This is a genomic window from Pseudomonas sivasensis (genome assembly GCF_021391435.1).
In the GTDB taxonomy this organism is placed as follows: Bacteria; Pseudomonadota; Gammaproteobacteria; order Pseudomonadales; family Pseudomonadaceae; genus Aquipseudomonas; species Aquipseudomonas sivasensis.
The window spans coordinates 3360552-3417313 of the sequence record NZ_CP090029.1 but is presented as its reverse complement, the minus strand read 5'-3'; the positions used below and the strand labels follow the sequence as shown (position 1 = coordinate 3417313).

At 61.4% G+C, this 56762-nt stretch carries 53 protein-coding genes, 1 tRNA gene and 1 pseudogene (2 of these 55 cut by a window edge); 19 read left to right on the top strand and 36 right to left on the bottom strand.

All coding sequences use genetic code 11. The annotated features are described in order from the left end of the window. On the bottom strand, positions 1 to 69 hold the beginning of the coding sequence (locus tag LRO94_RS15360) for a hypothetical protein (protein ID WP_032885235.1). 177 nt of this gene lie to the left of the window's left edge; only the first 69 of its 246 coding nucleotides appear in the window; the start codon lies at positions 67 to 69; its stop codon lies off the left edge, out of view. Continuing rightward, complete coding sequence (locus LRO94_RS15355; RefSeq protein ID WP_032885233.1) at positions 70 to 606, bottom strand: GNAT family N-acetyltransferase; 537 nt, start codon at positions 604 to 606, stop codon at positions 70 to 72. A 153-nt stretch (positions 607 to 759) separates the two neighbouring features. Here LRO94_RS15355 and LRO94_RS15350 point away from each other — a divergent pair, with 153 nt between their 5' ends. The 4 genes from LRO94_RS15350 (at position 760) to treS (ending at position 5330) form a co-directional block, all read left to right on the top strand. After that, positions 760 to 927 (top strand): hypothetical protein, encoded by a 168-nt coding sequence (locus tag LRO94_RS15350; RefSeq protein ID WP_179178926.1) that lies wholly within the window; start codon positions 760 to 762, stop codon positions 925 to 927. Positions 928 to 1184: 257 nt separating this feature from the next. Next, positions 1185 to 1793 (top strand): LysE family translocator, encoded by a 609-nt coding sequence (locus LRO94_RS15345; protein WP_095184677.1) that lies wholly within the window; start codon positions 1185 to 1187, stop codon positions 1791 to 1793. 342 nt (positions 1794 to 2135) lie between these two features. Then, entirely contained in the window at positions 2136 to 3116 is a 981-nt protein-coding gene (locus tag LRO94_RS15340) for a GlxA family transcriptional regulator (RefSeq protein ID WP_095184678.1), read from the top strand. A gap of 150 nt (positions 3117 to 3266) precedes the next feature. Next, positions 3267 to 5330: a maltose alpha-D-glucosyltransferase gene (gene treS, locus LRO94_RS15335; protein ID WP_032885228.1), complete on the top strand. Its 2064-nt coding sequence runs from the start codon at positions 3267 to 3269 to the stop codon at positions 5328 to 5330. 151 nt (positions 5331 to 5481) lie between these two features. On the opposite strand, the gene LRO94_RS15330 is transcribed toward treS, so the two are convergent. Further along, on the bottom strand, positions 5482 to 6177 hold the full coding sequence (locus tag LRO94_RS15330) for a response regulator (RefSeq protein WP_032885227.1): 696 nt from the start codon (positions 6175 to 6177) through the stop codon (positions 5482 to 5484). A gap of 3 nt (positions 6178 to 6180) precedes the next feature. Further along, complete coding sequence (baeS, locus tag LRO94_RS15325) at positions 6181 to 7566, bottom strand: sensor histidine kinase efflux regulator BaeS (protein WP_081797610.1); 1386 nt, start codon at positions 7564 to 7566, stop codon at positions 6181 to 6183. A gap of 147 nt (positions 7567 to 7713) precedes the next feature. Here baeS and LRO94_RS15320 point away from each other — a divergent pair, with 147 nt between their 5' ends. The 3 genes from LRO94_RS15320 to LRO94_RS15310 are packed head-to-tail and all read left to right on the top strand — an operon-like array spanning position 7714 to position 13381. Continuing rightward, positions 7714 to 8883, top strand: coding sequence for an efflux RND transporter periplasmic adaptor subunit (locus tag LRO94_RS15320; RefSeq protein ID WP_179178927.1), 1170 nt, complete (start codon positions 7714 to 7716; stop codon positions 8881 to 8883). 2 nt (positions 8884 to 8885) lie between these two features. Beyond that, positions 8886 to 11999 (top strand): efflux RND transporter permease subunit, encoded by a 3114-nt coding sequence (locus LRO94_RS15315; RefSeq protein ID WP_099602549.1) that lies wholly within the window; start codon positions 8886 to 8888, stop codon positions 11997 to 11999. Next, entirely contained in the window at positions 11996 to 13381 is a 1386-nt protein-coding gene (locus tag LRO94_RS15310) for an efflux transporter outer membrane subunit (RefSeq protein WP_032885221.1), read from the top strand. The genes LRO94_RS15315 and LRO94_RS15310 overlap by 4 nt, the downstream gene beginning before the upstream one ends. Positions 13382 to 13388: 7 nt before the next feature. Here LRO94_RS15310 and LRO94_RS15305 read toward each other — a convergent pair whose 3' ends face one another. The 9 genes from LRO94_RS15305 to LRO94_RS15265 all read right to left on the bottom strand — a co-directional run bounded on the left by LRO94_RS15305 (position 13389) and on the right by LRO94_RS15265 (position 25039). After that, positions 13389 to 14582, bottom strand: a complete 1194-nt coding sequence (locus LRO94_RS15305; protein WP_032885219.1) for a dipeptidase — start codon at positions 14580 to 14582, stop codon at positions 13389 to 13391. Between the two features lie 2 nt (positions 14583 to 14584). Further along, positions 14585 to 16873, bottom strand: coding sequence for a TonB-dependent receptor (locus LRO94_RS15300; RefSeq protein ID WP_122753440.1), 2289 nt, complete (start codon positions 16871 to 16873; stop codon positions 14585 to 14587). Between the two features lie 21 nt (positions 16874 to 16894). Further along, positions 16895 to 17929, bottom strand: a complete 1035-nt coding sequence (locus tag LRO94_RS15295; RefSeq protein ID WP_122680939.1) for an ABC transporter substrate-binding protein — start codon at positions 17927 to 17929, stop codon at positions 16895 to 16897. Next, a complete protein-coding gene (metC, locus tag LRO94_RS15290; RefSeq protein WP_233896808.1) occupies positions 17926 to 19140 on the bottom strand; it encodes a cystathionine beta-lyase in 1215 nt (404 codons plus the stop codon). The genes LRO94_RS15295 and metC overlap by 4 nt, the downstream gene beginning before the upstream one ends. Next, complete coding sequence (locus tag LRO94_RS15285) at positions 19137 to 19814, bottom strand: amino acid ABC transporter permease (protein WP_179178928.1); 678 nt, start codon at positions 19812 to 19814, stop codon at positions 19137 to 19139. The genes metC and LRO94_RS15285 overlap by 4 nt, the downstream gene beginning before the upstream one ends. Further along, entirely contained in the window at positions 19804 to 20541 is a 738-nt protein-coding gene (locus LRO94_RS15280; protein ID WP_206193890.1) for an amino acid ABC transporter permease, read from the bottom strand. Before LRO94_RS15280 ends, LRO94_RS15285 begins: the two co-directional genes overlap by 11 nt. Then, on the bottom strand, positions 20534 to 21325 hold the full coding sequence (locus LRO94_RS15275) for a transporter substrate-binding domain-containing protein (protein WP_179178929.1): 792 nt from the start codon (positions 21323 to 21325) through the stop codon (positions 20534 to 20536). Before LRO94_RS15275 ends, LRO94_RS15280 begins: the two co-directional genes overlap by 8 nt. A 341-nt stretch (positions 21326 to 21666) precedes the next feature. Further along, entirely contained in the window at positions 21667 to 22326 is a 660-nt protein-coding gene (locus LRO94_RS15270) for a class II aldolase/adducin family protein (RefSeq protein WP_179178930.1), read from the bottom strand. Between the two features lie 19 nt (positions 22327 to 22345). Next, positions 22346 to 25039, bottom strand: a complete 2694-nt coding sequence (locus LRO94_RS15265; protein WP_179178931.1) for a TonB-dependent receptor — start codon at positions 25037 to 25039, stop codon at positions 22346 to 22348. 277 nt (positions 25040 to 25316) lie between these two features. Here LRO94_RS15265 and LRO94_RS15260 point away from each other — a divergent pair, with 277 nt between their 5' ends. The 6 genes from LRO94_RS15260 (at position 25317) to LRO94_RS15235 (ending at position 31477) form a co-directional block, all read left to right on the top strand. Continuing rightward, the gene (locus LRO94_RS15260) at positions 25317 to 26354 is read left to right on the top strand and encodes a ScbA/BarX family gamma-butyrolactone biosynthesis protein (RefSeq protein ID WP_179178932.1); all 1038 of its coding nucleotides are present in this window, start codon (positions 25317 to 25319) and stop codon (positions 26352 to 26354) included. Continuing rightward, complete coding sequence (locus LRO94_RS15255) at positions 26351 to 27028, top strand: HAD family hydrolase (RefSeq protein ID WP_122753435.1); 678 nt, start codon at positions 26351 to 26353, stop codon at positions 27026 to 27028. Before LRO94_RS15260 ends, LRO94_RS15255 begins: the two co-directional genes overlap by 4 nt. Then, a complete protein-coding gene (locus LRO94_RS15250; RefSeq protein ID WP_179178933.1) occupies positions 27028 to 28245 on the top strand; it encodes a cytochrome P450 in 1218 nt (405 codons plus the stop codon). The genes LRO94_RS15255 and LRO94_RS15250 overlap by 1 nt, the downstream gene beginning before the upstream one ends. 14 nt (positions 28246 to 28259) lie before the next feature. Next, a complete protein-coding gene (locus tag LRO94_RS15245; RefSeq protein ID WP_122680944.1) occupies positions 28260 to 29807 on the top strand; it encodes an MFS transporter in 1548 nt (515 codons plus the stop codon). 228 nt (positions 29808 to 30035) lie between these two features. Then, the gene (locus tag LRO94_RS15240; RefSeq protein WP_032885202.1) at positions 30036 to 30545 is read left to right on the top strand and encodes a sigma-70 family RNA polymerase sigma factor; all 510 of its coding nucleotides are present in this window, start codon (positions 30036 to 30038) and stop codon (positions 30543 to 30545) included. Continuing rightward, positions 30542 to 31477 (top strand): FecR family protein, encoded by a 936-nt coding sequence (locus tag LRO94_RS15235; protein WP_179178934.1) that lies wholly within the window; start codon positions 30542 to 30544, stop codon positions 31475 to 31477. Before LRO94_RS15240 ends, LRO94_RS15235 begins: the two co-directional genes overlap by 4 nt. A 111-nt stretch (positions 31478 to 31588) precedes the next feature. Here the strand turns inward: LRO94_RS15235 and LRO94_RS15230 are convergent, their stop codons facing one another. The 11 genes from LRO94_RS15230 to LRO94_RS15180 all read right to left on the bottom strand — a co-directional run bounded on the left by LRO94_RS15230 (position 31589) and on the right by LRO94_RS15180 (position 42425). Next, positions 31589 to 31741 carry a hypothetical protein gene (locus LRO94_RS15230; protein ID WP_155989950.1) on the bottom strand — a complete coding sequence of 51 codons (153 nt, stop codon included), beginning with the start codon at positions 31739 to 31741 and terminating at the stop codon, positions 31589 to 31591. After that, complete coding sequence (locus tag LRO94_RS15225) at positions 31738 to 32889, bottom strand: iron-containing alcohol dehydrogenase (protein ID WP_179178935.1); 1152 nt, start codon at positions 32887 to 32889, stop codon at positions 31738 to 31740. Before LRO94_RS15225 ends, LRO94_RS15230 begins: the two co-directional genes overlap by 4 nt. 13 nt (positions 32890 to 32902) lie before the next feature. Next, complete coding sequence (locus tag LRO94_RS15220) at positions 32903 to 33505, bottom strand: ANTAR domain-containing response regulator (RefSeq protein ID WP_095184698.1); 603 nt, start codon at positions 33503 to 33505, stop codon at positions 32903 to 32905. Positions 33506 to 33521: 16 nt separating this feature from the next. Further along, the gene (locus LRO94_RS15215; RefSeq protein WP_032885738.1) at positions 33522 to 34646 is read right to left on the bottom strand and encodes a transporter substrate-binding domain-containing protein; all 1125 of its coding nucleotides are present in this window, start codon (positions 34644 to 34646) and stop codon (positions 33522 to 33524) included. Next, positions 34643 to 36157, bottom strand: a complete 1515-nt coding sequence (locus LRO94_RS15210; RefSeq protein WP_179178936.1) for an amidase — start codon at positions 36155 to 36157, stop codon at positions 34643 to 34645. The genes LRO94_RS15215 and LRO94_RS15210 overlap by 4 nt, the downstream gene beginning before the upstream one ends. Positions 36158 to 36167: 10 nt before the next feature. After that, the gene (locus LRO94_RS15205; RefSeq protein ID WP_032885736.1) at positions 36168 to 36872 is read right to left on the bottom strand and encodes an ABC transporter ATP-binding protein; all 705 of its coding nucleotides are present in this window, start codon (positions 36870 to 36872) and stop codon (positions 36168 to 36170) included. Next, positions 36865 to 37587 (bottom strand): ATP-binding cassette domain-containing protein, encoded by a 723-nt coding sequence (locus LRO94_RS15200; RefSeq protein WP_095184702.1) that lies wholly within the window; start codon positions 37585 to 37587, stop codon positions 36865 to 36867. The genes LRO94_RS15205 and LRO94_RS15200 overlap by 8 nt, the downstream gene beginning before the upstream one ends. Next, a complete protein-coding gene (locus tag LRO94_RS15195; protein WP_095184703.1) occupies positions 37584 to 38609 on the bottom strand; it encodes an ABC transporter permease subunit in 1026 nt (341 codons plus the stop codon). The genes LRO94_RS15200 and LRO94_RS15195 overlap by 4 nt, the downstream gene beginning before the upstream one ends. Beyond that, entirely contained in the window at positions 38609 to 39478 is an 870-nt protein-coding gene (locus LRO94_RS15190; protein WP_179178937.1) for an ABC transporter permease subunit, read from the bottom strand. The genes LRO94_RS15195 and LRO94_RS15190 overlap by 1 nt, the downstream gene beginning before the upstream one ends. A gap of 10 nt (positions 39479 to 39488) precedes the next feature. Beyond that, positions 39489 to 40727 (bottom strand): urea ABC transporter substrate-binding protein, encoded by a 1239-nt coding sequence (locus LRO94_RS15185; RefSeq protein ID WP_179178938.1) that lies wholly within the window; start codon positions 40725 to 40727, stop codon positions 39489 to 39491. A gap of 525 nt (positions 40728 to 41252) precedes the next feature. Beyond that, positions 41253 to 42425: an acyltransferase family protein gene (locus LRO94_RS15180; protein ID WP_179178939.1), complete on the bottom strand. Its 1173-nt coding sequence runs from the start codon at positions 42423 to 42425 to the stop codon at positions 41253 to 41255. 1211 nt (positions 42426 to 43636) lie between these two features. Between LRO94_RS15180 and LRO94_RS15175 the strand changes: the two genes are divergently transcribed. Then, entirely contained in the window at positions 43637 to 43960 is a 324-nt protein-coding gene (locus LRO94_RS15175; RefSeq protein ID WP_032885727.1) for a hypothetical protein, read from the top strand. A 583-nt stretch (positions 43961 to 44543) separates the two neighbouring features. Here LRO94_RS15175 and LRO94_RS15170 read toward each other — a convergent pair. From LRO94_RS15170 to LRO94_RS15160, 3 genes are all read right to left on the bottom strand, one after another. Continuing rightward, positions 44544 to 44630: transfer RNA gene (locus tag LRO94_RS15170), tRNA-Leu, on the bottom strand. Between the two features lie 254 nt (positions 44631 to 44884). Then, a complete protein-coding gene (locus LRO94_RS15165) occupies positions 44885 to 45166 on the bottom strand; it encodes a hypothetical protein (RefSeq protein ID WP_122765189.1) in 282 nt (93 codons plus the stop codon). A gap of 153 nt (positions 45167 to 45319) precedes the next feature. Further along, complete coding sequence (locus LRO94_RS15160; RefSeq protein WP_179178940.1) at positions 45320 to 45847, bottom strand: DinB family protein; 528 nt, start codon at positions 45845 to 45847, stop codon at positions 45320 to 45322. A 103-nt stretch (positions 45848 to 45950) separates the two neighbouring features. Here LRO94_RS15160 and LRO94_RS15155 point away from each other — a divergent pair, with 103 nt between their 5' ends. Beyond that, the gene (locus tag LRO94_RS15155; protein ID WP_179178941.1) at positions 45951 to 46649 is read left to right on the top strand and encodes a tellurite resistance TerB family protein; all 699 of its coding nucleotides are present in this window, start codon (positions 45951 to 45953) and stop codon (positions 46647 to 46649) included. On the opposite strand, the pseudogene LRO94_RS15150 reads toward LRO94_RS15155, so the two are convergent. The 7 genes and pseudogenes from LRO94_RS15150 to LRO94_RS15120 all read right to left on the bottom strand — a co-directional run. Beyond that, positions 46613 to 46852 (bottom strand): annotated as a pseudogene (locus LRO94_RS15150) (hypothetical protein); the annotation flags it as partial. The gene LRO94_RS15155 and the pseudogene LRO94_RS15150 overlap by 37 nt on opposite strands. Positions 46853 to 46870: 18 nt before the next feature. Then, positions 46871 to 47218 (bottom strand): DUF2493 domain-containing protein, encoded by a 348-nt coding sequence (locus LRO94_RS15145; protein WP_095184707.1) that lies wholly within the window; start codon positions 47216 to 47218, stop codon positions 46871 to 46873. Positions 47219 to 47283: 65 nt separating this feature from the next. After that, on the bottom strand, positions 47284 to 49998 hold the full coding sequence (gene mgtA / locus LRO94_RS15140) for a magnesium-translocating P-type ATPase (protein WP_179178942.1): 2715 nt from the start codon (positions 49996 to 49998) through the stop codon (positions 47284 to 47286). Between the two features lie 235 nt (positions 49999 to 50233). Further along, on the bottom strand, positions 50234 to 50527 hold the full coding sequence (locus LRO94_RS15135; RefSeq protein ID WP_179178943.1) for a hypothetical protein: 294 nt from the start codon (positions 50525 to 50527) through the stop codon (positions 50234 to 50236). Positions 50528 to 50844: 317 nt separating this feature from the next. Then, the gene (locus LRO94_RS15130) at positions 50845 to 51456 is read right to left on the bottom strand and encodes a LysE family transporter (protein ID WP_095184709.1); all 612 of its coding nucleotides are present in this window, start codon (positions 51454 to 51456) and stop codon (positions 50845 to 50847) included. Between the two features lie 73 nt (positions 51457 to 51529). Beyond that, positions 51530 to 52321: an AraC family transcriptional regulator gene (locus tag LRO94_RS15125; protein ID WP_179178944.1), complete on the bottom strand. Its 792-nt coding sequence runs from the start codon at positions 52319 to 52321 to the stop codon at positions 51530 to 51532. A gap of 12 nt (positions 52322 to 52333) precedes the next feature. After that, positions 52334 to 53617, bottom strand: a complete 1284-nt coding sequence (locus tag LRO94_RS15120) for an arsenic transporter (protein WP_099602524.1) — start codon at positions 53615 to 53617, stop codon at positions 52334 to 52336. 230 nt (positions 53618 to 53847) lie between these two features. Between LRO94_RS15120 and LRO94_RS15115 the strand changes: the two genes are divergently transcribed. From LRO94_RS15115 to LRO94_RS15100, 4 genes are all read left to right on the top strand, one after another. Next, positions 53848 to 54063, top strand: a complete 216-nt coding sequence (locus tag LRO94_RS15115) for a hypothetical protein (RefSeq protein ID WP_003191339.1) — start codon at positions 53848 to 53850, stop codon at positions 54061 to 54063. Between the two features lie 71 nt (positions 54064 to 54134). Beyond that, positions 54135 to 54830, top strand: a complete 696-nt coding sequence (locus LRO94_RS15110) for an AzlC family ABC transporter permease (protein ID WP_095184712.1) — start codon at positions 54135 to 54137, stop codon at positions 54828 to 54830. After that, the gene (locus LRO94_RS15105; RefSeq protein WP_032885717.1) at positions 54827 to 55138 is read left to right on the top strand and encodes an AzlD domain-containing protein; all 312 of its coding nucleotides are present in this window, start codon (positions 54827 to 54829) and stop codon (positions 55136 to 55138) included. Before LRO94_RS15110 ends, LRO94_RS15105 begins: the two co-directional genes overlap by 4 nt. Positions 55139 to 55311: 173 nt before the next feature. Continuing rightward, on the top strand, positions 55312 to 55665 hold the full coding sequence (locus LRO94_RS15100) for a hypothetical protein (protein WP_095184714.1): 354 nt from the start codon (positions 55312 to 55314) through the stop codon (positions 55663 to 55665). A 144-nt stretch (positions 55666 to 55809) separates the two neighbouring features. Here the strand turns inward: LRO94_RS15100 and LRO94_RS15095 are convergent, their stop codons facing one another. Both LRO94_RS15095 and LRO94_RS15090 read right to left on the bottom strand, forming a co-directional pair. After that, complete coding sequence (locus LRO94_RS15095) at positions 55810 to 56514, bottom strand: YoaK family protein (RefSeq protein WP_032885715.1); 705 nt, start codon at positions 56512 to 56514, stop codon at positions 55810 to 55812. A gap of 69 nt (positions 56515 to 56583) precedes the next feature. Beyond that, on the bottom strand, positions 56584 to 56762 hold the 3' portion of the coding sequence (locus tag LRO94_RS15090) for an ABC-F family ATP-binding cassette domain-containing protein (protein ID WP_179178945.1). The gene runs 1444 nt beyond the window's last position; 179 of the gene's 1623 nt are visible here — the last part of the coding sequence; its start codon lies off the right edge, out of view — the gene reads right to left on this strand; the stop codon is at positions 56584 to 56586.

Genomic DNA, 56762 nt, shown 5'->3' with positions numbered 1-56762 from the left:
TTCAAGGTCGTAGAACAATTCCTGCTGGGCGGTTCTGGGCCCGTCGAGGCCCTGTATCAAGTCTTCCATTTATTTCTCCGTTTGGTGCCGATTCAGCTCAAGGCCCATGACAACCATCCCGACTTCCGCCAAATCCGTATCGAATGGGATTTCACCGATCTCCCGGAACCCAAACGCTTCGTAAAACCGTCGGGCGTTTGAATTGCTCTTGAGCACATCCAGCCACAGTAAGTGCTCTCCACGCTGCACTGCCTGATCGCAGATAAACTGCAAAAGTTGCTTGCCGTAGCCAAGTCCGGCAGCGGTTTTGAGGAAATAGATTTTTTGCAGTTCTGCGCCAAGCTCACCGGTGATTGGCGTTGGTGTTGACCAGTTGACCTTGGAAAACCCAATGGGTGTGCCCCGTTCATCTGAGGCGATAAGCCATGACTGACGCTCGGGCAGGTCGAGTGATCGGCTCAACGCGTCGCGTGAGAAATCCTGATCCAGGAAATCCCGCATGCCATCAGGGGACCACAAGGTCGAGAAATGCTGTTGATAGGTCTCGCAGCCCAATGCTCGTAGGCTATCGAGATCGGCTTCAGTCGCTGCACGAATATTGATCATCTAAATCGCCCCGGTTAACTCAAACCCATTGCTCATACGTGTATCCACTACAACACAAACCCTACCAAGACGTTACACGAAAGCCGTGACGGACTTCATTTACAGCGGTCTTACTTTACGTACACCAAACCTTGTAAAGCAGAGAGCGTTGTCATGAAGTTGAATTACCTTACCAAGGCGGCTGTTGTTGTTGCGCTGTTGTCTACCTTGTCGGGCTGCTGGATGTTTATGCCACCGGGCGGTGGTGGTGGCGGCGGCCATGGCGGTGGTGGTCATGGTCAAGGCGGCGGCCCTGGCGGCGGCGGTGGTGGTCAGCGTTAACCGTTAGTCAACGAGAGCAGGTCATGAACAATGACCTGCCTTTTTTTTGCCTGGGATAAATCGCGGACAAAGAAAAGCCCGCGATGGGGAGTGCGGGCTAAAAGGGATGTTCATTAGGAGCTGGGTCTACCCTATTCGGTCGTCTGTGAAAGGTTTGTGAAAAGTGTACGCCTCAATCCGCGCATGGCTGTATGGGGCAGTGGAGGCCATAACCCACTACTGTCGCCTGCATACAACCCCTGTTTGGATGCTGCCTCATGTTCATGTCCACCAGCTTGCTCTCAGCCTTTGTGCTGTTCGCTTTCGTGTCCTCGATCACCCCTGGGCCCAATAACACCATGTTGCTCGCCTCGGGGGTTAACTTCGGGTTTCGCCGCTCGATGCCCCATGCGCTGGGGATCAGTATCGGCTTCATGCTGCTGGTGATTTCGGTCGGCCTGGGATTGGGCGAAGTGTTCAAGGTGTTTCCTTGGGCCTACACCGTATTGCGCTATGTCGGCGCCGCGTACCTGTTGTACCTGGCGTGGAAGATTGCGACGGCAGGCGGCATGTCCGACAGCAGTGACGAACACGGCAAGCCCATGACATTCCTCGGCGCCGCTGCGTTTCAGTGGGTGAACCCCAAGGCGTGGATCATGGCGCTGGGAGCCATCACCACGTACACGCCGGCCGAGGGTTATGTCACCAACGTGCTGGTGATTGCGTTGGTGTTTGCGGTAGTGAACCTGCCCAGCGTGTGCGTGTGGGTGGGCTGTGGTAGCGGCCTGCGCAATGTGTTGCGTGAGCCGCGTTGGCTGAGGCTGTTCAACTGGTCCATGGCCGCGTTGCTGGTGCTGTCGCTGTACCCGATGTTGTTTGCCAGTTAAGCGCTAGACCGGTGAGATCGTCGCCAGCAGGCCGATGCCGATGGTCAGCACTAAAAAACCGAACAGGAAAATCGCCATCTTGGTCATAAGGCCTCCGAAGGGAAGGGAATAAGGATTGGGGGTATTGTCCGCCTTGAGCGCATTTCAATACAGGCGCAGATAACAAAGAAAAAACCGTATCAGATGGGCCTTGTACTGTTCTGCCACGGGCTTCCGGGGGCTGTGCTTTTTACAAGATCAGCGCCTGAGACAGCCAACGCATTTCCCCCTAAGATGGCGCCCACGGCATCAACAATAACAGTGGGCCAACCCTCGATGGAAAGACGTCAATTCAGCGGCGGCATGAAAGGCAAGAACCTGCGCTACCTCAATGAAACCCCGCAACCGGCATCGGTCACCCGTGTCGGCTTCCTGTTGCTCGAACACTTCTCCCTGCCGGCATTCACCCAGACCCTCGACACCTTCGTCACCGCCAACCTGCTGCGTCCTGATCTGTTCGCTTCGCGGACGTTTGGTTGGGGCGACGGCGAAGTGATCAGCGACCTGGGCCTGGTCATCCGCCCCGATGCGTGCCTTGATGCTGCTGCGCTGCATGATTTGGACTTGCTGGTGATCTGCGGCGGTTTTCGCACCGAACTCAAGGCCGGCGAGGATTTCATCCAACTGCTGCGCAGCGCTGGCGAGCGCGGCGTGCACCTCGCGGGGTTGTGGAACGGCGCTTGGTTTCTTGGCCGCGCAGGGCTGTTGCAGGGCTACCGCTGCGCCATCCACCCCGAACACCGCCCGGCGCTGGCGGAAGTGTCCAAAGCCACCGACGTCACCAGTGAACCCTACGTGATCGACCGCGACCGCCTGACCGCCTCCAGCCCTTCAGGCGCGTTCCATATGGCCCTGGACTGGATCAAGAGCCTGCATGGCAAAGCACTGGTCGAAGGTATCGAGGACATCCTGGCGTTTGAGGAGTCCCGCTACCGGCGTATCAAACCCACTGAAAACGTCAGCGTCAGCGCGCCGTTGCGTGAAGTGGTAAAGCTGATGGACGCCAACCTCGAAGAGCCTTTGGAACTGGACCAGCTCGCCGTCTACGCGGGTCGTTCCCGCCGCCAGCTTGAGCGGTTGTTCAAGGAACAGCTGGGCACCACGCCGCAGCGCTACTACATGGAATTGCGAGTGACGGAAGCGCGTCGGTTGTTGCAGCACACCGAGTTGTCGCAAGTGGAAGTGCTGGTGGCGTGCGGATTTGTGTCGCCGAGCCATTTCAGCAAGTGCTACAGCTCGTATTTCGGCTATCGCCCCTCGAAGGAGAAGCGGTTGGTCAAATAGCCGACGCCGATCCGTTGTGGGAGCGGCCGCTCTGTTCAGAATCGATCCTGTCGATCCACGGCGTAATGACGGCCATTGCAATGCAACGAATGGGCTCCGTACCCCTCATATGTCTACGAGTAACGTTTCACGACGACAGGTACCGAGCTTATGACCGCTGCTGAAAACAACCATGTGAACTGGCTGGTAGAACAATCGATGCTGCATGCGGCCCGCCAGCGCGCCAAGCTCTATTCGGGGCAAGGCCGGTTGTGGCAGCAGCCCTTTGCACAGACACGGCCGCGGGACGCCACGGCGCTCTCGTCAGTGTGGTTCACCGCCTATCCGGCCTCGATCGTGACCCGCGAGGGCGGTACGGTGCTGGAGGCGCTGGGGGATGAAACCCTATGGCATACCCTGTCGAAGATCGGCATCCAAGGCATTCATAACGGCCCGCTGAAAAAGTCCGGTGGCCTGAGCGGCACACGGCACACGCCGACCATCGACGGCAACTTCGACCGCATCAGCTTCGAGATCGACCCGCAGTTGGGCACTGAGGCGCAGTTGCAGGCGTTGACGCGCATGGCGGCGGCGCACAACGCGGTGATCATTGACGATGTGATCCCGTCCCACACCGGCAAGGGCGCGGATTTCCGCCTGGCCGAAATGGCGTACGAGGATTACCCCGGCCTCTACCACATGGTGGAAATTCGTGAGGAAGACTGGCCGTTGCTGCCCGACGTGGCCGAGGGCCGCGATGCGCAGAACCTCAGCCCGCTGCAAGTGGACGCCCTGCGCGACAAGCACTACATCGTCGGCCAGTTGCAGCGGGTGATCTTCTTTGAGCCTGGCGTGAAGGAAACCGACTGGAGCACCACGCCCGTGGTCATCGGCGTGGATGGCAAGCCGCGTCGCTGGGTGTACCTGCATTACTTCAAGGAAGGTCAGCCGTCACTCAACTGGCTGGACCCGACCTTCGCCGCGCAGCAGATGATCATCGGCGACGCCCTGCACGCCATCGACGTGATGGGTGCCAAGATCCTGCGCCTGGACGCCAACGGCTTCCTTGGTGTGGAACGAAAGCTCGATGGCACGGCCTGGTCGGAGAGCCATCCCCTGTCGATCACCGGCAACCAACTGCTCGGCGGGGCGATTCGCAAGGCGGGAGGGTTCAGTTTTCAGGAACTGAACCTCACCGTCGACGATATCGCCTCCATGTCCCACGGCGGCGCCGACCTGTCCTATGACTTCATCACCCGTCCCGCGTACCAGCATGCACTGCTGATGGGCGATGCCGAGTTCCTGCGCCTGATGCTGCGTGAAATGCACCGTCAGGGCATCGACCCTGGCTCGCTGATCCATGCCTTGCAGAATCACGACGAATTGACCCTTGAACTGGTGCATTTCTGGACCCTGCACGCCAACGACAGCTTCCTCTACCAGGGCCAGACCTTCCCCGGCAATATCCTGCGCGAGCACATTCGCGAACAGATGTACGAACGCCTGACGGGCGAGCATGCGCCGTACAACCTTAAGTTCGTCACCAATGGCGTGTCCTGCACCACGGCGAGCATCATCACGGCGGCGCTGGGCATTCGTGATCTGGACGCGATTACGCCTGCGGATATCGAACAGATCCGCCAGATCCATTTACTGCTGGTGATGTACAACGCCATGCAGCCAGGGGTGTTTGCCTTGTCCGGCTGGGATTTGGTCGGGGCGCTGCCGTTGGCGGCCGACGACGTTGAGCACTTGATGCAGGACGGCGACACCCGCTGGATTCATCGCGGCGCCTACGACCTGGTAGACCTGAACCCGGACGCAGAATTGTCGGCCGGCCAGATGCCGCGCTCGAAAAGCCTGTACGGCAGCCTGAACAGCCAGTTGCTGGACCCCGAATCATTTGCCTCGCAGCTGCAAAAAATCTTAGCCGTACGCCGCGCCTACGACATCGCCGCCAGCCGTCAGATCCTGGTGCCAGACGTGGAAAACCCGGCGCTGCTGATCATGGTTCACGACTTGCCGGCCGGGAAGGGCACGCAAATCACCGCGCTGAACTTCGGCGCGACGCCGATCACCGAAACCCTCAACCTGCCGGGTATCGCGGCGGGGATGGTGGTGGACATCATCAACGAACGGGTAGAAGGGGATCTGACGGCGGACGGTGAGTTCACCATTACCCTGGATGCGTACGAGGGCCTGGCGTTGCGGGTTATCGGCAGCACGCCGATGTAACCCCAATCCTCCAAGCACCAAATGTGGGAGGGGGCTTGCCCCCGACCCCCGATAGCAGTGGGTCAGTTATTAAATTAGTGACTGACACACCGCTATCCGGGGCAAGTCGAATCGTCGCACCGCCCCTCCCACATTTGAACCCGCAGTGTTTTCAGGCATGTGGCCGCTTTTCAGCCAACTGAAACCGATACCCCACCCCATACAACGACTCAATCGGCGTTTCCCCTGGGCACACCTGTTCCAGCTTTCGCCGCAGGTTGCGGATATGGCTGTCCACCGTGCGGTCGGTCACCACGCGGTGGTCGGAATAGATGTGATCCAACAATTGGTCGCGGGAAAATACGCGGCCGGCGGCGCGGGCGAAGGTGTTGAGCAGGCGCAATTCAAGGGGCGTGAGGTCCAGCGTGATGCCGTCCAGCGAGGCCTGGTAGCGAGCCTCGTCGATCAGCAGGCGTGGCGCGCTGGTGTCCAGCAACTGCGGGCTGCGGCGCAGGATGGCCTTGACCCGCGCCACCACTTCACGGGGGCTGAAGGGCTTGCAGATGTAATCGTCGGCGCCCAGTTCCAGGCCGAGCAGGCGGTCCACTTCTTCGACGCGGGCGGTGATCATGATGATCGGCACCGCGCTGAAACCACGCAGGTCCTGGCACAGCTGCATGCCGTCACGGCCGGGCAGCATCAGGTCGAGCAGGACCAATCTGGGTTCGTGGGCGCGCACGGCGGGCACCACGTGCAGGCCATTGTCCAGGCACAGGGTGGTGTAGCCGGCCGCCTCGAGGTAGTCCCGCATCAGGGCGGCGAGTTTGGGTTCGTCTTCGACGATCAGGATCGGCTGTTCATCGTTCATGGTTCACAGGCTCCGGGGCAGGCGCAGGATCAGCCACAGGCCGCCATAGGGCGAGTGGTCGGCAACCAGGCTGCCATCGTGGGCGTTGGCGATGCTGCGGCAGATTGCCAGGCCCAGGCCAGCGCCGCCATGCTCGCGGTTGCGCGATGACTCGCCGCGGTAGAACCGCTCGAACAAGCGCGGCAACTGGTCTGCGGACACGCCCGGCCCGGAGTCGAGAAAGTCGATACGCACCGTGTCGCGGTCGACACCGACACTGATGCGCAACGTGCCGTTGACGTCGGTGTAGCGCACGGCATTTTCCAGCAGGTTGGAAAACAATTGCTGCAAGCGACTGGCATCCGCCAGCAACTCCACGGGCTGGCGCGGCAACTCCAGGTCGATCTGCAACTGGCGGGCGGTGAAGCGGTCCCGGTACATCGCCAGGCTGTTTTCGAGCAGGTCGTTCAGCAGGCATGGGGCCTTGCGGTAGGTCAGGGCACCTACGTCCGCCAGCGACAGTTCATACAGGTCATCCACCAGCTTGCTGAGCATGCTGACTTCGCCTTGCAGCGACTTCATTGAGCTTTGGTCAAGGCTGCGCACGCCGTCCTCGATCGCCTCCAGTTCGCCACGCAGTACCGACAGCGGGGTGCGCAGTTCATGGGAGACATCGGCCATAAATTCTCGGCGCATTTTCTCGTTGCGCTCCAAGGTGTAGGCCAATTGGTTGAAGTCGCGGGACAGTTGGCCGACTTCGTCGTCGGAGGCCACGGCCACGCGACTGCTGTAGTCGCCGCTGGCCAGGCGGTGTGTGGCGGCGGCCACGCGCTTGACCGGCTCCAGCAGTGTGCGGGCGATCCACCAGGCTATCAGCATCGCCAGCAGCAACGAGAACACGCCCATCACCAAGCTGGTGCGCAGTTGGTACTGCTGGAAGCGTTCGCCGCCGGCTTCGGTCACGCTCTGGAATGGCGTGACGGCCAGCCAGCCGACGGTTTCACTGTTCACCACCACGGGCTGTACCAGCGCATCTTCGCCAATGGCCGGGTAACCGGTGACGCGTTTCTTGTCTTTATCGAGGAGGGCGATGCGAAACAGTGCACCGGTCAAGTCCGAGGCCAGCGGGGGCCGCAAATCATCCGACGCACGCGCGGCATCAGGGTCGGGCCGCATGACGTCAAACCAGCGATCCGGCCGATTGCGCAGAAAGTCCCAATTGCCCTCACGTTGGTAAGCCGTGGCCAGGCGCGGCACCACCTGGGCCATGCGCTCCATTGCCTGCTCATTGATAAAGCCCAGGAACCCCCGCCCAAAACTCCAACTGGTGGCCAGGCCCATGCTCAGGATGACCAGCAACACACCGGCCAGCACCGCGACAAACAACTTGGTGGAGATACTCAACTTCATGAATGGGGGCCGTAACAAAAGGGACGCGTCCATTTAGGCCCCCACGGACGAAAGATTCAACCCAGGTCGGCAATCTTCAATTTTCCTGCACATTTGCCTTGCAGCATGAGGGTAAGGCTTGCACTACCCCGTCTTGCAGAGGCAACTATGTCGACCAAATTCTTCGCCAAATACCTGGTAACCGCCGCGGTTCTCCTGTCCCTCATCATTCTGGTGCTGCTCGGCAGCTGCTCGGCTGGCGACCCCGCGCCCGAAGTCGCTGCCCCCAAAGTCTCGGTGATCACCGTGGAACCCAAGAGCCAGGTGCGGACCACTGAACTGGCCGGGCGTACCCAGGCCTTTATGGTCGCCGAGATTCGCCCGCAGGTCGGCGGGATCGTGCAACAGCGCCTGTTTGTCGAAGGCGCCGAGGTGAAAGCCGGGCAGGCGCTGTACCAACTGGATGCGGCACCGTACAAGGCGGCGCTGGCTGAGGCCCAGGCGAGCCTGGCCAAGGCGCGCGCCACGTTGAAGTCGGCACAGACCACCGCCGCGCGTAACGCCCAGTTGGTGAAGATCGACGCCATCAGCCAGCAAACCAACGAGGACTCACAGGCCACCCTGCTGACCGCCGCCGCTGACGTGCAGGTGGCCCAGGCCGACCTCGACACCGCCCGCATCAACCTGGCCTATACCCGCATCACGTCGCCGGTCGCGGGGCGCATCGAAACGTCTACCGTGACACCCGGTGCGCTGGTGGTGGCCAACCAGGACACCGCACTCACGACCGTGCAGCAACTCGACCCGATCTATGTGGATGTGACCCAGTCCACCACCGAATTGCTGGCCCTCAAGCGCGACCTGGCTAGTGGCGTGTTGCAGGCCAACGGTGACGGCGAGGCCCGCATCAGCCTCAAGCTGGATGACGGCAGCGCCTACAACCACGATGGCCGCCTCAAGTTCAGCGGGGTCAGCGTCAACCAGGGCACCGGCACCGTGACCTTGCGCGCGGTATTCGACAACCCGGAGCATTTGCTGATGCCCGGCATGTACGTGCGCGGCGTGTTGGAGCAGGCCCGCGATGACCAGGCGATCCTGATCCCGCAAAAAGCCGTGAGCCGCAGCGCCAGCGGCGTGACCTCGGTGTTGCTGGTGGTAGACGGCAAGGTCGAGCAACGCGTGCTCACCGTTGACCGCGCCGTGGGCAACCAGTGGTGGGTGACCGCCGGTTTGAAGGCCGGTGACCAGGTGATCGTCGAGGGTGGGCAAAAAGTCCGCATCGGCGCCGTGGTCCAGACCCAGGCCGCAGATGCCGGCGCCCTGGCGCAGGAGGGTTGAACATGGCGCGTTTCTTTATTGATCGACCGATTTTCGCCTGGGTCATCGCCATCGTCATCATGCTCGGCGGTGCGTTATCCATCAGCCAGTTGCCGCTGGAGCAGTACCCGGACATCGCGCCGCCCACCGTGCGTATTTCCGCCACCTACACCGGCGCGTCGGCCAAGACCGTCGAAGACTCGGTGACCCAGGTCATCGAGCAGCAAATGAAAGGCCTGGACAATCTGACCTACATGTCCGCCTCCAGCAGTTCGGCGGGCAGCGCCAGTATCAGCCTGACCTTTGGCGCCGGCACCGACCCGGATGTGGCGCAGATGCAGGTGCAGAACAAGCTGCAACAGGCCGAGTCGCGCTTGCCGCAATCGGTGCAGAGCGAAGGCTTGACCGTGACCAAGGGCGGCTCGGACTTTTTGATGATTGCCGCCCTGGCGTCGGATAATCCCAGCGTCACCGGCACCCAGATCGGTGACTACATCTCCAGCACCCTGCTCGATTCCATCAGCCGTATCGACGGCGTGGGCGACGTACAGACCCTCGGTTCTGGCTACGCCATGCGCATCTGGCTGGACCCGGCGCTACTGGAAAAATACGCGCTGATGCCCTCGGATGTGAGCTCTGCGCTGGAGGCACAAAACACCGAAGTGTCAGCCGGCCAACTCGGCGCATTGCCGGCGGTGAAGGGGCAGCAACTCAATGCCACCATCAGCGCGCGCAGCAAACTGCAAACGGCCGAAGCGTTCCGCAACGTGGTGATCAAGTCCAGCAGCGACGGCGCGGTAGTGCTGCTCGGCGATGTGGCGACCGTGGAGTTGGGCAGCGAAAGCTATGACATCAACTCGGCCCTCAACGGCAAGCCGGCCGCCGCCATGGGCGTGCAACTGGCGGCGGGCGCCAATGCGCTGGACGTGGGCGAGGCAGTCAAGGCCAAGCTCAAGGAGCTGGCGCCGTTCTACCCCACTGAAATGCAATTGAAGAACGTGATCGCCTACGACACCACGCCCTTTGTGAGCCTGTCCATCGAGGAAGTGGTCAAGTCCCTGGGCGAGGCCATCGTGCTGGTGGTGCTGATCATGTTCCTGTTCCTGCAAAACCTGCGCGCTACGCTGATCCCGGCGATCACGGTGCCGGTGGTTCTGTTGGGCACGTTTGGCGTGTTGGCGTTGTTCGGGTACTCGATCAATACCCTGACCATGTTTGCCATGGTCCTGGCCATTGGGTTGCTGGTCGACGATGCGATTGTGGTGGTGGAAAACGTCGAACGGGTGATGGCCGAGCAGGGCTTGTCGGCCCTGGCGGCCACGCGGCAATCGATGGATGAAATTACCAGCGCACTGGTCGGCATCGCCCTGGTGTTGAGTGCGGTGTTTATTCCCATGGCGTTTTTTGGGGGTTCCACCGGGATTATCTATCGGCAGTTTTCGGTGACCATCGTCTCGGCCATGGTGCTTTCGGTGGTGGTCGCGATGACCCTCACGCCAGCACTGTGCGCCACGCTGCTCAAGCCAGGGCACGCCGTTCAACGGGGCTTTTTCGGCTGGTTCAATCGCTCCTTTGATCGTTGCTCCCGCGCGTATGAAGCGTTGGTTGGCGGTGTCCTGCAACGCTCACGGCGCAGCCTGGTGGTGTACGCGCTGATCGCCGCAGCCATGGCAGCGGGTTACGCCAGCTTGCCTACCTCATTCCTGCCGGATGAGGATCAGGGCATTCTCATGGCGCAAATCCAGCTGCCGGTAGGGGCCACCGACAGCCGTACCCAGGCGGTGTTGCACCAGTTCGAGCAGTACATGCTCAAGCAGCCGGAAGTCGAGGCGATGATCAGCATCAGCGGCCTGGGCATGGGCGGCAACAGCCAGAACACCGCGCGCGCGTTTATTCGCTTGAAGGACTGGAGTGAGCGCTCAGACGATGCCGCTACGATTGCCCAACGCGCCACGTTGGCACTGGCAAGCATTGGCGATGCCGATGTGTTCGTGATGCAACCGCCCGCCGTGCGCGGCCTGGGCCAGAGTTCAGGGTTTGATTTGCAGCTCAAGGACCTCGCCGGTCTTGGCCACGATGCGTTGGTGGCGGCGCGCGAGCAGTTTATTGCGCTGGCCAGGCAAGACCCGCGCCTGCTGGGCGTACGCAGCAATGGCCTGGACGACGCACCGCAACTCAAAATCAGCATCGATGACCGCAAGGCGGGGGCCTTGAGTCTGAGCACCAGCGACATCAACAGCACCTTGTCCACGGCGTTGGGCGGCACGTATGTGAACGACTTCCTCAACCAGGGCCGCGTGAAGAAGGTCTACGTGCAGGGCGACGCCAGCACCCGCATGCAAGCGGCGGATCTGGATCACTGGTTCGTGCGCAACAGCAACGGTGAAATGGTGCCGTTTTCGTCATTTGCCAGCAGTGCCTGGAGCTATGGCTCGCCTTTGCTGGAACGCTACAACGGCACATCTTCCCTGGAAGTGGTCGGCGACCCGGCGCCCGGCGTGAGCTCCGGCGCTGCGATGGACGCGGTGGAAGCGATTGCCCGGCAACTGCCCGATGGCATCGGCTACGAGTGGACCGGCCAGTCCTACCAACTGCGTCTTTCAGGGTCCCAGGCGCCGTTGCTGTATGCGGTGTCCATCCTGTTTGTGTTCCTGTGCCTGGCCGCACTGTACGAGAGCTGGTCGGTGCCGTTCTCGGTGATTCTGGTTGTGCCGCTGGGCATCGTCGGCGCGGTGTTGGCCACGCGATTGACCGGGTTGAGCAATGACGTGTACTTCCAGGTCGGCCTGCTGACCACCGTTGGGCTGGCGGCGAAAAACGCGATCCTGATCGTCGAATTTGCCAAGCACCTGCAAGAGCAGGGCAACAGCCTGCGCGAGGCGACGCTGATTGCCGTGCGCCAGCGCTTGCGGCCGATCCTGATGACCTCGCTGGCCTTCATGTTCGGCGTGCTGCCCCTGGCCGTGAGCAGTGGCGCAGGTTCCGCCGGGCGTCGCGCCATCGGTACCGGTGTGCTGGGCGGCATGTTCAGCGCCACGGTGCTGGGGATCTTCTTTGTACCGCTGTTTTTTGTGTTGATCCGCCGCCGCTTTGGCCGTGTCAGCACGACGCCCACTGTCGAAAAAGGTGACGCATGATCCGCTTTCTCTGTCCGTTAGTGGCCGCCTTGGTCCTCAGCGGCTGCATCAACCTGGCGCCTCACTATCAACAGCCTGAAGCCCCGGTGCCTGGCGAATGGCAAGCGGGCGTGCAGGGTGAGGTGCCGGCCGGCATCCAGTGGCAGCAGTTCTTTACCGACCGCCGCTTGGCACAACTGCAAACCCTGGCGCTGGCCAATAACCGCGACCTGCGCCTGGCCAGCCTGAATATCGAGAAGGCCCAGGCGCAATACCGTATTCAGCGCGCCGCGGCGTTCCCGACCATCGACGCCAGCGTCAGCGGTACTCACAGCCGCACGCCGGGTTCGCTGTCCAGCAGCGGCACGGCCGTCACCAGCCACGACTACAGTGCCCAACTGGGGCTGAGCAGCTATGAAGTCGACGTGTTCGGCCGCGTGCAGAACCTGCAGGACGAAGCGCTGGAAGACTACCTGGCGCTGACCGAAACCCGGCGCAGCACGCAAATCAGCCTGGTGGCCGAAGTGGCCACCGCCTGGCTGACCCTGGCCGCCGACAACGAGCACCTGCAACTGGCCGAGGAGACCCTGGCCAGCCAGCAGTCCACCTACGAACTGACCCAGCGCAGCCACACCCTGGGTGGTTCGACGGCGTTGGCCGTGGCCCAGGCGCAAACCACCGTCGAGTCGGCGCGGGTCGATGTGGCCGAGTATCAGAGCCAGATTCTCCAGGACCGCAACGCCTTGCGCCTGCTGGTTGGCAGCGACATTCCCGACGCCTTGCTGCCCGACGCCCACCTGCAATCGGCGGCGGCGTTGGTGCAGGTGCCGGCCGAACTGCCGTCGAGCCTGTTGCAGCGACGCCCCGATGTCCTCGCTGCGGAGCACAGCCTCAAGTCCGCGAACATCGACATTGGCGCGGCCCGTGCGGCGTTTTTCCCCAGCATCAGCCTCACCGCGAATGCGGGCTCCGCCAGTTCGTCACTGTCCAGCCTGTTCAAGGCCGGCAGCGGCGCCTGGACCTTCGCCCCGAGCATCAGCGTGCCGATCTTCGATGCCGGCAGTAACCGCGCGACCCTGGATGCGGCCAAGGTCGAGAAAGAGATCCAAGTGCAGACCTACCAGCAAACCCTGCAAACCGCATTCAAGGAAGTCGCCGATGCCCTGGCCGTGCGCAGCACCCTGGACCAACGCCTCACCGCCCAGCAAGCGCTGACCGATGCCAGCCAGAAGAGCTACGACCTGTCCGACGCGCTCTACCGCGCCGGCTCGCAAAGCTACCTCGAAGCCCTGGACTCCCAGCGCTCGCTGTACAGCGCCCAGCAGGACCTGATCACCCTGCGCCTGGCGGAGCAGAGTAATCGGGTGAGTTTGTATAAGGTGATGGGGGGAGGGTGGCAGTAGGTTAACGCTACAGGGCGGCGGATTGAGCCGCCTGCAACACCCGCAACAAATTCCCACTCCAGATATTCGCGATCTGCGCCTCGCTATACCCGGCATCCAACAACCGCTGGGTAATCACCGGCAACTGGCTGACATCTTCCAGCCCGGTCACGCCACCGCCGCCATCCCAGTCGGCGCCTATGCCGACGTGATCGGGGCCGGCCACTTCGAGCAAATGCAGCAGGTGCTTCATGAACACATCGAGGCTCGCCTTGGGTTGGGCGAAGCGATGGTTGAGGGTGTCGCGTTCTTGGTAGAGCGCCTTGATCTGTTCTGGACTCAGGGCGGCAAGGTTGTGAAAGCGTGCACCGAGGGCGGCCATGGCTTTGTTGCGTTCCGGGTTGGGCGTGAGGGGGATCAGGTAGTCGCTGTAGGCGTTGACCTGGATGACACCGCCCTTGGCCGCCAGTTGGCGCACGCGGTTGTCGTCGAGGTTGCGCGGGTGCGGGTTGACCGCGCGGCTGCTGGAGTGGGAGGCGATCAGTGGGGCGCTGGACAACGCCAGCATCTGGTCGAACACCGCGTCGCTGGCGTGGGACACGTCCAGCAGGATGCCCAGGCGGTTGGCTCGCTGCACCAGGTCGCGGCCCTTGGGGCTCAGGCCTTTCCATTCCGGCAGGGCGGTGGCCGAGTCGGCCAGGTCGTTGTTCATGAAATGCACCAGGCCGAGCATGCGCAGGCCTTGGCGGTAGTAGGTGTTGAGCAAATCGGGATCGGAGCTCAGCGGGTCGGCGTTTTCCATGCTGATAAACACTACGCGCTTGCCTTGGGCGGCGATGCGCCGGGCGTCGTCGGCGGTGAGGGCCAGGGCAAAGCTGTCGGGGTTGCGGTCGATGACGTCGCGGATGCGCGTGAGGGTGGCCAGGCCATACGCGCTGGCGTAGGCACGGCCCTCCTCGGTGCGTGGGCCCTGAGGGGTGTAGACCGCAAAAAAGCCACCATCCAGGCCGCCTTCGCGCATGCGCGGCAGGTCGACCTGGCTGCCGTCCTGTTCGTAGTCGTGGCGCTCCAGGATGTTCCAACCGGGTCGGGTCAGGGTCAGCGGTGTGTCGAGGTGGCTGTCCAGCACCAGCAGGCGCTGGTGCAGGGCGAGGGTCGTGGGAATCACTTGCGCGTGGGCCAGAAACGGCAACAAGGCGAGGATCAGCAGGCGCTTGGTCATGTTCAAAACTCCATGCTCAAGGTGCTTTGGAAGGTGCGCGGCGAGCCGGGTCGGAACACGGCGGGGCCGCTGGTGCTGGTGAGGATGTAGCCCAGGTAGTCCTTGTCGAACAGGTTGTCGACGTTAAAGCGCAACTTGACGTTTTTCAGCGGGCCGTAATGCACGCGCTCGCCGCCCAGGTCCAGGTAGGCGTTGTACAGGGTGTAACCGGGCACCGATTCACTGTTGGTGAAGTTGCTGTAGCGTTCGCCGATGTAGCGCGCCGAAAAGTTAAGCAACGCCCACGGTGCCAGCTCGTAAGTAACCCCGGCCTGTGCCAGCCAGCGGGGGCTGTCGGGCACGTCATTGTCACGGATCGACAGGCCGGCGGCATCGTTCTGGAAGGTGGATTTGTTGTAGGTCAGGTTGCCGTTGAGCACCACCTTGTCGGCCAGGATCGGTGGTTTCCATTGACCGCTCAGCTCCGTGCCATAGGCCTGCACCTTGCCGACGTTCTGGTAGTAGGTTTCCACCTGGCTGCTGCCGGGCACCGCTGAGGCAAAGGCTTGCAGGCGGTTGTCGAAGTCGGTGCGGTACAGCGCCCAGGCGGCGTTGAAGGTCGGACGGTTGATGCGATAACCCACCTCGTAGTTCTTAGCCCGTTCGGCATCCGGCGGCGGTGCGCTGGGGCTGGCAGCGCGGAAAATGTCGTCGGCGCCACGGGGCAGGGCCATGTTTTCCGAGTAAGAGGCGAACACTTGGGTGTCGTCGGTGAGGTTGTAGACCAGCCCGGCCTGGGGCAGGAAGGCGTCGTTCCATTGGGTACTGAGGCGCGGTTGGCGATTGTTGATGTAGTCACCGGCGTTGCGATAGCCCTCGATGCGGTATTTGAGGTTCAAGCTCTTGAAGCCGAATTGCAGGCGCAGGCGATCATCGAGCAGGGTCCAGGTGTCCTTGAGGTGGTACTGCAACGAATTGCGCGTGGAGCTGAAATCCCCTTGCAGGTGCACCGGTTCATTGAACAGCGGCTCGCCAGCCGGGCTGCCATCGGTGAGGTTGTAGCGGCCTTGCTGGCGGTTGAACACATCGGTCTCGGCCCACAGCCCGGTGTCGATCTGGTGTTGACCCACTTCCCATTGCAGCCCGGTACGCCCCCCGAACCGGTGCCCGCTCAGGGACGACAGCCCGTATTGCACGCCTTTGGGGGCGAACAGACCGTCCACATTGCTTTCGGCATTGTGCAGCGCCAGGGAGGTGGCGTAGGCCTCGGGCGACACGCCAAAGCCCTTCTTGGCTTCGTAGTACAGGGTGGTGTAGTTGAGCAGGTCCGGGCGGATCTCGAACTGGCCGCCGAGGCTGTATAAGGTGTCGCGCCGCTGGTTCACCGCCTGTTTGTAGAACTGGTTGTAGCCGGTGTTGCTGTAGCGCACACCCGGCACGCTTTCGGGTAGATCGGGAAGGCTGTCCAGGTAGGCGAAGTAACGGCCCGAACGCCCGAAGGGGTCGTTGGCGCTGCCGTCGTACTGGGCGATGCTGACGTAGGGCGAGTCATAGTCGTAGAACGAGTTGTGCACCGCGCGCAGCCATACTTCATCGCGATCACCGAAGCGATAACGCACTTTGGCCTCCAAGTGTTCGCGATCGATTGTGCCGGGGCCGCGCCACAGGTCGCCGTCGATTTTTGAACGGCTGAAATACGCTGACAGGCCTTGGTATTCGCCGCTTTGCAACTTGACGAAACTGCGCCGCAGACTGTCGCTGCCCAAGGTATAGGACAGGCTCACGCCAGGCTCCACCGTGGGGTTGCTGGTCTGGTAATCCACATACGGACCCAGTGACGCATAGCCCGATTGCGACACATCCCCGGCCCCGGTAGAGGCCGTGACCCGTTCGGTGTTTTCGTTGTCGACGTAGCGATAGATCGGGCTGCCGCCAAACTGGTCGGTACGGCCCAACGGCACGCCGTCGATGGAAAAACCGATCTGCTGCAAATTGAACGCCCGCACGAACACCGAGTTGCCGAACTCATACAAGCCCAGCGCATCGTTGACCTGCACGTTGAAGCCCGGTAGCGCTTCGAGCATTTTCAGCCCCGAGGTGCCCGCCGGCGCCGACAGCAGCGCCTGGTGCGAGATGCTCAGGGTGTTGCTGATCTTGTCTTCGCCGATGGCGGCGCTGGCTTCGGTGACGCGTGCGCCGACCACCTCGACCTTGCTCAGTTGCGGTTCGGTGGAGCTGGCGGTTTGCGCGGCCCACGTGGAGTCGGCCAGCAGCAGGCTGGCGAGCAGGGTTTTACGGTACTGAGCAATCATTGTTCGTCCTTGGTTGGAATGTTAGAGCCCGGCGTGGGCCTGGGCGAGGAAGTCGGGCCGGGCCCACTCATGCACGCTGAAGTCGTTCTGCAAGAAACCGCGCTGCACCAGGAAATCCTTTTTCAGCTCCAGCGCGGCGAGGTTCTGCGGGCCCAGTTGCGGTACAAAATCCAGCTCGGCGATGGCCTGGCGGATAAACCCGGCATCCGGCAGGAACGTCACGCGGGTGAACAACTCAGCGGCGGCCTCGCGGTGCTGGTTGATCCAGCGCCCCGCGCGGATCGCCGCACGCAGGAACGCCACGACTACCTGGGGGTGTTGTTCGGCAAAGGCGCGGTTGACGGTGGTGGCGTAGGGGCCGTTATGGTTTTTCAGGGTCCAGTCGGGGTAGCGCTCCAGGTCTTCGATCACCGTGAATTCACCGCTGGCGAGCAACGCCGGCACATGCCCGGCGGCGATATGCACCGCCTCCACACGGCCTTCAGCCAATGCACGGACTTCCTGGCCCGGCTTGCCGTGCAGGCCGTGCAATTGCGCCCAGAACGCCGATGGCCGTGCGGCCGGCTGCAAAGTGTGGGGATCGCCTTCATCCTCCAGCTCGATCAGCCGCACCTGGGACGGTTCCAGTCCGGCCAGTTGCAGCGCATTGAACAGGCCATGCTCGGCGAGCGCCTTGAGCACATCCACCCGCGCCTTGTTACGGCTGACCGGGACGCCGATGCGTTTGCCGAATAGGTCCGCGACCTGGCGGATACGCCCGTCGGCGCGTACCAGAATCTGCCCGGCGCGTTGGCTCGCCGTGGTGGCCACCAGCAGCGTGTCGGCCTGATCCGCACGCGCCCACAGGGCGGGCACGGCGCCGCCGTCACGAATCAACCGCGACTCGCCATGGGTGAAGTGCGGCAGCCAGCCCTGGTTATCGGGCAGCGAGCGCAGGTAGATCGCTTCGGCACCGACGCGCTGGTATTCCTCATCCAGCCAGCCGAGTTCCACGGCGATGTTGGACGCGACCAGCAGCGGGCAAATGCTGTAGTGGGTGGGCAGTGTTTGGCTCATGGCAGACTCCTTGGGGCAGGTGGGGTGACAGTCAGGCGTTCAAGGCCTTGTTGCAGGTCGGCGATCAGGTCTTCGACGGCTTCAAGGCCCACGTGCAGGCGCAGCAACACGCCGGGTTCAATCTGGGCCGAAGGGTGGCGTTGCTGCTGGCGGATCAGGCTTTCGAAACCGCCCCAACTGGCGCCCATGGCGAACAGCCGAAGGCTTTCCAGAAAGCTTTTGGTTTGCGGTTCTGAGATGGGTTTGAGCACCACGCCGAACAGGCCGGTGGAGCCGAGAAAGTCGCGTTTGAACACGTCGTGTCCCGTCGCGCCCGGTAAGGCCGGATGCAGCACTTGGGCGACTTGCGGACGCTGTAGCAACCACTGCGCAACGGTCAGTGCCGAGCGCTCGTGCTGGCGCAGGCGCACGCCGAGGGTGCGCAGGCCACGCAGGCCCAGGTAGGCGTCGTCGGCACTGGCGATATAGCCCAGCTGACGCACGGTTTCGCGCACGCCGGGGTAAAGCGCTTGCGTGGTGACGATCACGCCCAGCATCGCGTCGCTGTGGCCCACCAGGTACTTGGTGGCGGCATGGATCGAGATATCCACGCCGTGTTCAAACGCCTTGAAAAACAGCGGCGTGGCCCAGGTGTTATCGAGCATCAGCAGCGCGCCATGGGCGTGGGCCGCGTGGGCGAGGGCGGGAATATCCTGCACTTCGAACGTGCTTGAACCGGGCGCTTCGGCATACACCAGGCGGGTATTCGGGCGCAGCAAGCCGGCGATATCCGCGCCGAGCATCGGCGCGAAATAGCTGGCCTGGATGCCATAGCGCGGCAGGATTTGGTCGAACACCTGGCGCGCATGCCAGTAGCAGTTGTCGGTGACCAGAATATGGTCGCCGGCCCGCACCACGGCCAACACCGCACCGACAATCGCCGCCAGGCCGCTGGGCATGATCAGCCCCCGAAAACCACCCTCCAATTCGGCCACGGCGTCTTCGAACGCGGCGGTGGTGGGGTTGCCGTTGCGTCCGTAGATATGCCCGCGGTAGTGCGGGTCGTCGGCCTGCTGGAGGTGGTTTGTGAGGGTGCTGGTGTCGGGCCAGATAAAGGTCGAGCTGCGATACACCGGGGTGTTGACGGTACCGGCATGGTTGGCCGGATCACGGCCGAGGTGGGTCAACAGGGTGTCGTCGCGCATGGTCGTGGTACTCGTCGAAAGGCTCATCGGCGTTCCAGCCGTTTGGCCCAGCGTGAAAGGGGATAGATGTAGAGAAAGAACGCGATAAACACCACGCCATAGGCGGGCAGCAGCAGGTCGCTGCGCAATTGGCTGGAGAGGTGCGATTGCAGGGTGGTCATCAGCTCTTCCACCCCCAGCAGATTGGCCAGGGAAGTGGACATGGTCACCGCGCAATACAGGTTCATCCACGGCGCTACCAGGCTTGGCAGGGTCTGCGGAATGATCACGTAGCGCAGGGCCTGGCCGTGGCGCAGCCCCAAGGCCTGGGCGGCCTCCCACTGGCCCGACGGCACCGCGTACACGCCTCCGCGCACAATCTCCGAGACGTAGCCGATGGCGGGCAACGCCAGGCCCAGCGCGACTTTCAGCCAGTCCGGCAACTGCCACCAGCGCCCGGCCCACTGCACTTCGTAGGGCAGCGAGTAGGCCACGTAAAACATCACCACCAGCCAGGGCAGGTTGCGCAGCAAACGGCTCAGATGTCCGGCACCACGGCGCAGAGCCGGGCGAGCACTGACTTGCAGGCTGCCAAGCAGGACGCCGAAGACCGTCGCCACCAACATGGCGGTGACGCCCATCAGGATATTCAGGCCAAAGCCTTGCAGCAGCGCCGGGGCCCACTGCCACAGCAGCATCAGTGGCGAAGGTTCAGGCAGCATTCGGCAACTCCTGGCCCGGCAGGCGCAGGTGATACTCCAGGCGGCGCAACAGCCAACTGCTGAGGCCGATCAACAACAGCCAGACCAGCAACAGCACTTGCATCATCTCGGCGACGTTGAAGTTATCCGACCAGATTCGGTTGCTCGCATAGAGCAACTCCGGCACCGCGATCGCATAGGCGATGGAGGTGGACTTGATGGTCTGCACCACCGTATTGCCCATCGCCGGCAGGCTATTGCGCAGCGCCAGCGGCAGCACGATATGGCGCAGCACGGTGCGCTCCTGCATACCCAGGGCGGCGGCCGCCTGGAGCGTGGCGCGTGGCACCCCATCAATCCCGGCGCGCAGGTTCACTGCCTGGAACGCGCCGCTGTGCAGGGCGATCACAATGATCGCCCACTGCGTGCCGTTGAGCAGGCGCACCCCGTCCACCAGCGGCAGTAACGCACCGACGCCGAAGTAGAAAAAGAACAACTGCACTAACAGCGGCGTGTTGCGAAACAACGCCACGTACGCGTCGCTGATCCCGCGCCACAGACCTTGGCGCGAACCCAGGCCGGCGGCGCCGACGACACCGATCAACAGCGACAGCGCGATACTTGCCAGTGACAACAGCAAGGTCAGGCCCAGGCCCAGCAGAAAACGCTGACGGTCCATCGGGTCCCAGACGATGCTCAGCGACAGGCCGTGCTGCTCCAGCCACAGGCGCAGGTTGACCTCACTCATGGCGTGCCTGCGCATGCTGCTGCGCGACCCAGGCATTCGGCGCCAGGCCGTAACGCTGCTCCAACGTGATGATCAGACCCTTGGCATGCCAGCCTTCGACAATGTTCGACACCGCCGCCAACAACTCCGGCTGGCCCTTGCGCAGGGCAATCCCCCACGGCGCCGGTGCCTGCCCCGGCAGCTTGACCTCGTAGTCGGCCCACTCAGGTTGACGGGCGAGGGCGCTGTACAACGCATCATCCCCCATCGCCCCCAGGCAACGACTGTCAGCCACCGCCTTGCGCACCTCGGCGGTGCCGTTAAACGACGCGAACTGCAGGCCGTAGCGGCTTTCGAATGGCCGCACCCACACACTTGTGGCCGGCGCGCAGAGCGTCTTGCCGCGCAGACTTTCCCAATCGGGCACCGCCGTACTTTTCGGCGCAAACACCGTGGCCGCCGAGCTATAAAACCCCGGACTGGCAAAATCCACTTCCCGACGCCGGGCTGGCGTGTCCAACAAGGACGTCACCAACACCTCGCAACGTCCCTGATCGAGAAACAACAAACGATTGAGCGGATTGACCTGCACCAAAGACAACTTCAACGGTTGACCGACCCGAGCAGACAACTGCTGCTGCAGATCAACAATCAAATCCATGATCAACCCACTGGGCTTGCCCTGGGCATCCAGCATCTTGAACGGAGGAAACTCATCACTGGTGCAGACATTGAGCGTGCCACGGGATTGAGCCCGTTCGAGCAAAACCTCGGCATGAGCCGAAAGCACACTGAAAGCAAGCACCGCCGCAACCATCACTCCGGCAGGCCGAAAGCCCGCAAAGCGATGCTTTTGATCCGGCTTTTGACCTTGCTTTTGATCTGGCTTTTGATCTACAGCGCCCCGTCGACCACGCTGGCCGGAGTGAGGGCATGCCGAGCCTAGGCGAGGCACCGAGTGGTGTGGCGAGAGCCTTTTGCTTACGTTTGGGCTCTTCCAAAAGTGAGCCGCTGTAAGAGCGGAACCCAAAGCCGCCGTTACCGCAGCAACGGATATGCACACCGATAACCCACGACCGAAAGCCAGTCGAATCGTCGCACCACCCCTCCCAAACCCAGACCGTGCCGTGTCAGTCGCAACACCGCTCATGTCGCACTCCACCCCAACCGCGACCGCTGCGCCGCGCCACTGGGAAACGGCTGCGGAGTACCGAGTTGCTGCGCCAAAAACGTCAAATACGCCGCCTCCTCAAAATTGATCAACAACCGCGTAACCGCCAACACCCCCCGCTCGGACCAGGCAAACGGACCATGATTAGCCAGCAACGCCGCCGGCGCCCGCGGATGCTCGCGCAACGCCGCCACCACCGGCTCCGGCGCATACCGCGGCCCCCACGCCGTCAGCGGCACCTCCTGATCCTCATCCAGAATCCCCAACAACTGAGAGGCATGGGCCCGCAACGGCCGGCCCGCAATCGCAAACGCCGTCAGATACGGCGAGTGCGTATGAATCACCGCATTCACCTGGCCCCGCTCGCGATAAATCGCCACATGCAGTGCCGCCACCTCTTTGAGGTTGTCAGTCAGGCTGCCCTGGCTGCGCTGCAACTCGAAATCCACAATCGCCGCCACACCGCTGTCAGCCCCGCTCAACGAGGCAATCACCAGCCGCTCTTCGCCGGGAACACGCAGGCTGATATTTCCCGCCTCATTGCCCGACAGCACCTGATGCTTGATCAGCAACTGCTTGGCCAGTGCAAAGTCATGCTCGAACTCTTGGGTAAAACGCACAGGATCAAAGCTCATATGAACTCCTTAATGAGGGTCAGAAGCGGTAGTCGGCTTTCACGTAGTAGAAGGCGCCTTCGGCACCGGCCGGGGAGATGCTCTGGTAGGCCACGCGCCCACCGACAAAGCGGTTGGCCACGTCGATCTTGTCGGGGTAGCTGTCAAAAATGTTGTTGCCGCCCAGGGTCAGGGTGAGGGCCTGGCTGATGTCGTAGGACACGCTGGCATTGCTTACCCACTGCGCGGAAAACGTCTGGTCGCGGGCTTCGCCGAGGTTGGAATCGAGGGTGTAGGTGCCATAGCGGATCGTGTTGAAACTCGCCTGCCACGCGCCTTTACGCCAGTCGGCCCCCAGGATCAGCTTGGTATTGGGCGAGGCACTTTCCACGTAGCTGAGGGCTTCGCGGTTGATCAACGTGATGCCGGTGCCGGCGAGGGGGCCGGGGTTGTCCTTGATATCGGTGACCTGGGTCTTGCTGTAGTTGAACGCGCCGTTGAGGGTCAGTTGGCTGGCGTCGTCCAGGTCCAGACGATAGTGGGCGGCCACATCGACGCCGCTGGTCTTGGTGTCCAGGGCGTTGGTGAAAAAGCTCACGCCGGAGTAGTTGCCATAGCCTTGGCTGGCGAGGATCTGGCTGACCTGGGTGCCACTGAGCGTTTCCGACAGGGCGATACGGTCCTGAATGCGTATGTGATACGCGTCGACGCTGACGCTCGCGCGCTCCAGCGGCTGCCACACCACACCAAGGGACAGGCTGGTGGATTTTTCCGGCTTCAGGTCACTGGCGCCCAACGCCCGGGCTACCGGCGTGTTCACGCTGACGGTGCCGACCTGATAGGCCGTGGGGTCGCCGGCCTTGAATTCGGTCTGGGTCGCCGAGGTGCCGATCTGGCCCAACGTCGGCGCGCGGTAACCGCTGCTTACCGTCGAGCGCAGGCCCCACTGCGGGGTGAGGTCGTAGCGTACGGAAAACTTGCCGGTGGTCGTGGTGCCAAAATCATCGTAGTGCTCGCTGCGCCCGGCCAGGCCCAGTTGCAGTTTGTCGGTGAGCTGTTGCTCCAGGCCCAGGTAGCCGCCGAACACATGGCGTGCATAGCGGCCTTCGTCACTGTCCTGGGTGCCGGGAAAACCCTGGGCGCCGCCTGCACGGGTGGGCAGAGCAGTTCCGTGTGTCCAGGAAGCAAGGTCGCCGGCGATCACTTCATAGGCTTCGTTACGCCACGCCAAGCCACTGGAAAACACCAGCGGGCCCGCGCCCCAGCCCACCTTGAATTCCTTCACATGGTCCAGGCCGACGTTGGTTTGCTCGTTGATCAACGCGCCGGCGTTGAAGCTGGTGGGACTGGCAGGTCCGAGGCTGGCGTTAAGCGAATCACTGAGGTGGTAGTCGATGCGATTGCGGCCGTAGTTGGCGCTGAGATCGAAGCTGCCCAGGCTGTCATCGCGCAATTTCACTCCGCCAGTGACCGACGCATCCCGCGAACGTACGTCGAGCAGGGGCAGGAATCCGTTGGGGTACACGGCCACCAGGTTGTTGGCGTCGATAGGCCGGCGAAAGGTGGCCTGGGATTCACCGGTGCGGTCCTGGTAAGTGGCGAAACCATAGAGGTCGACCGCATCGTTGAGCGACAGGCCGGTGTTGAGCGCCAGGTTCCAATCCTCAAGCCCCGGAGAACCGTAGCGCCAATGACGGTCGGCATCCGCTTCGCGGGCATCTGCAGTGGGGTAGAACTGCCGGCCATCGGTGCCGCCGGTGGAAGTGCGCTCGCTGCGCAGGCCCTCGCCGCTGAGGGTGAGGAAGCCGTCGCCGGGCAAGGTGAAACCGGTCCAGCCACCGACCGAGCGGCGAAAACCATCGCCCTTGGTGTATTGGCCAAAGGTGCTTTGCACCGCGCCGCCGTGATCCTGCTCCTTGAGCACGATATTGATCACCCCGGCAATTGCGTCGGAGCCGTATTGGGCCGAGGCGCCATCGCGCAGCACTTCGATATGGTCGACGGCGCTGACGGGAATCGTCGACAAGTCCACCGCCTGGGAACCCCGGCCCAAGGTGGCTTTGGTGTTGACGAATGCCGAGGCGTGTCGACGCTTGCCATTGACCAGCACCAGCACTTGATCAGACGCCAAGCCGCGCAGCGACACCGGTCGCTGCGACGACACGCCATCGGTGCCGTTGACTTGCGGGTAGTTCACTGACGGCACCAGGGTTTCCAGGGCCTTGGCCAGGTTATCGGTGCCGCTGCGCTCCAGTTGTTCGTTGCTGATCACATCCACCGGTGCCGCACTTTGCAGGGCGGTGACATCGCTACGGCGGGTGCCGATCACTTCAACCGACTTAAGGCGTGGCGCGGCCGGTTCGCTGCTGATCGCGGCTGCGGGTGTGCTGGTGTCCGTCAGGCGATGGATCAACACGGCGCCGCTGGCGGTCTGGCTGAAGCCCAGTTGTGAACCACTCAAGGCGATCCCCAGCGCCTGCTCCTGGCTCAAGCGGCCCTGGATCGAACGACTTGCGCGGCCTTCAACCAGCGGCGGATCAAAAGCGATGGAATGGCCGCTTTGCTGGGAAATGCTCAGCAGCACTTCATCCAGGGGCCCGGCGGGAATATTGAACTCAATGACCTTGTGTACGGCGGCCGCATCGTTTTGCGCCAGCACCAGGCTTGGCAGCGCCAGGCCGCCCAGGGCCAATGCGCACGCCAGGGGCGCCAAGGTGAATCCTGTTTTCAACATGCCAATCTGCTCCGGGTCGTGATGTTCTTTACGACCTTGAGCAACTTCATGGGCTTTTTTTCACTGCTAAGTTAGAACACTTAGTTCGGTCTCTAGATCATTTAGTTGCGCTTATAAGCTTCGATCAAACTGATCTAAGTGTGCAGTGAAAATATAAGGGAGTATCTGCACAAGGGTACTGACAGCCAGATCGGGTTGTCCGCGCAAAGCTCACAAGTCATGGACTTGTACAGCGGTCTGCACGCTTACGGAAAAGCTCATCAGGAGACAGATGCCCATGTCTGAATTGTCCGTTTTAAATCCAGCCAGCCCAGCGCCGGCGATCCATTGCGAAAACACTGTGCCGCGTAGCATGGTGCACCGCGCTGCTGTCAGCGAAGTCTTCCTGACGGGCGCGGAGTTGGTAAAAGAGGGTCATTTCCGCTGCAGCGCCCAACTACCGCGTACCCACAGTTACTTCAGTGAACATACGCATCGTTCGGCCCACTACGACATGTTGTTATTGCTGGAAGTGTTCCGCCAGGCGTCGATCTATATCTCTCATGCGTTCTTGGATGTCAGTGCCCAGGACAAGTTTATTTACCTGGACAGTGTCACTCGCGTCACCGAGCGCAGTTTGCTGGTGGTGGGGGATCGCCCGGCGTCGGCACAGATCGATGTGTTTGTGGTGGACGAATACCTGCGCCATGGCGAGCGCAGTGGCGTGACCCTGAACATGTCCCTGAGCATCAATGGCGAAGTCGCCGCACGGCATGAGCGCATGAGCATCCGTTGGATGAGCGGCGCCGCGTGGAACAAGATGCGCGCCCGTGGCCTGGCGGCGATTCCCGCCGACGCGGACCCGTTGGCGCAACTGCCGCCACCGTTGAGCCCGTCGGCGGTAGGGCGCCATTGGCTGAACAACGTGGTGCTGGGCAAGGACGTTGAGCAGGGCGGCGACCGCCTGGTGGCGCCGCTGATTGTGGACCTTAACAACCCGGCGATCTTCGACCATCCCCTCGACCACATCCCCGGCATGCTGCTGCTCGAAGGTTTCCGGCAAGCGGCCTTGGTGGTGGCGGATCGGCAATTGCAGGCCGCCCCTGATCAGTGGCTGTTGTCCAGTTGCCATGTGGTGTTCACCCGCTTCGGCGAGTTCGGTTTGCCGACACGGGTGCGTGCCGATCTCAATGCCCTGGCAATCGATGAACACGGGCGCATCACTCTGGCCCTGGACGTGGAGCAGGGCGGCGTGGTGATTGCCACAGCCGAGCTTGAGTTGTTGCCCGTGGCGGCCAGCCAGCCGTTGGCCTTGGTTGCGGGGGGTGTGCGATGAGCGATTTGAAGTTTATCTGGTTCGATTTCGGGGGCGTGCTGTCGCCGCCTATCCCCGCGTTGTTCGAGCAGTATCAGGTCAAGACCGGCTTGGCCCCGCGCGTGCTGCAACAGGCCATGAGTGATGTGGCCGAGGAACTGGGCGTGCCGATGCTGGCGCCGGTGGAGAGCGCTTTGCTCACCGAAAAGGAGTGGGGCCAACGCCTGGAATTGGCATTGCGGCGTCGCGACCCGCAGATTGATTTGTCCCGTGCGCGCCTGCAAACCTTTGGCGAGCATTGGTTCGCCGGAGTGCCGGCCAATGCGCCGTTGGTGGCCGCGGTGCGTGCGCTCAAGCGTGCTGGCTTGCGTGTGGGCATCCTCACCAACAACGTGGTGGAGTGGGAGCAGCACTGGCGGGCGATGGTGGGTTTGGACGAGGTGGTCGACCTGATCGTCGATTCCAGCCGGGAAGGCACCCGCAAGCCGGAAGCGGCGTTCTTCGAGGTCGCCACCGCACGTTCAGGCGTCAGCGCGGCTGACAGTTTGTTGATCGATGACGTGGCCGAAAACATCGACGCCGCCGCCGCGCTGGGCTGGCAAGTGCTGCACTTTATTGACAACCACCAGGCCCTTACCCAGTTGCAGCGCCTGACTGGTGTGAACCTGTTGCAACCTGTCGGGGAGCCTGCGTGATGAATATCGCCGTCGTCACCACCCCGCCAGTCACCGTGGCGCGCATCCCCAACCTGGATGCGCCGCCAGCCTATCAACCCGCCAGCCCCGCCAATGGCTTGCCCAGGATCCTCTTGCCCAGCGGCCACTTGGCGTATCACCTGACCCGCTATGAACACGTGCAGGCGTTGCTGCTGGACAACCGCGCCATTCGCGCTCCCTGCAACGAAGAAGACGGTGCGAGTTTTCTGCCCACCATCACGCCGCCAGAGTTACTGCTTAACAACGACATTCCCGATCACGGCCGCTTGCGTAAAGTGGTCGCGCGGGATTTCAGCCCCAGTGGGGTGGCGTTACTGGCGGAAAAAGTGCAGCAGGCGACCCATGAGCGCCTGGATGTATTACAGCGCCAGGCCCCCGGTGCAGACCTGTTTGCCCAGGTGCTTGATCACATTCCTGCGACGGTGGACTGCCAACTCCTCGGCATTCCCCTGAGTGACCGTGAATACTATCGGCCGCTCAGCCATACGGTGCAGGTCGCGTCGGACGCGGATGTGCCAGAGCTGCTGAAGCAATTCTGGGGCGTCTACAACTACCTCACCGACCTGGTGACGGGCGCGCGCCCTACCTATCCCGATGGGCTGATCCAGCGTTTCGTCGCCACCCGCAACGACAGTGAACCGCCACTCAACGACAAGGAGTTGGTGGGCATCCTGCTCGGCGTGCTGATCGGCGGCGACCAGAACATTCTTACCGTGCTCACCAAGGCGGTGTACACCCTGTTGGCCGCGCCCGAGCTGTGGCAGCAGTTGGTGGATGACCCTGCGCTGATCCCGAATGCTGTCGAAGAGCTGCTGCGCGTGATCCCCCTGGGCACCATCTCGACCTTCCCGCGCTTGGCCAGTGTCGACCTTGACGGGCCGTGGGGGTTGATCCCCGAGGGCAGCATCATCTACGCCGATGCATTTGCAGCCAACCGTGACCCAGCGGTGTTTCCTGAACCCTTGGCGATTCGCTTGGACCGTAACGACGCGCGGCATTTGCAGTTCGGCTACGGCATGCACAACTGCATGGGCGCGGCCCTCGCGCGCCTGGAAATCACCACGGTGTTGCAGATTCTGGTGCAGCGCTTTCCCAACTTGCGCCTGGCGGTGCCGGCGGACCAGGTGCCCTGGGTCGACGGCATCATCCTGCGCCGACCGGTGCGTTTGCCGGTGCACGGTTTCACTTCAACCTGACCCTGGAAGGACCCATGAAAAACTCGTTTGCCGACACGGCTCTACTCTCGATCATCCTGCTGGCGATCTTCGTTGTGCCCAGCTCCATCTCCGGCACGGCCCTCGCACTGCCGGCCATAGGCGCCGATATCCAGGCGCCGTTGACCAGCCTGCAATGGGTGGTCAACGCCTTCAACCTGGCGTTTGCCTGCTTCACCCTGGCCTGGGGCGCGCTGGCTGATCGGCTCGGGCGCAAGCGCTGTTTTGTCGCCGGTGCGTCGCTGTATGTGGTGGCCTCGGTGCTGTCTGCGGTGGCCGACAGCGCGTGGTTGCTGGACGCGGCACGGGGGCTGGCGGGGATTGGTGCGGCGGCGATTTTCTCGTGCGGCATTGCCATCCTCTCCACCCACTTCAGTGGGCCGGCGCGGTTACGTGCATTTGCCTTGTTCGGCACCGTTGCGGGGCTGGGTGTGAGCCTGGGGCCGACCTTGTCCGGCTTACTGCTGGACAGCGTCGGCTGGCGCGCGATTTTCTGGGCGCACGCAGTCACCTTGGTCATTGTGCTGTTGGGCACCCCGTTGATCACGCGGGACGGCGAACTGGCAGAACGCACTGCACGCTTTGATGTGCCGGGCGCGACGTTATTTGTGTTGGCCTTGTTGGCGCTGATGGTTGCCATCGTGCAGGGCTCGCAGTGGGGCTGGAGCAGCCCGGGCGTGCTGGGCCTGGTCGCGGTCGCGGCGGTGTTGCTGGCGGTATTTACCTGGCAGGAACGCCGCCATCGCCAGCCGATGCTGGACCTGTCGCTGCTGGCAAGCGGGCCTTTTGTCGGCCTGGCGTTGGTCACCGTGGCGGCATCGTTTGGCTTTGTGACGCTGCTGACGTACTTGCCGAGCTACCTGTTCGGCGTACTGCAATTGAGCGCGACCCACGCAGGCCTGGCGATGTTGTTGCTGACGGTGCCAATGCTGTTCTGCCCGATTCTGGCCGGCAAGTGGGCGGCGCGTGGGGTGTCGGCGATCGGCATTCTCAAGGTCAGCCTAATTGCGTTGCTGGTGGGCGTCGTGTCGTTGGCGCTGGTCAGCCAGGTTGGCGTGGCGTTGTGGCAACTGGCAGTGCCGTTGCTGCTGGTGGGCATTGGCATGGGATTGTCGGCCGGGCTGGTGGATGGTCTGGCGCTCAAGACCGTGCCCGAGCAAAAAGCCGGGATGGCTGCCGGTTTGCTTAACACCTTCCGCCTGGGCAGCGAGGCGATTGCTGTGGCGTTGTATGGTTCGTTGCTGGCCACCTTGCTGGACAGCCAATTGCGCACAACCTTGAGCCGCCTGGCGCCCGATCCCTCGACCCTGCAACGCTGGATCGATGACGTGGCCGCCGGCAATCTCACCGGGTCGTTGCAAGCCCTGAGTACGGAACAGGCCGGCACGGTGCACAGCCTGTTTATCGGCGGCTATGACAGTGCGTTCCACGGCGTGCTCTGGGTGTTGGCCGCGATCCTGCTGGTGCTGACCGCAGTGGTCGCCTGGCTGGTGCGCCCGCTGCGTGAACAGGAGCGTACGGAGGCGCAATTAGCCGCTAACTGAGTGACTCACCACACCGCCTGCGGCGCTCGCAGGCGGTGCTTTTGCGTGCCTGCAGGGATGCCAAGGGTTATGCAGAAAATGCAGCTTATTGGATGTTTTTATTCTTTTATCCGGTGATGCCCGCTGGGGCAAACTGGACTCACCTGCCTGGATGCAGGTCTACCTCAAACCGACAGGCCCACCACCACTTGTCCGCTGGCGTGTGCAGTCCATGAAGACTATGGACCTATGGACCCGAATGCCTTGCTCAAGAGCCGCCTCATCGGCCAGATTTTCCAACAGCACTACAGCTGGTTGTGCGCACGCTTGTCGTACCGCACCGGTTGCAGCCACAGCGCCGAGGACATCGCCGCCGAGACCTTCCTCAAGGTGTGGATGCTGCCCGATCCCACGGCCATTCGCGAACCGCGCGCGCTGCTCACCACCATCGCCCAGCGCCTGATGTATGAGGGCTGGCGCCGTCGCGATCTGGAAAAAGCCTACCTGCAAATCCTCGCCGAAGTGCCTGAACACGTGCACCCGTCGCCCCAGGAACAGTTGATCCTGATCGAAAGCCTGCTGGCCATCGACCGGCTGCTGGATGGCCTTTCAGGGCAAGCCAAGGCGGTGTTCGTGCACAGCCAGTTGGACGGCATGACCTACGCGCAGATCAGTGAACGGCTCGGCCTGTCGCTGGGGCGCATCCACCAATTGATGACCCAGGCCCTGCGCGCCTGTTACCTAGGGTTGAACGAGTGAGCAAACGAGCGTTGAACGACCCGGTGGCCGAGGAGGCCATTGGTTGGCTGGTGCAGATCCAGTCCGGAGATTTCAGTGTCGAACAGCAAGCGGCGCTGGAGGCGTGGCGTGGCACTTCGGCCCATCATCGTCAGGTCTACGCGCAACTGATCGCAGGGCTGGATCAACTCAAGGCTTCGCCATGGCGTGGACGCTCCAGCTCGCAACTGTTGCGCAGCCTGGAACAGCCCAACAGTCGCCGCGCGTTTCTGCGCACCAGCTTGTGTGCGCTGGGGCTGGCGGCGGGTGTGGGTTGGGTGACGCGCTTTGAACCGGGCGGGCAGTCATACGCCACCGGCACGGGCGAGCGGCGCACCTGGCAGTTGCCCGACGGTTCGACGCTCAAACTCAATGCCCGCAGCCAGGTGATCGCGACGCTCGCCGACGGGCAGCCCAGCCTGGAGCTGCGTGCAGGCGAGATATTAGTGAATGCCTCGCGCCCGTTGCAGGTCAGTAGCCGTGCCGGACGTATCACTGGCGCCAGCGGTCGCTTGATGCTGAGCGAGCAGGGTGCGGCCTTGCGTCTGGTCACCCTCGACAGCGATGTGGTGTTGCATCTCGAAGGCGGTACGCAGCAGCGCGTGGCGATGCATCAGAGCACGGTGTTTGATCATCAGCGGATTCTCACTCAGGTGCCGATGGCGACCAGTGAGACCGCTTGGTTGGAGGGTTGGTTGGTGGTGCGTAATCAGACATTGGCGAGCGTGGTGGATGCGATTCGGCCCTATCGCAGTGGCATCGTACGGCTGGACTCGGCAGTGGCGGGGTTGCGGGTGACAGGGCGGTTTCCGTTGGATGATGCGCAGCAGACGTTGGAGGCGCTGGAACAGAGTTTGCCGATCAGGGTCAGGCAGTGGGGGGGAATAGTTGTGTTGATTGGGGGGAGGGTGTAGGCGGGTTGGGTACATATCCGTTGCTGCGGTAACGGCTGCCTAGGGCTCCGCCCTTACAGTGGGTCAGTCACTGTTGCATTGACTGACCCACTGCTATCACCAGTAAGCGCGTCAGAACTTGCCATCCACGCCGATGCGGAAGGTGTCGTTTCGTTCGTCGCTACCCAGGGCGGTCTTGTAGGAGACGCCCATTTGCCACGATCGGCCCAGGTTGAAGTCCAGCCCGAGGTCCAGATTGGCGAAGTTGCCGCGCCAGATTTTCAATAGGCTGCGGTATAAATCGCCAACGCGTCCTCCTCAAGCACGGGCCGTGGATTGTTCACCAGCAGTCGCTGTTGTTGCATCGCACTGCGGGCCAGCTCCGGCAGGCTTTCCAAAGTGACTCCGGCGTCTCTCAAGCGCAAAGGCAGCCCGACCGCTTCATGAATCCTGCGCAATTCTTCAATCAGTTGTGCGGCGCCATCTCCTGGCAGCAGACGCTCACCCAGCACGCACGGCGCCAGTTCGGCGTAGAGCGCATGGGCGTGGGACAGATTGAAGGTCAGTACCGGGTTGAGAACCAGTGCGTTGGACAGCCCGTGGGGCAGGTGGAATGTGATGCCCAGCGGGTAAGCCAATGCATGCACCGCCGCGACCGGCGCGTTGGCGAAAGCCTGGCCGGCCAGGCAAGCGCCCAGCAGCATGGCCTGGCGCGCTTCAAGGTCCTGCGGCGCGCGCACGGCTTGCTCAAGGTTAGCGCTGAGCAGGCGCAGGGCTTCACGGGCCAGCAGGTCCGAGATCGGGTTTTTACGCAACTTGCTGGTGTAGGCCTCAATGGCGTGCACCATCGCGTCGATGCCGGTGGCAGCGGTGACCGGGCCGGGCAGGCCGACGGTCAGTTGTGCGTCAAGGATCGCCAGGTCCGGCAGCAGTTGCTGGGACACCACGCCGGATTTACCAGTGGCGGTAGTGACGATGGAAATCGGCGTGACTTCAGAACCGGTCCCGGCCGTGGTCGGCACTTGGATCAACGGCAGACGCGCGCCGTTGGCCTGGTTGACGCCGTAGATGTCGCTCAAGCCCTGGCGTTGCTCGGGGTGTGCCAAGTAGGCGACCAGCTTGGCGGTGTCCATGGAGCTGCCGCCGCCGAAGCCGACGATCAGGTCGGCACCGATTGCACGTGCTTGTTCAGTGGCCGCCAGCACCAGCTCTTCGGCCGGGTCGGCGAGGACGTCGCTGTACACCTGCAGGTTGATCCCCGCAGCGGTGAAACCGGGCAAGACTGAATCCAGCAGGTTGTGGCGCAGGATGCCTGCGTCGGTGACCAGTAATACGTTGCGTGCACCACGGGCGGCGCACTGTTCGGCCAATTGGGCGGCGGCGCCGCTGGCGCAGATCAGGTGCGCGGTGGTGCTGAAATTGAATGCTTGCATGAATAACCTCTGCTTATTCTGATTGAGGGGGCAGGCCGGCATCGATGATCGTCTGGGCCACCGCTTCCATGCTGGTGCGGCTGGCCATGGCATCGCGTTGCAGGCGCCGGTGAGCGTCGTTTTCGCCGATGCGATGGCGGGCCATGAGCAGGGCCTTGGCCATGGAGATCTTCGACACCGCCGGTTGCCGGGTCTGTAATTTGCGCAGTTGCGCCAGCATGTCGATGCGCGCACGCCAGGCAGCGCGGGCCATCAGTAACTGGGTCAACAAGCCAAAGGGTCGCAGTGGGCGCTCGATCACGGCAGCCGGCTGGGTTTCCAGCACCAGTTGCAACATCGACGGGTTTTCATAGCCCACCACGGCAATGATCGGCGGGGCCTGTTCGCTCAAGCCTTCCACCAGCGCCTGGGTATTCAGGCGCTGGCTGAGTTCCACGGCGAGCAGGACCACATCGGTGTGCTCCGGCAAATGCGCAGGCACCGGCCAGCATTGCTCAACGATGCAACCGATGCGCTGCAACTGGTCCAGTACCACGCGGGCCTCGGCATCTACCGGGTGAATCACCAGCACGCGCAGGCCCTTGAGTTCGCGCAACAGCGAAGGTGCCTGGGTCATCTCGCACTCCCACTGTTCATGGCTGCACATCCAGCTGGTAATCGACCATGTAAGGGCTGGGTTTCACCGGCTGCTCGCTCTGCACCACCAGCTCGAAACGGCGTTGGTGGTCGAGACGCGCAATACGAGGCCACAGCCAAGTGTGCTGGGTGTCCGGGTCGATCTGCACGCGGCCCTGGGGCGCGTCGAACTGCGCACCGGCCAAGGCCTTGCGCAGCGCTTCGATGGACGAACCCTCGGCACGCCGCGCTGCCTCGGCGAACAGATGCACCTGGAAGTACGCCGCCTCACCGCCCGCCGTCAGCGGCGCCGTGTCACCGAAGCGCGCTCGGTAACGTGCGACGAACGCCTGGCTGGCAGGCGTCGCCAGGGTGGAGAACCACGGCGCCGCCGACACATGCCCTTCGGCTTCTTCATCGCTCATGTGCAACACGTCGACCTCGTTGGTCGCGAGGCTGACGATGGGCATGCGCGCCGGGTCGAAACCGGCCTGTCGGTAAGCGCGGTGCAGGGCCGGAATATCGCTGCCGACGATGGTCGAGTAGATCGCATCCGGTGCCGTGGCCCGCGCCCGTTGCATCACCCGTTCGAAGTCCTCGGCGGTGGCGTGGAACGGCAAGTAGATCTCGTCCACCACTTCGCCACCGGCCTGTTCGAACAGTTCGCGCATGATGCGGTTGGACTCGAACGGGTACACGTAGGAGCCACCGACAAACAGCACGCGGTTGCCGAAATGCGCCAGTACGTACTGCGCCAGTTGGACTGAGTTCTGGTTCGGTGCGGAACCGGTGTAGTAACACCAGGGCGAGTATTCAAACCCTTCGTAGAGGGTCGGGTAGAACAGCAGTCGGCGGCGGCTCTCGACCACCGGCAACACCACTTTGCGGGTGCTCGACATGTGGGTGCCGAACAACACCTGCACCTGGTGTTCGTCACACAGGCGCAGGGCGCTGTCGCGGTAGTCCGACGGTTCCGCGCCGGGATGGCCGTCCACTGGCACCAGTGGCCGTCCGTGGATGCCGCCGGCGTCGTTGACCTCGGCGATCGCCAGGTGGGTGGCATTGGCCTGGGTGGTTTCCGAGGCAGCGGTAAGGCTGCTCTCGGAAAACAGCAGGCCGACTTTGTAGTCAGAGGCGCTCATGAAATCAGGCTTTCCCAGTCGATATGTTGTTCAAAGGCGTGCGCGACCTGGTACAGCGTGGCTTCGTCGTAGTCCCGCGCCACCAGCATCATGCCCACTGGCAGGCCACTGGCAAGCCCACACGGGAGTGACAGGGCAGGGTGGCCGGTAACGTCGAAGGGCGCGGTGTTCGCGTTCATTTCCAGGGCCCGTTGCACCCACTCGCTGGGTGAGGCGTCTGCTGTCGGCAATGTTGGCGCCTTGAGCGGTACGGTGGGCATCAGCAGCACATCGAAGTCCTGCAATTGCTGGTCGTAGGCCGCACGTAATTGCCGTGCAGCATTCTGAGCCTTGGCGTAGTACTGGCCGCCAAAACGCGTGTACGCGTATTCACCGGCCAGCAGGCAGGTTTTCAGGTCGTGCGGGAATTGCCCGGCCTGGGTCTGCCAGTCTCGCTGTGCGTTCATAAGGCTCTCTACGTACAGGCCTTTCCAGTTCGAGCCGTAATTGTAGCCGCGCAGCAATTGGGTGGTGCCTTCCACCGCGATGGGTGTCCAGATGGCGTGGCCCAGGGCGTGCAGCGGTATCGAGATGTCCTCCACCCGTGCCCCGAGGTCTACGAACAACGCAGCGGCACGGCGCACCGCCGCGTCCACATCGGCCTCGGAGTTGGCATGCCCGAAGCCCTCGCGCACCACACCGATCCGCAGGCCCTTGCAGCCTTTGCCGAGGGCCTGGGTATAAGCTTCGGTCGGCACCACGCGGTCCTGCCTGGGGTCGAGGCCATCGGCGCCAGCCAGCACTTCCAAGAGCAGCGCGTTGTCGGCGAGGTTGGCACTCATGATGCCGGCGTGGTCCAGGGTCATCTCGATGGGCATGATCCCGGTGTAGGGGATCAACCCATGGGTCGGCTTCATGCCGTAGATACCGGAGTAGGCCGCCGGAATGCGGACCGAGCCGCCCTGGTCAGTGCCGATGCCCAGGTCCACTTCGCCGGCCGCGATCAGCGCCGCGCAGCCCGACGACGAACCGCCGGTGGAATGCCCCGGATTACGCGGGTTGTGCACTGCGCCGGTGGCGTTGGTATGGCTGCTGCCCGACACACAAAAGAACTCGCAATGGGCCTTGCCCAGAATCTGTCCGGCAGCGTCCAATACACGTGTCGCGACGGTGGCGTCAATGTCCGGCACGTAGCCCTGCAGGGTCGATGCACCGTTCATCATTGGCACGCCGGCCAGGCAGATATTGTCCTTGAGCGCCACGCGCTTGCCGGCCAACTTGCCCGTTGGTGCCCCCTGAATCTCGGTGCGTACGTACCAGGCGTTGTAAGGGTTGTGCTGCGGCACCTGGCCGGGGGCGCGAGGGTAACGGGGGGGCAATGGCGGGTTGGCGATGCCATCCAGGCGGTCGTAGTCCTGCCACACGGCTTCGAGAATGTTCGCGTATTCGTGCAGCAGTGGCTCGGCCATTTGCAGGCCAAGGCTGTGGCCGACTTCGGTGAGATCGGCCAGGGTAGGGCGTTGAATAGACATGGCAGGTTCCTTATGCATGAAAGCCCATGAAGCGCTCAGCGATGGCTTCGGCGCTGGTGTGAGCCGGGTCGACCTCGTCCACCAGTTGGCCGTTCTCGATGATCAGAATGCGGTCGGACAGGGCACTGAGAAATTCGATGTCCTGTTCCACCAGGATCACCGCCAGATTCTGTTCCACACGCAGGCGCTGCAGGGTTTCAATGATTTCGTCGCAGATCGATGGCTGGATGCCCTCGGTGGGCTCGTCCAGCAGGATGATTTTCGGGTTGCCGCACAGGCAGCGGGCGAGGGCCAGCAGTTGTTGCTCTCCGCCGGACAGCGCGCCACCGGGCTGGTCGAGCAAGCGGTGCAGGCGCGGGAAGTACGCGAGGATGCGCTCGATGGTGGCGTCGGCTGCGGCGAAGTCCTTCACGCAGCCCATGCGCAGGTTTTCCCGCACGCTCAGGTAAGGGAATATCTGCCGGCCCTGGGGCACGTAGCCGATGCCGGCGCGGGCGCGTTGGTGGGCGGCGGCTTTGCTTAAGTCTTCGTCGGCAAAATGCAGGCTGCCGGCCATGGCGGGGATTTCGCCCATCAAGGCGCGCAACAGGGTGGTCTTGCCCATGCCATTGCGACCCAGTACACCGACGCAGGTGTTGGCGGCACAGCTCAAGCGGATGTCACGCAACACGGGAATACGCCCATAACCGGCGGATAGACCGATGACTTCAAGCATGTTTGATCTCCTGCTTGCCCAAGTACGCTTCGCGCACGGCCGGGTCCTGGGTCACTTCGGCAAAGCTGCCTTGGGCGAGGATTGCGCCTTGGTTGAACACGGTGACGGTGCCTGCGATCAGGCGGATGAACTCCATGTCGTGCTCGACCACCACCACGGTGCTGTGGGCGTTGATTTCTTTGATCAGCGCGGCGGTCTTGCGCACTTCCTGGTAGGTCATGCCGGCGGCGGGTTCGTCCAGTAATACCAGCTCCGGGCGCGAGGCGAGGATCATGCCCAGCTCCACCCATTGGCGTTGGCCGTGGGCCAGGTCGCCCACCAGGCGTGCGCGCAAGTCGACCAGGCCGATGCGTTCCAGGGTCTGCTCGGCAGTGGCGCGGGCTTCGTTTGGCGCTTGTCGGCGACTGGCGGCCAAGCGCAGGTTTTCCAGCACATCCAGGCCGTCGAAGACGCTGGGGGCCTGGGTTTTGATGCCGATGCCGAGCCGGGCGACATGGTGCGGCGCCAGCCCTGAAATGCGCTGGCCCTTGAAGTGGCATACGCCGCGGGTGGGTTTGAGTTGGCCGCTGAGCATCTTGAAGAAGGTGCTTTTGCCGGCGCCATTGGGGCCGATCAGGCAACGCAGTTCGCCGCTTTCGAGGGTGAAATCCACGGCTTTGACCGCGTGAACGCCGCCGAAGCTGACGCCCAGGCCTTGGGTTTGCAACAGGCTCATAGTGCGCGCTCCTGTGCAGGTGTCGGTTGCGGGCGACGTTGGAAAACACGCGCTGCCCAACCGGTCAAGGTCGGCAGCAAGCCACGGGGCAGCAACATGACGAAGACCAGCAGAATCAGGCCGAGCACAAAGCCGCTGTCCACATGCTGCTGTTCACCGAGGCGCGCCATCAGCGCCTGTATGCCGATGCACGCCAGGATCGGCCCGAACAAGGTGCCACGGCCACCGACGATGACCCAGATGATGATCTGCGCCGATTGCGCCAATCCGAACACGCCTGGGCTGACAAACGCGCCCCAGTTGGCGAACAGGCAACCCGCGAGCCCGGCGATGCCGCCACCCAGGCTGAACACGATCAACTTGTGCAGGCGCGTGTCATAGCCCAGCAAACCGGCGCGCTGTTCGTTCTCACGAATGGCCACCACCACTTTGCCGAATCGGCTGGCGAGCAGCCCGCGCAGCCCCAGGTAACAGAGGATCAGCGCGGCGCCGATTACCTGGAACAGGGTTTCCGGTTCGAGCACACGTTCAGGGTTGAACGGCATGTTGAGGGTGGGAATCGCTGGAATGCCGTTGAAACCGCCGAGCAGTGCGCTGCCGATGTGGTATTCGGAGCCCGAGGTGGAGTTCATCACGTTGAACAGAATCAGCGTGACCGCCAGCGTAATCACCCCCAGGTACACGTCGCTAATGCCGCCGTAGAACATGAAGTAACCCATGGCGGCGGCGACCAGGGCGGGCACTGCGATGGCCAGCAGCACCGGCCAGGTGCTGTCGCCGATGTTCAGCACACCGATGGCATAGGCATAGGCGCCCAGGCCAAAAAACGCCGCCTGGCCAAAGCACAGGATGCCGCCGAAGCCCCAGATAAACGCAAGGCTCAGGGCCAGCAGGGCCATTACCAAGTAGATGGTCAAGGACAGCAGGGTAAACAGATCCAGCCACTGTGGCAGGACCGCCACCAGCAGCGCAGCCACGACGCAGCCGAGCACCGGTAATAGGGTGCGGGTATCAACAGGCATCAGAACGCCCTCCGAAAGAATCGACCGGTAATGCCCAGGGGCAGTACGCGAATCAGCACAATGGCCGCCAGCAGCAACGCCACTTCACCAAACACCGGAGTGCTGAAGAACGTCACCACCTGGCTGATCACGCCGAAGCCACCGGCGGCGGTGAGGGTGCCGGTGATCACTGCGCTGCCGCCGCCGATCACGGTGATGAAGGCCTTGGCGATGTAGCTGGCGCCGAGGGTTGGAATCACCCCGGTAAGCGGCGCCAGCACGGCACCGCCCAAGCCCGCGAGCGCCGCGCCCAGGCCAAAGGTCAGGCTGTAGATCCGTCCGGGATTGGCCCCGAGTGCAGCGGCCATCTTGGCGTTTTGCATGGTGGCGCGGGCGCACAGGCCGAAGTGGGTAAACCGCAGCAGCGCCCACATGCCCAGCAGCACGGCGACCGCCACGGCGATCACAAACAGGCCGTAGCCGCTGGTTTGATAAGCGCCCACGGTGATGCCCGGCAAGGGCGAACTGATGCCCACCGTCGTGTTGCCGAACAGCATGGTGGCGGCGCCGGTCAGTGCCAGGCTCAGGCCCCAAGTGGCGAGCATGGTGTCGATCATGCGGCCATACAGGTGTCGCACCAGCAGGCGTTCCACCAGCATGCCGAACAGGCCCACGCTCAAGGGCGCCAGCACCAGGATCGAAATCCAGATCGGTACGTGCAGGTTGTGGGTGGCGAGCACGGCGACGTAACCGCCGAGCATCATGAATTCACCGTGGGCGAGGTTGATGATTTTCATCATTCCGAACACCACCGCCAGGCCAATGCTCAGCAGCACCAGCGTGGCGATGGCGCCCACGATTTGCAGGGAAAAAATGGCAGCCCAATCCATGTCGGCCTCCTTACAGCGCGATGCTGTATTGTTTGGCGTCGCGCGGGTTCTTCACCAGGTCGCACACCGCGGCGGTGTCGGACGGCGCTTGCTGGGCGAAGCTTTCGACCACCTCCAGGCGGCGGTCGCGGACTTCGGCGATGTGCACGTCGAGCACACAGTGGTGGGTCGCCGGGTCGATACTGACCTTGCCGCTGGGCAGGTCCAGGCTGATGCCTTTTTCCAGGGCCTGGGTCACGGCCATGCGCTCCACCGTACCTGCCTGGCGCACGCCTTCGGCCCACAGCATCATGCCCTGGTAAGCGCCCATGGCCAGTTCGGTGATGTACGGATAGTCCGCGCCGAAGCGCTTATGGAAGCGCTCGACGAACGCCTGGTTCTGCGACGTGGCCAGTTCCTGCACATAGTTCTGGCAGATCAGGATGCCGTTGCATTCTTCCGGCGACAGCACGATGTGCTCGTTACCGCCGGCGAAGGTGGTGGAGGCAATCGGCAGCTTGCCGGTCATGCCTGCGGCTTTCCACTGGCGATAGAACGACATGTGCGCGCCGCCCACCAGCGCCGACCAGACGAAGTCCGGCTTGGCTTCCTGGATCTTCGAGATCGTCGCGCCGAAGTTGGTCACGTCCAGTGGGAAGAACTCGATGCCGACGCTTTCGCCGCCCGCTTGCTCGACGTACTTCTTGACCCAGGCGGTGACGATCTGCCCGTAGTTGTAGTCCGCCGCGACGATGTAGACCTTCTTGCCCCACTTCTTGGTGACATGGGACACCAGCTTCTCCACGGTCTGGCCGGGTGTGACACCGGTGCCGAAGAAGTTGCGGTCACACACGCCGCCTTCGTATTGGTTGTTGTAGAAATACAGGGTCTTGTAGCGGTCCAGCACCGGACGCACCACTTCCCGCGACGCCGACGTGATACCGGCGTGCACCACCGCCGCGCGATCCTTGAGCGCGGCCTGTTGGGCGTATTGCGCGTAAAGCTGCATGTTCGACTGGGTGTCGTACTTGATCAGGTTGAGCGGGCGGCCGAGCAAGCCGCCGGAGCTATTGAGTTCTTCGACAGCGAAGGTCAGCGCATGGACGATGGGTTTGCCGTAGATGTCGAGGCCGCCGGAGTTGTCATACAGCGAGGCGATATTGATCGCGTCGTCGGCAGCAAACGCCGAGAAACTCTTGAGGCTCAACGTGGACACAGCAGCCGCGGAAATCGCAGATGCACGCAGGAAAGCACGACGATTCATAGCCATTCGGAAGACTCCTGAAACCCGGACTCCCTATCCACTGCAGCCCGAAGCACGCCAGGAAAAGCGCCGGGCATGACGGTTTGCAATGAAGGAAAGAAGGTCTGGGAAGAAATGCAGGCGGGGAAGGAGGGCCTGATTTCACATACCGACGGCGCTGTCGGCTGGATATGTGATTCGCTTCACTTGGAGACACCAGCCGCATCGTTGAGGCTGGGTCGCCCACCCTGAGAGGATGGGGGAAACGAGTGCCGCATGGCGCGGCGATAGCTTAAAAGCAAGCTTCAGGCCATAAACGCTATGTTTATGATTTTAAAGGAAACCAGGGTGTATGGCGACGCTGGCCACGCTCCGAAAAATGTCACCTGGGTAGAAACGACGCACCGTGTGCGTGCGTTTGGAACAGGTGCGCGGTTGCTTTACGCCGTGTAAACGGCGCCTCAAGAGCCAAGCCCACGCTTGCATGATGCAAATACGGTCAGTGTTCAATCTGTCGTCGCGTGAGCACGGGAGAACGGCGGGGCGATGTTCTCAGGCTACGGCTTCAGTTTTAACGGGTGAACGCTTCATGCGTTTTGCATAAAAAACTTTGATCGTTTTTGAAAGGGTTTTTTCAATCAGGAAGTATGAAGCGATGGATAGCGAAATTAAAAAGATGACAAAGACTGAAAAATTAATCGTACTGGATTCAGAAAGAAACTGAGTCGGCAGCATTTGGAAAGCAAGGTGAGCCGGCGCTTGCAGTATGTAAAGCGAATAGCTGGATTCTCCGAGTATGACAAGCACGGGTATGAAGGGGGCTTTTTTTAGTAAGTTGTTTGCTATGGCGCAAAAGTAAATCGCTGGGGCAAACAGGATAGCTGTGAAACTACTTCCGTACGCTAAGTACGCGCCGATGGCATCATCTAATCTTGGACCGTAATCAATTATCTTGCCGATAATGGCGAACAACACGATGCTGAGAACGAGCGCAGTCTTCTCCCCGACGACGTTGCGCAATACGCCTGCTTTGAACATGAGCCCGGCAGTGAACCCAAGGACAAAGCTGCACAGGTGTGAAGGTGGAAAATAATTGATCAGCGAGTGCAGGCGCGGACTGGTATTGCCATAGGGGTCTGTACGGCTGTAGTAGCTGAGCACGACTTGGCTGAAAACCCAAAGGAGTAGCGAGGACGCCAGCCACACCTTGAGGCGTACGTCTTTTTTTGTATTGCTGACAAAAATCAGCAATGGGCAAATCAAATAGAAAAACATCTCAACTGAAACAGACCAGCCAGGGTAATTTAAAGTCGTTGCGTATTTTGGGAACCACGCTTGAATAAGGGCGGCGGATATAAAAAATTTGCCGTTTAGTGAGCTGCTTGTTATTGCCATGTAAGTCAGTAGCGCTATTAGATAAATGGGCAATATCCTGGCGGCTCTGTTTACATAGAATTGTGAGGTCGGAATGTTCTTTTTTGTATTCGATAGGGCGAGCACAAAGCCTGACAGTACGAAAAAGAAAGTGACCATGATCGGCCCGCAATTCAGTATCGTTGGCAAGCTTGCGTAAATTTGCGTTTCTTTTCCGTAATGGAAAAGAACCACTACGATGGCTGCAACAAAGCGCAGAAATGTTAAAGACTCTAGCCGCTCTACGGGCAATTTTGCATTTCCCAAGGACTCATCAATTGTGTTGCAGGCATGCATTTTTTGTTCGGGCACGATTCCTTTGCCTCTTGAGATGTCGCGTGAATAGTTGGCTTTTATCTAGCGGGCACGAGAAAACCGGTACCACGCCAACTATTAGCCGGTGATGGCTGCTGGATTCTCCCTGATAGGTGGGCGCGCAGACGGGTGACCAAAGCCACATTTCGACAATTCGCTTTGTAGGAAGGTTCGTTGCGGGCAGTCAGATTGTTGTGCGCGTACGGCAGTCGCGGTTTGGAGGCCGAGCTTGAGCCCGAAGAGGATCTGGCGCCTTTCTGACGGGCAAAAAAAAGCCCGCTTGTGGGCGGGCCTAAAGGGAATTCTTCAAAGGAGTAGGGTGATTTAGCACCCTGTCCTGTAAATGCCAGGTGAAAAGGATGTCGCAAAAGCAGAAAGCCACGCACGTAGCGGGCTCTATGTAACACCTGAGGAAGTTGTAATCGTCAGGATTCCCGACTCAATAGATGGCGCTCCGAAGGGCAGATACAAGACGCTCAGCGCGAAGATCGTCCAGCAAACGCCAACGATCAGTGCGAACGGACCCACTACTTTCCCGTGACTGAGCCAAAACCTCGCGATTAATGGCTTATGGCCGCCATTGGTCGGCAATAACGAGATCACGCCGAACGCAGCCCGGCAACCTAATACATACTGACTCATCTCACCATTAGGGGCCCTCGATGAGAGAGGCACAGCGAAGACTAGCCATGACAGCCTGGCGCGACCTGTTTACACAGGCCGTAAGTCAAACGGACGCAGAGGTTAAGTATTTTGGATTGCTGCGGCGGGCTGACGCCATGGAGCTTGCCGAACTCATCACCAGCGATGAGTGGAGAAAGCTGGTGCAGCAGGCGGGAGCAATGCTTTCCAGCACCGCAGAGTGTATGGGCGGACCTGGCTAGGGCAGAGACTTGGTTGCTTCGGTTTCTTCGTCTATCGCCATGCTGGTTGTGGCGGGATCCCCTCGCAGGTACGGAGTCGCCACAGAAGCTTTGCAAGGGTTAAGTAGCACGGCACATATTGGCGTTGCGGGTTTTGCGCGTAACTCTCCCCAAGTGCACAAGTAACGCGAAACGCACACGAACCCCTGAGCCCAGCCAAGAGCCGGGTTTTCCGTTCTTGGGCCAGTATCCCCCCATCAAAAAAACCTTAAGCCAAGCGAGGTTGTGTTTAGACGCTATGTTATGATGTCATTATGACTTCATTGATGATGGCAGGAGCCTGCGGTGTTGGAACTTAAATTTATTGGCGCCCTAATTGATGGCGCTTACGATCATATTTGGCTGGTTTTCGTCGCTTTCTTGATCAGCTTTGCCATCTTGAGGTGGCGGAAAATTAACTATTTTGTTGAATCAGCATCTCTTTGGACGCTAGTCGGCCTCTTGGCGCTCTTTGCAATTGTGCCGACTGGCCTCTATGCATTGTTTACTCCAACGGTTGCTCAGCAGGGCTTTGATGAGGTCAAGAACCTTCCTAACTACACGGCGCTCCTCACTGCGGATGTCATTTTAGTTTTCCTCGGTTTTATTGGCGGCTCCAGGTTGGCCTGATCAAAATCTTCAAATTCAGTTTCGATAGAAGCCCCGGCATATGCCGGGGCTTTTTCGTTTTGGGTCCCACCATGGCTGGGAGTGCTGCTGGGGCCGGCTATTTCAAACAGGCCCCACGAAGTCGAGTGCACGGAGTATCGACAGCGCCGGCTCGACAAGATCGATAGGTTTGAATTGCTGATCGCGGGTCTCGTTGGGGCTGTGATCGCCAGCGGGTGGCACAGGGACGATGTGAGCGACCGGCGTGCCTGGGTAACGCGGACACCTCCAGAGGCAGGCGACTTACCAACGTACTACTGCGTGAGCTCGACCCTATCTACCGTCCAGGGTTCAACTACAGCAAGGCCGTAGTGATGCCGCGGAATCTGTGTCAGCCGGCTTTGAGAGCAAGGGCAGCGAGTAGATCGTGAATCGACATGGCTGATTCTCCGTAGATCTATCAGCGCAGTAGGCAGTGCGGTGAGGGTTTTGATTCAGATTGGCAGGACGCCGGGATGGGTGAGTTGTGAAGCAGTGTCAAAAATTGCGGAGCGCAAAAGATAAGGGCCTGCATGACGTTAATCATGCAAGCCCTTGATATCTATGGTGCCCGAACCCGGAATCGAACCGGGACGCCCTTACGAGCGGGGGATTTTAAGTCCCATGCGTCTACCAGTTTCGCCATTCGGGCGGTAGCGCGGTGTAGCAGGGTTGGGAATATATAGATCAAGGCGCGTATGCGCAAGGCCGTAACGCACCTTTGTTGGGCATCGAGCAAGATGAAAAAGCTCGAAAGATCAGTGGGCTACAGGGGTTTTAAAAGAGAGTCCAGTAGGTTTCTGCTGCCCGAACACAAGAATCACAGATGGGCGTCATGAATCTTCAGCAGAAAGGCAGAGCGATCGCAAACAAGCCCCGGTTTAGCCGGGGCTTGCGTGTGCAGGCCTATACGAAAGGCTGGCCGCTGAACCCTCTGGGCAAACGCTGCAACCCTGGCAGGTCGGTGAGACGTTGGGTCCAGGCGCTGCGCCAGTCAGTGGCGGTGGGGGACTTGGCTTTGCGCGAAGCACGCCGAGCGGAATTGCGTTGGGTGCGGCGGGCTTCCTTGTAGGCCTCAGTGTTGCGGCAGGTACGGCACTTGACCCGGTTCAGCTCAGCGCTGGAGGGGAGGTTGGTACCGTGGTGGCCGCAAGCCAGATGCCCGGCGACCTTGAAGTGAATGACCATGTAAGCGTCTCCTTCTTATGGGTTGCATCCATCGGTAAACCCACGACGGGTGCGAAGAGGGCGGGCGCAGAAAGATCCCGGCACCTGTCATTACGACCTCACAGTTGCCTAGGCGTTCGTTTATGGCTCTAGCCTGCTCAGCGCCCGCTGCCGTCAGTCAATCAGTGCCAGCAGGTCCGTGTCGCCGACATCCACTCCGGCCTGGGTCAGCAAGGTGGTCGCCTGGCCCCGGTGGTGGGTCTGATGATAGAAAAAGTGCAGTAGCAGGCTGGAAAAGGGCTTGTCGGCGGAGGCGCCACGCATGTTGTGGTAATGCAAGCGCAGGTCGAGATCGGGCTCGCGCAGGGTCTTGGTCCAATCGATGATCAGTTGGTCCAGCCAGGTACGACGGGCAGCCAGCGCGCTAAGGTCGGCAAAGGCCAGATGCTTGAGGTCGACGGGCATGGCAATGGCTTCCAGTGGGGCCAGCGCTGTAAAGCCTGCCGGGTGCTGGGCGAAGCGTTTGAGCCAGACCGTGTCTCCCTGCACCAGGTGGTTGAGTGTGCCGAGTATCGAGCCGAAAAAAGCCTGACGGTCCGTGCGTAATTGCGCATCCGAAAGCCTGGCGGCGGCGTCATAGACTTTGCGATTCATCCACTGGTTGTAGGTCGCCATCAGCGCAATCTGCTCGATTCGGTTCACGGGTTTCCCTGCTTGAATACGCGCCCGCTCGGCGGTCATGGAGTTTCGGCAGCGGCGGACTATGGTTGTTGAACGCCAATTCTACGCGCGCAAGGGTGACACCATGAACACAAGCGACCTACTCGAACAACTGCTGCGCGCCGGGCAGTCCGGCGGTGGCGCTGCGGGCGGCGGCCTGGGCGGGCTGCTCGGCGGTTTGCTCAAGGGCACCAGCACCGGCAATGCTTCGGCCGGTGGCGGTCTGGGTGGATTGTTAGGCGGCCTCGGCGGCATGCTCGGTGGCGGTGCGGCGACACGTTCTGCACCGGGGCGCTCCGGCGGGATGAATTACGCGGCGTTGGCGTCGTTGGGGATGATGGCGTTCAAGGCGTATCAGGCATGGCAGAGTCAGCAGGCCTCCAAACCGCAGTCGTCCTTTCAGACAGTCGACCAGCTGGGTGGCCCTGAAGCCGAGGCCCACAGCCATGCGGTGTTGCGTGCCTTGATTGCCGCGGCGAAGGCCGACGGTCGGATCGATGACGCAGAGCAGCAAATGATCTCCACTGAACTGGGCAAGCACACCGACGACCCGCAACTGCAGCAGTGGCTCGACGCCGAAGTCGCCAAGCCCTTGGATGCTGCGGATTTTGCCGAATTCGCACATGACCCGGCGATAGCGGCCGAGGTGTACCTGGCCAGTGTGATGCTGGTGGATGATCAGCAGGACGCAGAGCGCAATTATCTGGATGAGCTGGCGGCTACGCTGAGCATTGATCCTCAAATGCAGCTGCAACTTGAGCAGCAGCTTAAAAGCCCAGTGTAGGCCGCGCCTGCCGCATTGGCCTTCGACACGACGGCGATAAGCAAAACAACGCTCAGGGCCAGGCCGATAAAGATCAGATTGCGCCGCAGCGCACGGCGTTTGGCCGGCGGCAACAGCAGCAGGCTGTGGCGCACATCGCGGCGGTGACGCGCGCGGTATTTGGCAAACCCGTCAGGGCGCTTTGGGGTGTGTAGGTTGTGCATGACGCACCTCGCTTGGGTTCAGTTTTCTACGGTAAGTACCGAAATGCCGCTGGCTCGGGCCTGGCAGACCAGCTCCGATGTGTCCTCACCGCCCGGCAAAGCGATGACCACGTCGGGGTGGCTGTCGGTCAGCATGAAGTGGTTGCGTTGGCGTTCTGCCTGCTTGCCGTGGCGTTGCCAATTGGGTGGGTAACGCACCACGTCGATACCGATTTCACGGGCCCATTCTTCGATGTCGCTGCCGAGAAACTGGTTGCCGCCGTGGATCAGTACCTGCACCGGGCGCAGGCGATGGTAGGCGTCCAGCACCTGGCGAGACTTTTTGGTGTCGGCGTAATGACGACCTGCACAGATCAAGATGCGCATAGTCCGATTCCTTGTAAGACACGGTGGCGGCCCAGCGACCGCCACCGTTTAAACGGCAGGGGTGATCAGTACCACTGCTTGAAGCGGCGGATGTAGATCGTTTTCATCAGTTGGGCCACGCAGCAGTAGCTGAGCAAGGTGCCCACCAGCCATGGGAAGTACGCCAGTGGCAGTGGCTGCAAGCCCACCAGGGTGCCCAGGGGCGAGAACGGCACGTAGATCCCCAGCACGATCACCAAGCAGGTCATCATCAGCACCGGCCATGCGGCCGTGCTCTGGAAGAACGGGATCTTGCGGGTGCGCAGCATATGCACCACCAGGGTTTGCGACAGCAGGCCTTCGATAAACCAGCCGGACTGGAACAGCGTCTGCATCTCGACGCTGTTGGCGGCAAACACGTACCACATCAGCGCAAAGGTAGTGATGTCGAAAATCGACGAGGTCGGCCCGATCCACAGCATGAAACGGCCGATGTTTTTCGCGTCCCACTTGCGTGGCTTGGCCAGGTATTCCTTGTCCATCTTGTCCCACGGCAACGCCAGCTGGGAGATGTCATACATCAGGTTTTGCAGCAGCAAGTGGATCGCCAGCATCGGCATGAACGGGATAAACGCACTGGCCACCAGCACTGAGAACACGTTGCCGAAATTGGAGCTGGCGGTCATGTTCAGGTACTTCATGATATTGCCGAAGGTTTCGCGGCCCTTGAGCACGCCTTCCTCCAGCACCATCAGGCTTTTTTCCAGCAGGATGATGTCCGCCGACTCCTTGGCGATGTCGGTGCCACTGTCCACCGAGATGCCCACGTCGGCATCGCGCAGCGCAGGGGCATCGTTGATGCCGTCCCCGAGGAAGCCCACCGTATGGCCGTTGGCTTGCAGGGCCTTGAGCACACGGGATTTCTGCAACGGCGTGAGTTTGGCGAATACCGTGCGTTCCTCCACTCGGCGCGCGAGGGTGACGTCGTCCATCAATTCGATTTCAACGCCCAGCAGCGGTTGGCCGGGCTCAAGGCCGACCTGACGGCAGATCTTGCTGGTGACGACCGCGTTGTCGCCGGTCAGCACTTTGACCGCCACGCCGATCTGTTGCAGTGCGGCAATCGCAGGGCCGGCGGTTTCCTTCGGTGGATCGAGGAAGGTCAGAAAACCGTGGATCACCAGGTTGCGCTCATCGACGGTGGTGTACTGCTGGCGTGCCAACGCCTTGGGGATCGTGCGAGTCGCCACCACCAGCACGCGAAAGCCGTCTTCGTTGTAATCGTTGGCAATTGACAGCAGTTGCTCGCGACGGCGCTCATCCAACGGCACCGCGGCGCCAGCGTCCATTACATGGGTGGAAATACCCAGCATCTCTTCCACGGCGCCTTTGCACACCAGCAGATGGTCGTCGGCCGCGTCCCTGACCACGATGGACAGGCGGCGGCGTACAAAGTCGAAGGGCAACTCATCGACCTTGCTGTAGGCAAACGGCACCTGGAATGTCGGGTTCTGTTGCGAAAACTGCACCACCGCCTGGTCCATCAGGTTCTTCATGCCGCTCTGGTGGTAGCTGTTGAGCCAAGCCAGGGACAGCACGGCATCATCACGCTGGCCTAAGGCGTTGACGTGATGTTCGAGGATGATTCTGTCCTGGGTCAGGGTGCCGGTCTTGTCGGTGCACAACACGTCCATGGAGCCGAAGTTCTGGATCGCGTTGAGGCGCTTGACCACCACTTTGCGCTTGGCCATGGCCGTGGCGCCCTTGGCCAGGTTGGCGCTGACGATCATCGGCAGCATTTCAGGGGTGAGGCCCACGGCAACCGCCAGCGCAAACAGGAAGGCATCGCCCCAGTCACCCTTGGAGAAGCCGTTGAGGAAGAACACGATGGGCACCATCACCAGCATGAAGCGGATGAGCAGCCAACTGACACTGTTGACCCCACGGTCGAACGCGGTCTGCACACGCGAGCCGACAATCGCCTTGGCCAGGGAGCCAAAGTAGGTGCGCGGTCCGGTGGCCACCACCACGGCCGTGGCCCGGCCGCTGACCACGTTGGTGCCCATAAAGCAGATATTGGGCAGGTCCAACAGGTTGCCTTGATCGGCGATCACCGGCCCTGCGGTTTTTTGCGTAACGTCGCCCAGGGTGTCGTATTTCTCCACCGGCAAGGCTTCGCCGGTGAGCACGGCCTGGCTGATAAACAGGTCTCGGGATTCGATCAGGCGGATGTCAGCGGGGATCATGTCACCGGCCGACAGTTGCACGATATCGCCCGCCACCAGGTCGCGCATCGGTACTTCGCGCAGGGTCGGATGGCTGCCCACTTGCTCACGGCGCAGCACGGTGGCGGTGGTGCGCACCATGGCTTTCAAGGCCTCGGCGGATTTTGCCGAGCGATGCTCCTGCCAGAAGCGCAACAGGCTGCTGAGCAGGACCATGGTCATGATGATGATGACTTTGGTCGGGTCAGCGTCTTCGCTTTCCTGCATTGGCAGCCAGCAATCGGTAAAGAAGCTGATGGCGCCCAGGGTCAGCAGCACGTAGATGAACGGGTTGTTCAGTGCGTGCAGGAACTGGATGAGGGCGTGTGGCGGCTTGTCATGGGCGACTTCGTTAGCGCCTTCCCGTTGCAGACGTGCAGAGGCGTCCAATTCGGTCAGGCCATCCTGGGTGGCGCGTACGTTGGCCAGGGTGGCTTGCAGGCCGTTTTGGGCTTCGCGGGCGGCACGCATCGACAGTTTGGTGCCTTCGCAGGTGCTCTTTTTCTTGCTCAGTGGCGTGTTTTTTACGGCGCTCATTGTTTGTACTCCTGTCGCCAATTCTCGACAAAACATACCCGGTACTTACCTGAATACAGGCGAGCAAAAGCATGCCGAGCCGCGGACTTCGCGATCGGTTTTAATAAAGTGTTCACATAACTTCTATAACGCCCGCCAACAGCGCGTTAGTTAACTAACGTGCAGCGGGCTACGACTGGATGCGTTCATAAAGAACTCCAGGGAATTAATAAGAAAGTTGCTGTTTTCAGCCAGGTCAGGCGGCGCGAGCGCTCACATACAGACCGAGCATCAAGCCAGCGTGAGCCCGGCTGGAAACCTTCGGTCTCTGCGGGTCTTGAGGGTCGGCATGTTCCCAGTGCTGCATCAATTGGCCGCTTTGCGGGCAGATACGCCAGTGCGCCAGCGGTCGGGCTGGATGCACTTGAGGGGAGGGTGCAACAAAGGTCGAGCGGGCAGGGAAAAAGCCTGCGGGTGCTCGGCCTGGCTTGGCGCGCAGGGCTGCGGCCAGCGTGCGTACATCGGGTAAAACAAGGAGTTGGAAGGTCATAACACACCTCGGGACCGGACGGGCATCCGGTGAGGCAGTTACGGTGGAGCATCAAGCTCTAGCGCAGCTTACCGGACCGGGGAGACGAGTCCTGTCATATTCTGGGTTTGGCGCCCGACGCCCGCAAATGCGGTGCTCGGACAGCGACTAGATACTGTGTCCATTGGCTTCTTTTGTGAGGTTTAAAAAAGGCCCCAGTTGCGGGCAGGGGCAATCTACTCAGACAGTTACAAAATGTCAACGCATGATTAATTAAACTGACCAGTGTTCAGACTTCATTCAGACAAAACGCGTTGGAAGTTGTTGGCTATATAACTTCATATACCGTGCGCGGCGAGAATCGCCAGATATATCAATACCAGCCCGCAGGCGCCATAACTGATGCGTTGCCACAGGGGCGAAGCGTTTTTGCGTAGCAGGTTAACCAGCGCCGCGATCAGAAAGCAGGACAACACCGATGCCAGCATGAAGCCTGCAAAAAACATCAAGGTTTGCCCATGGCTGGGCGTGGCGCCGACAATGCCAGACAAGGCACTGCCCAATGCCCCCCAGTAAACAATGTTCTTCGGATTGGCCAACGAGATCGCCGCGCCCACCGCCAAGGCATTCTGCCCGGAGCTGGCCGGTGCGCTGCCGGCTTCGGGCAACTGCCAGGCGTCGATCAGGCTACGCACGCCGAGCCACGCCAGGTACAGCGCGCAGACAATGGTCAGCGGCACACGCACGGCGTCGTGCTGGATCAGCAGGGCAATGCCGGTCAGGCCGATCACGGCCCAGACGGCGTCACCGACCAGTGAGCCGATCTGCACCATCAGCGCGGGAGTAAAGCCATGGAGCAAGCCGCGCCGTAAGGTCTCCGCCAGCACGGCGCCAGGGGAGAGGCAAAACACAAAACCGAATACCAGCGCGTAGAAAAAGATCGTCAACATGCCCGCGTTCCTTCAATTGATGGGGGCAGTGTGAGGCGCAGGTTGGAGAGTGTCTTGAACCAGATTGCGCAGTTCAACGTTTCACGACGCTCTGGTAACGACCCGGGGTCATGCCGTAAGCCGCGCGAAAATGCCGATTGAGGTGGCTCTGGTCGGCAAACCCGAGGTCATGGGCGACGTCCGAGGCTGGCGCGCCCATGCGCAACAAACCCTTGGCGCGACGGGTGCGCAGTTGCATGGCCCACTGCCGAGGACTGAGCCCGGTGGCTTTCTGAAAGGCGCGCAGCAGGTGGAACTTGGACAGCCCCAACTCATCGCCGAGGTGGTCCAACGGAAGCGATTGATGCAGGTGCGCCGCCAGCAACTCCTGGGCGCGGCTGACCATGGAGTTAGCCGTGGCAGGGGTGCTGGGCAGACGCACGCCGCTGATCGCGACCACCTCTCCCAGCAGCGACACCAAGGCGTCTTCGTTCAGCTCGCGAACCAAGGTGTCGGCGCTCAATGCGCCTTTCACCGCCGCCGCCAGGCGTTGCGCGAGCAGCGGTTGAAAACATAACGGGCGATCAAATTCCAGGTGCGCCAAGCCCAAGTCCGCGGCCAATTGATCCGCCGTGACGTAGAGGCTGACGAACTGCCAAGGCGCGCCATCCGCCGCACCGCCGCCTTGAATCTGCCCTGGGTTGTACAGCGTAATGCTGCCGGGCCCGGCGTCGAATTCCCTGCGGTCCAGCCAGACTTTCTCCTCGCCCACCAGGTTCACGCCGATCACACACTCGTCGTGACTATGGCGAGCGAACGTCAGGCCGGTGCAAACCGTGCTGCTGACTTCGTAGTTGCCAAGCCAGGCGTGTTGCAGGGCTTTCATCGGCATTCTCCGTCAGATACTCAGACGCAGGGCGAGGGCGGCGAGGGTGACCAGCAGCACCGGCAAGGTCAGCACAATCCCGACCTTGAAGTAGTAACCCCAAGTGATGGTGATGCCTTTTCGCGCCAGGATATGCAACCACAGCAATGTGGCCAGGCTGCCGATGGGGGTAATTTTCGGGCCCAGGTCGCTGCCGATGACGTTGGCGTAGATCATCGCATCCTTAACCACGCCCACGGCATGGCTGTGCTCAATGGACAACGCGCCGATCAGCACTGTGGGCAGGTTGTTCATGACTGACGACAGCAAGGCCGTCAGCACACCGGTGCCCATGGCCGCGCCCCACACGCCGTACTCGGCGAAGGTGTCGAGCCAGGTGGCGAGGTAATCCGTGAGGCCAGCATTACGCAGGCCGTAGACCACCAGGTACATGCCCAAGGAAAAGATCACGATCTGCCACGGCGCTTCCTTCAGCACTTTGCGCGTGGAGATCTTATGGCCCTTGGCGGCGATGACCAGTAAGAGCACGGCACATACGGCGGAAATCGCACTGATGGGAATGCCCAGTGGCTCAAGCGCGAAACAGCCGATCAGCAGGATGCCCAGCACCCACCAGCCAGCGCGGAAGGTGGCACGGTCGTGGACGGCACTGGCGGGGTCGGCCAGGTCGGCGGGGTCGTAGGTTTGCGGGATATCGCGGCGGAAGAACCACAGCAACACCGCCAGCGTGGCCGCGACGCTGACGAAGTTGACCGGAACCATCACCGCCGCATATTCGTTGAAGCCGATCTTGAAGTAGTCCGCCGAGACGATGTTCACCAGGTTCGATACCACGAGTGGCAGGCTTGCAGTGTCGGCGATAAAGCCTGCACCCATGACGAACGCCAGGGTCGCCGCCGGCGAGAAACGCAGGGCCAGCAGCATCGACATGACAATCGGAGTAAGGATCAGTGCCGCGCCGTCATTGGCGAACAGCGCCGACACCAGCGCACCGAGCAGCACCATATAGGCAAACAAGCGACGGCCGCGTCCACGGCCCCAACGCGCCACATGCAGCGCTGTCCAGGCGAAGAAACCGGCTTCATCCAGCAGCAGGCTGATGATGATCAGCGCGACAAACGTGCCGGTGGCGTTCCAGATGATGTGCCATACCACGGGGATGTCCGAAAGGCTGACCGCGCCGCAGGCGAGGGCCAGGATCGCGCCCAAGGTGGCGCTCCAGCCGACGCCAAGCCCCTTGGGCTGCCAGATAACCAGGACGATGGTGGCGATAAAAATAGCAACGGCGACAAGCATGAATTAACGCTCCGGTGGCTCAGCGGCAGGTGCTGGCCCGTTGTGGTCTGCAACCATGGCGGGTTGTATGAAGGGGGTTAGGGAATATACGTATTTCCCGATATTTCAGCCAAACCTTGTTTCAATTGACGTGGATCAAACACCGACAAATCAACCACAAGTGATTGAAATTAAAATGAAACACGAATGTCCTAAAGTGCCCGCCCATTGCTGAAGAAGGAAGACCCCGCGTGACCCGTGCCACTCGTAACCTGCGCAAGACCCTGGATTCCGTCGCGGAAAATAACGAAACCGCGGCGTTTGACCTGATGCGCGCCGTCGAAAAGCTCGGCGATGAAGTGCTGCGTCAGCGCTTGCTCAATACGATTCATCGTCTGAACCAGGACGCCTACGAATTGCGTGAAGCTCGCGACTCGGTGGAGCAGGTCTCTGTAAAGCTCGCTTGAGCAAGATCGTTCAAGACAACTCCCTGATTACGCTGGCATGCTTGTCGACTGTCTGTCGATGAGCCGTCTCCATGCCTACTGCCTTACCTCATTACGCCTTCGCTCGCGGCGCCATCGCCGTTATTCCCTTGTCCCTGGCGTGTGCCCCTTGGGGGCTGCTGGCCGGCTCCATGGCCATCGATGCGCAATTCACCCCGCTGCAGGCCCAAGGCCTTTCCGCCATTGTGTTCGCCGGTGCTGCGCAACTGGTTGCCATCGGGATGGTCAAGAGTGGCGCCAGCCTGATTTCCATCGTGCTGACCACCTTGCTGCTGACGTCCCAGCATTTGCTGTACGGCATGCATATGCGCCCCACGTTGTCGGCACTTAATAACCGTTGGCGCATGAGCCTGGGGTTTCTACTGACCGATGAGTTCTTCGCACTGGTCAGCCACTATGATCGCCAGACCTTCAATCGCTGGTTTGCCTTGGGCGTCGGCCTGACGTTTTATATCGCCTGGAACCTGTTCACCCTGGCCGGCATCGTGTTGGGCAAAAGCATTCCCGGTCTTGATCAACTGGGCCTGGAATTTTCCATTGCCGCGACGTTTATCGCTCTGATCACCCCCGTTGTGCGGGATGTGCCGACCGTGGTCTGCGTGGCGGTGTCGCTGCTGTGTTCGGTGTGGCTGAGTTTCCTGCACTGGGAGTCAGCGGTGGTGGTGTCCGGCGTGCTGGGCATGAGTGCAGGGTTTGTCTGCAAGCGATTGGGAGTAGGGCAGCGATGATTTACCTGATGATTGTGGCCATGGGCCTGGTGGTATTTCTCAACCGCTACCTGTTTATCGAACCGCGCCTGCCGGTGCGCCTCAACCGTGGCGCTCGGGAGTTTCTCGGGTTTGCCGTGCCGGGGATGCTGACAGCGATTTGCGGGCCAATTATTTTTCTCGCTGACCATCAGCTCAACCTGAGTCCGGCCAATCCCTATTTGCTGGCGGGTATCAGTGCGGTCGCGTTGATGTTCTGGACGCGCAATGTGCTGCTTACGGTGCTGCTGAGCATGGCGTTGTTCTATCTGTTCCGTTGGTGGCTCTGACGCGCAGGCAAAAAAAAAGCCCGCGGGAGGGCGGGCAGAAGGGAGACTTCTAAAAATGAGCCAAGCCACTATAGATGGCACGCTCCTGCGTCACAGTGAAACAAAGTTCATCCAGGCGTCAGTCAGCTGCGCGGCAATGCTACAGTCGCGTTTTTTTTCATGGAGGCGATGGCATGCACAAGGTGGTAATGGGCGCATTGGTATTGGCGGCACTGACCGGCTGCGCAGGTTCGAAGATGAACGAAGCCCGTTCGGGAGCCCCCTACAAGACTCTGGCATCGGACAAGGCCACCCTGGTGGTTGCCGAGTGCATCCAGTTTGGCTGGCAGGATGAAAGCGTGTTTGGCGTCGATGCCGGCGGCTTCAAAGAGCCGAACGGGGCGGGTGGTTTCACCGTCTACACCACCGGTGGCGATTACTTCGTCGACGTGCAAAGTGCGGGTGCCGGATCGTCCGTCAAATACTACGCCGCCGAGGATGAGATGCCTGCCAAGCGTCGTTTGGCCGCGCTGGCGACTTGTCTGTAGTCCCTTGCCTTAGTCTGTTTAGGAAACGCCCGGCGGGACAGCCGCCGGACATTCGCTTATCATTCTCACTGCTCGCCCGGCTTGATGGCTCTTTACCAGTACAAGGACGTCGAGGCCAAATTGTCGGGCGAGCATCTTTTCCCCTTATCGCGGCATGAATCCCAAGTGCCAGCGACGAGGGATCTTCAGTGACACCACCCCCAACACCCCAGCCAACACAGCGCTGACCAGCAACGCCTTCAGGCCCATCTGCTGCTCCAGCAACGCGCCGATCACGGCCCCCACAAACATCCCGCCCCACGGGATCAACTGCACCCGCCAGCCATTGCGACGCTCGCCCAGCATCCAACGCCCCAGGCCACGGCCAAAACGAGACAACGCACCCGTGACGTAGGTAAGGCCTACGGGCAAACCGTTGACCTCTTCGACGGCCGCATTAAGCATGCCCATTGCAATGATCGCTGCCAGCAACGCGGGCAAGGTATCGTCTGACGGCCACAGCGCGCCTGCGCACAACAACGCAGCAATACACAGCAGCAAAGGTAGTGCATGCCGCTTTCCAAAACGACTCACTACTACGCCCAATGCGTTGCCGACCACGAAGGTGGCGACCAGCAATAACAATCGCGCCGTCAGCCCCAAGTCCCCGGCACTGATTGCCACCGCAAGGCGCGTAGTGTTGCCGCTCATGAACGAAACGAAGTCGCCGCTGGCCATAAAACCGATGGCGTCGGTCATGCCCGCCAGCACCGAAAGACTGGCCACCAGCATCATGCCGACCCGGCCGCGCCAACGCTGTCGATGGGCAAGTGCAGCATTGACGTAAGGCTTTCGGGACGAAGGCAGCATAGGACCGGGCTCCACGGTGAGATTATCCGGCCACTACGGTAGGGCGCTTTGACCACGCATGCAATGACCTCAGGCAGCTTCCAGGCGCCAGCCCTCCTGCGTCCAGTTCAAGCGGTGCGTCGGCCCGATCGCCTGCACAAACGCTTCATCATGCGACACCACCACCATCGCTCCGCTAAACCCTTGCAGCGCCTGCTCAAAAGCCCTCACCGATTCCAGGTCCAAGTGATTGGTAGGCTCGTCGAGCA

Bases quoted from the DNA above. Each gene is read 5' to 3' on its own strand.
- LRO94_RS15250 (WP_179178933.1), top strand. From the start codon at position 27,028: ATGAATATCGCCGTCGTCACCACCCCGCCAGTCACCGTGGCGCGCATC.
- LRO94_RS15315 (WP_099602549.1), top strand. From the start codon at position 8,886: ATGGCGCGTTTCTTTATTGATCGACCGATTTTCGCCTGGGTCATCGCC.
- LRO94_RS15215 (WP_032885738.1), bottom strand. From the start codon at position 34,646: ATGAGCGCCTCTGACTACAAAGTCGGCCTGCTGTTTTCCGAGAGCAGC.
- LRO94_RS15330 (WP_032885227.1), bottom strand. From the start codon at position 6,177: ATGAACGATGAACAGCCGATCCTGATCGTCGAAGACGAACCCAAACTC.
- LRO94_RS15310 (WP_032885221.1), top strand. From the start codon at position 11,996: ATGATCCGCTTTCTCTGTCCGTTAGTGGCCGCCTTGGTCCTCAGCGGC.
- LRO94_RS15095 (WP_032885715.1), bottom strand. From the start codon at position 56,514: ATGCTGCCTTCGTCCCGAAAGCCTTACGTCAATGCTGCACTTGCCCAT.
- LRO94_RS15240 (WP_032885202.1), top strand. From the start codon at position 30,036: ATGGACCCGAATGCCTTGCTCAAGAGCCGCCTCATCGGCCAGATTTTC.
- LRO94_RS15205 (WP_032885736.1), bottom strand. From the start codon at position 36,872: ATGCTTGAAGTCATCGGTCTATCCGCCGGTTATGGGCGTATTCCCGTG.
- LRO94_RS15265 (WP_179178931.1), bottom strand. From the start codon at position 25,039: ATGTTGAAAACAGGATTCACCTTGGCGCCCCTGGCGTGCGCATTGGCC.
- LRO94_RS15225 (WP_179178935.1), bottom strand. From the start codon at position 32,889: ATGCAAGCATTCAATTTCAGCACCACCGCGCACCTGATCTGCGCCAGC.
- treS (WP_032885228.1), top strand. From the start codon at position 3,267: ATGACCGCTGCTGAAAACAACCATGTGAACTGGCTGGTAGAACAATCG.
- LRO94_RS15200 (WP_095184702.1), bottom strand. From the start codon at position 37,587: ATGAGCCTGTTGCAAACCCAAGGCCTGGGCGTCAGCTTCGGCGGCGTT.
- LRO94_RS15280 (WP_206193890.1), bottom strand. From the start codon at position 20,541: ATGAGTGAGGTCAACCTGCGCCTGTGGCTGGAGCAGCACGGCCTGTCG.
- LRO94_RS15130 (WP_095184709.1), bottom strand. From the start codon at position 51,456: ATGTTGACGATCTTTTTCTACGCGCTGGTATTCGGTTTTGTGTTTTGC.
- LRO94_RS15345 (WP_095184677.1), top strand. From the start codon at position 1,185: ATGTTCATGTCCACCAGCTTGCTCTCAGCCTTTGTGCTGTTCGCTTTC.
- baeS (WP_081797610.1), bottom strand. From the start codon at position 7,566: ATGAAGTTGAGTATCTCCACCAAGTTGTTTGTCGCGGTGCTGGCCGGT.
- metC (WP_233896808.1), bottom strand. From the start codon at position 19,140: ATGAGCCTTTCGACGAGTACCACGACCATGCGCGACGACACCCTGTTG.
- LRO94_RS15255 (WP_122753435.1), top strand. From the start codon at position 26,351: ATGAGCGATTTGAAGTTTATCTGGTTCGATTTCGGGGGCGTGCTGTCG.
- LRO94_RS15125 (WP_179178944.1), bottom strand. From the start codon at position 52,321: ATGAAAGCCCTGCAACACGCCTGGCTTGGCAACTACGAAGTCAGCAGC.
- LRO94_RS15245 (WP_122680944.1), top strand. From the start codon at position 28,260: ATGAAAAACTCGTTTGCCGACACGGCTCTACTCTCGATCATCCTGCTG.
- LRO94_RS15195 (WP_095184703.1), bottom strand. From the start codon at position 38,609: ATGCCTGTTGATACCCGCACCCTATTACCGGTGCTCGGCTGCGTCGTG.
- LRO94_RS15260 (WP_179178932.1), top strand. From the start codon at position 25,317: ATGTCTGAATTGTCCGTTTTAAATCCAGCCAGCCCAGCGCCGGCGATC.
- LRO94_RS15105 (WP_032885717.1), top strand. From the start codon at position 54,827: ATGATTTACCTGATGATTGTGGCCATGGGCCTGGTGGTATTTCTCAAC.
- LRO94_RS15305 (WP_032885219.1), bottom strand. From the start codon at position 14,582: ATGACCAAGCGCCTGCTGATCCTCGCCTTGTTGCCGTTTCTGGCCCAC.
- LRO94_RS15135 (WP_179178943.1), bottom strand. From the start codon at position 50,527: ATGACCTTCCAACTCCTTGTTTTACCCGATGTACGCACGCTGGCCGCA.
- LRO94_RS15355 (WP_032885233.1), bottom strand. From the start codon at position 606: ATGATCAATATTCGTGCAGCGACTGAAGCCGATCTCGATAGCCTACGA.
- LRO94_RS15270 (WP_179178930.1), bottom strand. From the start codon at position 22,326: ATGAGCTTTGATCCTGTGCGTTTTACCCAAGAGTTCGAGCATGACTTT.
- LRO94_RS15300 (WP_122753440.1), bottom strand. From the start codon at position 16,873: ATGATTGCTCAGTACCGTAAAACCCTGCTCGCCAGCCTGCTGCTGGCC.
- LRO94_RS15100 (WP_095184714.1), top strand. From the start codon at position 55,312: ATGCACAAGGTGGTAATGGGCGCATTGGTATTGGCGGCACTGACCGGC.
- LRO94_RS15155 (WP_179178941.1), top strand. From the start codon at position 45,951: ATGAACACAAGCGACCTACTCGAACAACTGCTGCGCGCCGGGCAGTCC.
- LRO94_RS15340 (WP_095184678.1), top strand. From the start codon at position 2,136: ATGAAAGGCAAGAACCTGCGCTACCTCAATGAAACCCCGCAACCGGCA.
- LRO94_RS15145 (WP_095184707.1), bottom strand. From the start codon at position 47,218: ATGCGCATCTTGATCTGTGCAGGTCGTCATTACGCCGACACCAAAAAG.
- LRO94_RS15210 (WP_179178936.1), bottom strand. From the start codon at position 36,157: ATGTCTATTCAACGCCCTACCCTGGCCGATCTCACCGAAGTCGGCCAC.
- LRO94_RS15185 (WP_179178938.1), bottom strand. From the start codon at position 40,727: ATGGCTATGAATCGTCGTGCTTTCCTGCGTGCATCTGCGATTTCCGCG.
- mgtA (WP_179178942.1), bottom strand. From the start codon at position 49,998: ATGAGCGCCGTAAAAAACACGCCACTGAGCAAGAAAAAGAGCACCTGC.
- LRO94_RS15350 (WP_179178926.1), top strand. From the start codon at position 760: ATGAAGTTGAATTACCTTACCAAGGCGGCTGTTGTTGTTGCGCTGTTG.
- LRO94_RS15285 (WP_179178928.1), bottom strand. From the start codon at position 19,814: ATGCTGCCTGAACCTTCGCCACTGATGCTGCTGTGGCAGTGGGCCCCG.
- LRO94_RS15120 (WP_099602524.1), bottom strand. From the start codon at position 53,617: ATGCTTGTCGCCGTTGCTATTTTTATCGCCACCATCGTCCTGGTTATC.
- LRO94_RS15190 (WP_179178937.1), bottom strand. From the start codon at position 39,478: ATGGATTGGGCTGCCATTTTTTCCCTGCAAATCGTGGGCGCCATCGCC.
- LRO94_RS15320 (WP_179178927.1), top strand. From the start codon at position 7,714: ATGTCGACCAAATTCTTCGCCAAATACCTGGTAACCGCCGCGGTTCTC.
- LRO94_RS15110 (WP_095184712.1), top strand. From the start codon at position 54,135: ATGCCTACTGCCTTACCTCATTACGCCTTCGCTCGCGGCGCCATCGCC.
- LRO94_RS15220 (WP_095184698.1), bottom strand. From the start codon at position 33,505: ATGACCCAGGCACCTTCGCTGTTGCGCGAACTCAAGGGCCTGCGCGTG.
- LRO94_RS15165 (WP_122765189.1), bottom strand. From the start codon at position 45,166: ATGGTCATTCACTTCAAGGTCGCCGGGCATCTGGCTTGCGGCCACCAC.
- LRO94_RS15295 (WP_122680939.1), bottom strand. From the start codon at position 17,929: ATGAGCCAAACACTGCCCACCCACTACAGCATTTGCCCGCTGCTGGTC.